The organism is Cohaesibacter celericrescens (assembly GCF_002866925.1).
Taxonomy (GTDB): Bacteria; Pseudomonadota; Alphaproteobacteria; order Rhizobiales; family Cohaesibacteraceae; genus Cohaesibacter; species Cohaesibacter celericrescens.
On sequence record NZ_PKUQ01000022.1, the window covers coordinates 343,090 to 400,760 of the forward strand.

Annotated in this window: 56 protein-coding genes (1 of these 56 running past the window's edge); 6 read left to right on the forward strand and 50 right to left on the reverse strand. The window is 50.3% G+C overall.

Annotated features, from left to right (window positions below; translation table 11 throughout):
* Positions 1-21 precede the first annotated feature (21 nt).
* The 36 genes from C0081_RS12880 to C0081_RS13050 all read right to left on the reverse strand — a co-directional run bounded on the left by C0081_RS12880 (position 22) and on the right by C0081_RS13050 (position 36,448).
* Complete coding sequence (locus C0081_RS12880) at positions 22-3,003, reverse strand: bifunctional [glutamine synthetase] adenylyltransferase/[glutamine synthetase]-adenylyl-L-tyrosine phosphorylase (protein WP_101534227.1); 2,982 nt, start codon at positions 3,001-3,003, stop codon at positions 22-24.
* 72 nt (positions 3,004-3,075) lie between these two features.
* Positions 3,076-4,575, reverse strand: a complete 1,500-nt coding sequence (locus C0081_RS12885) for a sensor histidine kinase (RefSeq protein WP_245417941.1) — start codon at positions 4,573-4,575, stop codon at positions 3,076-3,078.
* A gap of 62 nt (positions 4,576-4,637) precedes the next feature.
* Positions 4,638-5,315 carry a response regulator transcription factor gene (locus C0081_RS12890; RefSeq protein WP_101534228.1) on the reverse strand — a complete coding sequence of 226 codons (678 nt, stop codon included), beginning with the start codon at positions 5,313-5,315 and terminating at the stop codon, positions 4,638-4,640.
* Between the two features lie 251 nt (positions 5,316-5,566).
* The gene (locus C0081_RS12895) at positions 5,567-7,081 is read right to left on the reverse strand and encodes a Do family serine endopeptidase (RefSeq protein WP_210200485.1); all 1,515 of its coding nucleotides are present in this window, start codon (positions 7,079-7,081) and stop codon (positions 5,567-5,569) included.
* Between the two features lie 355 nt (positions 7,082-7,436).
* The gene (locus C0081_RS12900) at positions 7,437-8,702 is read right to left on the reverse strand and encodes an Hsp70 family protein (protein WP_101534229.1); all 1,266 of its coding nucleotides are present in this window, start codon (positions 8,700-8,702) and stop codon (positions 7,437-7,439) included.
* Positions 8,703-8,832: 130 nt separating this feature from the next.
* Positions 8,833-10,083: a bifunctional alpha/beta hydrolase/OsmC family protein gene (locus C0081_RS12905; RefSeq protein WP_101534230.1), complete on the reverse strand. Its 1,251-nt coding sequence runs from the start codon at positions 10,081-10,083 to the stop codon at positions 8,833-8,835.
* A 96-nt stretch (positions 10,084-10,179) separates the two neighbouring features.
* On the reverse strand, positions 10,180-10,692 hold the full coding sequence (locus C0081_RS12910) for a cytochrome c-type biogenesis protein (protein ID WP_342587674.1): 513 nt from the start codon (positions 10,690-10,692) through the stop codon (positions 10,180-10,182).
* Between the two features lie 33 nt (positions 10,693-10,725).
* Complete coding sequence (locus C0081_RS12915) at positions 10,726-12,711, reverse strand: heme lyase CcmF/NrfE family subunit (RefSeq protein WP_101534231.1); 1,986 nt, start codon at positions 12,709-12,711, stop codon at positions 10,726-10,728.
* A gap of 96 nt (positions 12,712-12,807) precedes the next feature.
* Entirely contained in the window at positions 12,808-13,263 is a 456-nt protein-coding gene (gene ccmE / locus C0081_RS12920) for a cytochrome c maturation protein CcmE (protein WP_101534232.1), read from the reverse strand.
* 78 nt (positions 13,264-13,341) lie between these two features.
* Positions 13,342-14,625, reverse strand: a complete 1,284-nt coding sequence (gene ccmI / locus C0081_RS12925) for a c-type cytochrome biogenesis protein CcmI (protein ID WP_101534233.1) — start codon at positions 14,623-14,625, stop codon at positions 13,342-13,344.
* A gap of 312 nt (positions 14,626-14,937) precedes the next feature.
* On the reverse strand, positions 14,938-16,335 hold the full coding sequence (locus C0081_RS12930; protein WP_101534234.1) for a hypothetical protein: 1,398 nt from the start codon (positions 16,333-16,335) through the stop codon (positions 14,938-14,940).
* 175 nt (positions 16,336-16,510) lie between these two features.
* Positions 16,511-16,984, reverse strand: a complete 474-nt coding sequence (locus C0081_RS12935) for an RT0821/Lpp0805 family surface protein (protein WP_101534235.1) — start codon at positions 16,982-16,984, stop codon at positions 16,511-16,513.
* A 271-nt stretch (positions 16,985-17,255) separates the two neighbouring features.
* Positions 17,256-18,659, reverse strand: a complete 1,404-nt coding sequence (locus tag C0081_RS12940; protein ID WP_101534236.1) for an ATP-binding protein — start codon at positions 18,657-18,659, stop codon at positions 17,256-17,258.
* Between the two features lie 2 nt (positions 18,660-18,661).
* Positions 18,662-19,330 (reverse strand): response regulator transcription factor, encoded by a 669-nt coding sequence (locus C0081_RS12945; protein ID WP_101534237.1) that lies wholly within the window; start codon positions 19,328-19,330, stop codon positions 18,662-18,664.
* Between the two features lie 58 nt (positions 19,331-19,388).
* On the reverse strand, positions 19,389-19,715 hold the full coding sequence (locus C0081_RS12950) for a PepSY domain-containing protein (RefSeq protein ID WP_101534238.1): 327 nt from the start codon (positions 19,713-19,715) through the stop codon (positions 19,389-19,391).
* Between the two features lie 267 nt (positions 19,716-19,982).
* Complete coding sequence (locus tag C0081_RS12955) at positions 19,983-20,282, reverse strand: hypothetical protein (protein ID WP_101534239.1); 300 nt, start codon at positions 20,280-20,282, stop codon at positions 19,983-19,985.
* 24 nt (positions 20,283-20,306) lie between these two features.
* Entirely contained in the window at positions 20,307-20,504 is a 198-nt protein-coding gene (locus C0081_RS23105; protein WP_146006459.1) for a hypothetical protein, read from the reverse strand.
* 75 nt (positions 20,505-20,579) lie between these two features.
* The gene (locus tag C0081_RS12960) at positions 20,580-24,470 is read right to left on the reverse strand and encodes a baseplate multidomain protein megatron (RefSeq protein ID WP_101534240.1); all 3,891 of its coding nucleotides are present in this window, start codon (positions 24,468-24,470) and stop codon (positions 20,580-20,582) included.
* 27 nt (positions 24,471-24,497) lie between these two features.
* Positions 24,498-24,950 carry an NlpC/P60 family protein gene (locus tag C0081_RS12965; RefSeq protein WP_101534241.1) on the reverse strand — a complete coding sequence of 151 codons (453 nt, stop codon included), beginning with the start codon at positions 24,948-24,950 and terminating at the stop codon, positions 24,498-24,500.
* A 1-nt stretch (position 24,951) separates the two neighbouring features.
* Positions 24,952-25,848 carry a DUF2163 domain-containing protein gene (locus C0081_RS12970; RefSeq protein ID WP_101534242.1) on the reverse strand — a complete coding sequence of 299 codons (897 nt, stop codon included), beginning with the start codon at positions 25,846-25,848 and terminating at the stop codon, positions 24,952-24,954.
* Complete coding sequence (locus tag C0081_RS12975) at positions 25,845-26,471, reverse strand: DUF2460 domain-containing protein (protein ID WP_101534243.1); 627 nt, start codon at positions 26,469-26,471, stop codon at positions 25,845-25,847. The genes C0081_RS12970 and C0081_RS12975 overlap by 4 nt, the downstream gene beginning before the upstream one ends.
* A gap of 203 nt (positions 26,472-26,674) precedes the next feature.
* Positions 26,675-27,277, reverse strand: coding sequence for a phage tail tape measure protein (locus C0081_RS23575; RefSeq protein WP_245417942.1), 603 nt, complete (start codon positions 27,275-27,277; stop codon positions 26,675-26,677).
* Positions 27,278-27,297: 20 nt separating this feature from the next.
* Positions 27,298-27,519 carry a phage tail assembly chaperone gene (locus C0081_RS12985; RefSeq protein WP_101534244.1) on the reverse strand — a complete coding sequence of 74 codons (222 nt, stop codon included), beginning with the start codon at positions 27,517-27,519 and terminating at the stop codon, positions 27,298-27,300.
* Positions 27,520-27,548: 29 nt separating this feature from the next.
* Positions 27,549-27,920 (reverse strand): gene transfer agent family protein, encoded by a 372-nt coding sequence (locus C0081_RS12990; RefSeq protein WP_101534245.1) that lies wholly within the window; start codon positions 27,918-27,920, stop codon positions 27,549-27,551.
* Positions 27,921-27,937: 17 nt separating this feature from the next.
* Positions 27,938-28,351, reverse strand: coding sequence for a phage major tail protein, TP901-1 family (locus C0081_RS12995; protein WP_101534246.1), 414 nt, complete (start codon positions 28,349-28,351; stop codon positions 27,938-27,940).
* 32 nt (positions 28,352-28,383) lie between these two features.
* Positions 28,384-28,797 (reverse strand): DUF3168 domain-containing protein, encoded by a 414-nt coding sequence (locus tag C0081_RS13000; protein WP_101534247.1) that lies wholly within the window; start codon positions 28,795-28,797, stop codon positions 28,384-28,386.
* A complete protein-coding gene (locus C0081_RS13005; RefSeq protein ID WP_101534248.1) occupies positions 28,794-29,048 on the reverse strand; it encodes a hypothetical protein in 255 nt (84 codons plus the stop codon). The genes C0081_RS13000 and C0081_RS13005 overlap by 4 nt, the downstream gene beginning before the upstream one ends.
* Positions 29,041-29,397, reverse strand: coding sequence for a phage head closure protein (locus C0081_RS13010; RefSeq protein ID WP_101534249.1), 357 nt, complete (start codon positions 29,395-29,397; stop codon positions 29,041-29,043). Before C0081_RS13010 ends, C0081_RS13005 begins: the two co-directional genes overlap by 8 nt.
* A 9-nt stretch (positions 29,398-29,406) precedes the next feature.
* A complete protein-coding gene (locus C0081_RS13015) occupies positions 29,407-29,967 on the reverse strand; it encodes a head-tail connector protein (RefSeq protein ID WP_180966887.1) in 561 nt (186 codons plus the stop codon).
* 141 nt (positions 29,968-30,108) lie between these two features.
* Entirely contained in the window at positions 30,109-31,380 is a 1,272-nt protein-coding gene (locus C0081_RS13020) for a phage major capsid protein (protein ID WP_101534251.1), read from the reverse strand.
* Between the two features lie 36 nt (positions 31,381-31,416).
* Positions 31,417-32,145, reverse strand: coding sequence for an HK97 family phage prohead protease (locus C0081_RS13025; RefSeq protein WP_101534252.1), 729 nt, complete (start codon positions 32,143-32,145; stop codon positions 31,417-31,419).
* A gap of 178 nt (positions 32,146-32,323) precedes the next feature.
* Complete coding sequence (locus C0081_RS13030) at positions 32,324-32,506, reverse strand: hypothetical protein (RefSeq protein WP_101534253.1); 183 nt, start codon at positions 32,504-32,506, stop codon at positions 32,324-32,326.
* A 1-nt stretch (position 32,507) separates the two neighbouring features.
* Entirely contained in the window at positions 32,508-33,764 is a 1,257-nt protein-coding gene (locus C0081_RS13035; RefSeq protein ID WP_101534254.1) for a phage portal protein, read from the reverse strand.
* A gap of 26 nt (positions 33,765-33,790) precedes the next feature.
* On the reverse strand, positions 33,791-35,020 hold the full coding sequence (locus C0081_RS13040; protein WP_101534255.1) for a DNA-packaging protein: 1,230 nt from the start codon (positions 35,018-35,020) through the stop codon (positions 33,791-33,793).
* 13 nt (positions 35,021-35,033) lie between these two features.
* Positions 35,034-35,585, reverse strand: a complete 552-nt coding sequence (locus tag C0081_RS13045; RefSeq protein WP_101534256.1) for a hypothetical protein — start codon at positions 35,583-35,585, stop codon at positions 35,034-35,036.
* Positions 35,586-35,917: 332 nt separating this feature from the next.
* On the reverse strand, positions 35,918-36,448 hold the full coding sequence (locus tag C0081_RS13050) for a YcgN family cysteine cluster protein (RefSeq protein WP_101534257.1): 531 nt from the start codon (positions 36,446-36,448) through the stop codon (positions 35,918-35,920).
* Between the two features lie 266 nt (positions 36,449-36,714).
* Between C0081_RS13050 and C0081_RS13055 the strand changes: the two genes are divergently transcribed.
* From C0081_RS13055 to C0081_RS13065, 3 genes are all read left to right on the forward strand, one after another.
* On the forward strand, positions 36,715-38,898 hold the full coding sequence (locus C0081_RS13055; RefSeq protein ID WP_245417943.1) for a transglycosylase domain-containing protein: 2,184 nt from the start codon (positions 36,715-36,717) through the stop codon (positions 38,896-38,898).
* 233 nt (positions 38,899-39,131) lie between these two features.
* Positions 39,132-39,707: a DUF1214 domain-containing protein gene (locus tag C0081_RS13060; protein WP_101534259.1), complete on the forward strand. Its 576-nt coding sequence runs from the start codon at positions 39,132-39,134 to the stop codon at positions 39,705-39,707.
* Positions 39,704-40,261: a DUF1254 domain-containing protein gene (locus tag C0081_RS13065; protein ID WP_146006460.1), complete on the forward strand. Its 558-nt coding sequence runs from the start codon at positions 39,704-39,706 to the stop codon at positions 40,259-40,261. Before C0081_RS13060 ends, C0081_RS13065 begins: the two co-directional genes overlap by 4 nt.
* Before the next feature lie 75 nt (positions 40,262-40,336).
* Here the strand turns inward: C0081_RS13065 and C0081_RS13070 are convergent, their stop codons facing one another.
* Positions 40,337-41,143 (reverse strand): hypothetical protein, encoded by an 807-nt coding sequence (locus C0081_RS13070; protein WP_180966889.1) that lies wholly within the window; start codon positions 41,141-41,143, stop codon positions 40,337-40,339.
* A 364-nt stretch (positions 41,144-41,507) separates the two neighbouring features.
* On the opposite strand from C0081_RS13070, the gene C0081_RS13075 reads away from it, so the two are divergent.
* Positions 41,508-44,483, forward strand: coding sequence for a DUF2336 domain-containing protein (locus tag C0081_RS13075; RefSeq protein ID WP_210200487.1), 2,976 nt, complete (start codon positions 41,508-41,510; stop codon positions 44,481-44,483).
* A 28-nt stretch (positions 44,484-44,511) separates the two neighbouring features.
* On the opposite strand, the gene C0081_RS13080 is transcribed toward C0081_RS13075, so the two are convergent.
* The 3 genes from C0081_RS13080 to C0081_RS13090 all read right to left on the reverse strand — a co-directional run bounded on the left by C0081_RS13080 (position 44,512) and on the right by C0081_RS13090 (position 47,773).
* Positions 44,512-44,859 (reverse strand): DUF1491 family protein, encoded by a 348-nt coding sequence (locus C0081_RS13080; RefSeq protein WP_101534263.1) that lies wholly within the window; start codon positions 44,857-44,859, stop codon positions 44,512-44,514.
* Between the two features lie 27 nt (positions 44,860-44,886).
* On the reverse strand, positions 44,887-45,768 hold the full coding sequence (locus C0081_RS13085; RefSeq protein ID WP_180966890.1) for a peptidoglycan-binding domain-containing protein: 882 nt from the start codon (positions 45,766-45,768) through the stop codon (positions 44,887-44,889).
* An 85-nt stretch (positions 45,769-45,853) separates the two neighbouring features.
* Positions 45,854-47,773 carry a PAS domain-containing sensor histidine kinase gene (locus C0081_RS13090; RefSeq protein WP_101534265.1) on the reverse strand — a complete coding sequence of 640 codons (1,920 nt, stop codon included), beginning with the start codon at positions 47,771-47,773 and terminating at the stop codon, positions 45,854-45,856.
* 626 nt (positions 47,774-48,399) lie between these two features.
* Between C0081_RS13090 and C0081_RS13100 the strand changes: the two genes are divergently transcribed.
* The gene (locus C0081_RS13100; RefSeq protein WP_101534267.1) at positions 48,400-48,774 is read left to right on the forward strand and encodes a DUF5330 domain-containing protein; all 375 of its coding nucleotides are present in this window, start codon (positions 48,400-48,402) and stop codon (positions 48,772-48,774) included.
* Positions 48,775-49,094: 320 nt separating this feature from the next.
* Entirely contained in the window at positions 49,095-49,517 is a 423-nt protein-coding gene (locus tag C0081_RS13105; protein WP_101534268.1) for a SufE family protein, read from the forward strand.
* A 15-nt stretch (positions 49,518-49,532) separates the two neighbouring features.
* On the opposite strand, the gene C0081_RS23580 is transcribed toward C0081_RS13105, so the two are convergent.
* From C0081_RS23580 to C0081_RS13160, 10 genes are all read right to left on the reverse strand, one after another.
* Positions 49,533-50,420 (reverse strand): DUF6456 domain-containing protein, encoded by an 888-nt coding sequence (locus tag C0081_RS23580; RefSeq protein WP_245417944.1) that lies wholly within the window; start codon positions 50,418-50,420, stop codon positions 49,533-49,535.
* On the reverse strand, positions 50,417-50,824 hold the full coding sequence (locus C0081_RS13115; protein WP_101534269.1) for a helix-turn-helix domain-containing protein: 408 nt from the start codon (positions 50,822-50,824) through the stop codon (positions 50,417-50,419). Before C0081_RS13115 ends, C0081_RS23580 begins: the two co-directional genes overlap by 4 nt.
* A 737-nt stretch (positions 50,825-51,561) precedes the next feature.
* The gene (locus C0081_RS13125) at positions 51,562-51,975 is read right to left on the reverse strand and encodes a Ros/MucR family transcriptional regulator (protein ID WP_101534271.1); all 414 of its coding nucleotides are present in this window, start codon (positions 51,973-51,975) and stop codon (positions 51,562-51,564) included.
* Between the two features lie 316 nt (positions 51,976-52,291).
* Positions 52,292-52,639 (reverse strand): monovalent cation/H(+) antiporter subunit G, encoded by a 348-nt coding sequence (gene mnhG, locus C0081_RS13130; RefSeq protein WP_425349477.1) that lies wholly within the window; start codon positions 52,637-52,639, stop codon positions 52,292-52,294.
* Complete coding sequence (locus C0081_RS13135; protein WP_101534273.1) at positions 52,636-52,989, reverse strand: cation:proton antiporter; 354 nt, start codon at positions 52,987-52,989, stop codon at positions 52,636-52,638. The genes mnhG and C0081_RS13135 overlap by 4 nt, the downstream gene beginning before the upstream one ends.
* Entirely contained in the window at positions 52,989-53,465 is a 477-nt protein-coding gene (locus C0081_RS13140; protein WP_101534274.1) for a Na+/H+ antiporter subunit E, read from the reverse strand. Before C0081_RS13140 ends, C0081_RS13135 begins: the two co-directional genes overlap by 1 nt.
* On the reverse strand, positions 53,465-55,189 hold the full coding sequence (locus C0081_RS13145) for a Na+/H+ antiporter subunit D (RefSeq protein ID WP_101534275.1): 1,725 nt from the start codon (positions 55,187-55,189) through the stop codon (positions 53,465-53,467). Before C0081_RS13145 ends, C0081_RS13140 begins: the two co-directional genes overlap by 1 nt.
* Before the next feature lie 12 nt (positions 55,190-55,201).
* Entirely contained in the window at positions 55,202-55,579 is a 378-nt protein-coding gene (locus C0081_RS13150; protein ID WP_101534276.1) for a Na+/H+ antiporter subunit C, read from the reverse strand.
* 8 nt (positions 55,580-55,587) lie between these two features.
* Positions 55,588-55,995 (reverse strand): MnhB domain-containing protein, encoded by a 408-nt coding sequence (locus C0081_RS13155; protein WP_101534277.1) that lies wholly within the window; start codon positions 55,993-55,995, stop codon positions 55,588-55,590.
* Positions 55,992-57,671 carry the 3' portion of a putative monovalent cation/H+ antiporter subunit A gene (locus tag C0081_RS13160; protein ID WP_101534278.1) on the reverse strand. It continues 720 nt past the right edge of the window, so the window shows 1,680 of its 2,400 coding nt (coding positions 721-2,400); its start codon lies off the right edge, out of view; it ends in the stop codon at positions 55,992-55,994. The genes C0081_RS13155 and C0081_RS13160 overlap by 4 nt, the downstream gene beginning before the upstream one ends.

The following is a 57,671-nucleotide window of genomic DNA, read 5'->3' on the forward strand; positions in this document are numbered from 1 at the left end:
CCCCATTTAGTGAAATCTGAGTTATTTGGGGATGGGCGCCATCAATCGTTCAAAGCACCCACGAACAGCGTCTTGATACTCTATCAAGCGCGCCTCAAGACGCGCCATATCTGGTTCATAGGAAGCTCTCACAACCACATCCCTCAAAGCCTTTGCTGTCGCATCAGGTTGGAATCCTTCGGAAAGGCAAACACGTACAATCTGCGTCATATCATGATACAGCCGGATGGCAGGCAGCAAGATTTCTGCATCTCCAACCTCAATCAATCCTTCTTCCACGCACAGCTGCAACGCCTGCGCTGTATTAGCATGCAGAATTTTTGGGTGTTTGTATGCGTGGATCAGTTGCAAACCTTGGGCAATAAATTCTGCATCCACCAGTCCGCCAGGAATCTGTTTGATATTCCAGATGTCGGTTGTGCGTTTCTCTTTCTGAAGTCGACCACGCATATCGGCAATGTCAGTGCGAATTTTCTCCTTGTCACGCTCTGCAGACAGGATAGAGACAATTTCAGCACGCACCACGGCGGAGAAATCAGCATCACCTGCCACAATGCGCGAGCGCGTCATAGCCATATGCTCCCACGTCCAGGCATCTTTGGCATGATAGTTTTTGAAAGAAGTCAGCGAGGTAGCCAACGGCCCTGAATTCCCAGAGGGTCGCAAACGAAAATCAACCTCGTACAAATCACCTTCTGCCGTCGGAGCAGAAAGCGCTGTGATCAGTCGCTGTGTTAGCCGTGCGTAATAAGTTGTTGGTGCAAGTGGTTTGTCCCCATCGGACATCGTGACGTCTTTGTCATGATCATAAAGCAACATCAGATCAAGATCGGAACCGGCCGTCATTTCGCGTCCGCCGAGCTTACCCATAGCGATCACAGCCACTTGCCCACCCGGAATCTTGCCATGGCGGCGCTCAAGCTCCAATTGGCTAAACGCCAACATATGGCGCACGATGACGCCAGCTAGCATTGCATAGGCTGCGCCAGCCTGTGAGGCAGAAATAGATCCCATCAAAATACGAACGCCAATCAAGAAAAGTTGTTCCTGACCAAAAATTCGTGCTCCATCGAGCGCTTCTTCGTAACATGAAGCCTCCTGTAGCATGCGTTCCAATTGCGTGTTTAGAGCATCACGTTCAAGCATATTGCCAAAGAAGGCAGGATCCAACAATGCATCAATAACGCGGGGGCGACGTGCAACCGTTTTTGCAAGACGCGGAGACGCACCAAGGACAATGGCAAGGATCTCAAGCAGCTGCGGATTGTTACGTAAGAGCGAAAATACCTGAACACCAGACGGCAACGCACTGAGAAAAGCGTTAAATGAGATAAATGCTGCGTCGGGATTATCTGTATTGCCTAACGCCTTTAGCAAATCGGGTGTAAATTCGGTCAATCTTTCACGTGCCTTGGTCGAGCGCGTTGCAGGATAGCGTCCAAAATGCCAACTACGGATGGCCTTAGTAACTTCCGTGGGAGTGGTAAACCCCATCCTCCCAAGCGTCTCAAGCGTTTCTGGGTCATCGTCTTCGCCGGTAAAGACCAAATTGCCACCGGTTTCTGCCCCCAATTCCTGTTCTTCCTTGAACAATTCCACATAGTGACCCTGCACACACTCCAACCACCCACGCAAGTCTGATTTGAACTGCATGTCATCCGCATAGCCCATCATTCGCCCAATTTCAGCAACGCCTTCGTCACTCTGTGGCAAAAGGTGGCTTTGTTCATCACGCTGCATTTGAATGCGATGTTCTACTTTGCGCAAAAACTCATAGGCTTGCGTCAACTCGTCACGCGCGATGGGTTCGATCCAAGTCAATTCAACCAACTCGGACAGCATTGGGATAGTCTCGCGTCCACGCAAAGCGGGATTGCGCCCCCCCGCAATCAATTGCTGAGTCTGGACAAAAAATTCAATCTCACGGATTCCCCCGCGGCCCAACTTCACGTTGTGGCCTTTAATCGCAATAGTGCCGTGGCCTTTGTGTGCATTAATCTGGCGCTTGATGGAATGCACGTCTGCGAGGGCTGCAAAATCAAAATATTTGCGCCAAATAAAGGGCACAATCTCGGTGAGAAAATTATCGCCTGCGGCAATATCCCCCGCACAAGGGCGCGCTTTGATAAGGGCTGCACGTTCCCAGTTTTGTCCCATGCTTTCATAATATTGCAAAGCCGCTAAAACAGAAACAGCGGGAGGTGTCGCGCCCGGATCAGGTCGCAAACGCAAATCGGTTCGGAACACATAACCGTCAGCTGTTCTGTCTTGCATGATCTTGACGATCAATTTGGTCATACGAACGAAAGTCGCGCTCATTTCCCATTTGTCGGAACAGCAGGAATTATCACCGTCATAGATTATGATGAGATCGATATCCGATGAGTAGTTGAGTTCGCCTGCGCCATGTTTACCCATCGCCAATGCAAAATAGCCACAATCGCGTTCGGGATCATCTGGATATGGCAGAGAAATCTTACCACGACGGTCATGCTCTTGCAGAGAGAAGCGGAAGGCTCCGCGCAACGTCGCATCAGCGATAGTTGTCAGCGCATTGGTGACTTGTTTCACAGACCACAACCCCGACAAATCAGCCAAAGCAATGGTTAAGGATGCATCCTGTTTTATCAATCGAAGATGACGTTTGATCTCGCCCTCATTGCTCATTTTTTCAGTAACGGCACTGGAGGCAAGATCGGCGATGCGTTGATCGGGACGCTGGCTGAGAATATGTGACAATCGCTGAGGGTCTTTTGCCATTAGATCGCGCAAAAAAGTAGATGTCTCGCAGATCCCAATCAAGAGGCCGCGCAACTGCGGCAGGGCCAAAGCATTATCCAATGCTGCCAGTCCATTCGCGCCATTGCTATCGAGATCATTCAGCTTTTTACGACCTTCAGACAGATTGATTAGCAGTTCATCTCCATCCCCAAGAAAAGGCAACGGTTTCGCATCCAACCAAAAAGCATCCAATTTGGCGTCCTCGTTCAGAGCCTGTGCCATCTTTCCCCCTCTTCATTCCCTGCCCCATTGTTTCACTGTTCGAGCATTGGAGATTTATCGTGTTTGCGCATCCTAGTTATTTTTAGAGTCCCCGTCACTTTCCCTATCGAGCAAAGGCGGAAAATGGATCGAAAAAACTAATCCAGGTTTATTGTCCCCCAGTTCAATCCTTGCTTCATGCAAGCTGGCAACGGCGTTAACCAGGCTCAACCCCAAACCTGAACCGGGCTGGTTCCTGCTTTTATCAAGGCGGACAAAGCGCTGTAAAACGCGCGTGCGGTCGTCTTTTGCAATGCCGGGACCGTTGTCCGATACAGACAGAATGATTGCACGAGAATCAACATCCTCTGGCCCAGAGCTCTTTTTACCAAGTCGCGACACAGAAACATGAATACGAGCCTGCGCCGGCAGTGTTTGTTTTTCCTGCTGCGGTTGCTCACGCACATGCCGGACTGCATATTTCAAAGCATTGTCAATAAGATTTGCTACGGCTTGGCTGACCAGCTCTCGATTGCCTGAAATGATGCAGTTCGGATCAGTCTCCCAAGTTAAAAGGGCACCTTCATCCTCTGCAACCGGTTCATATAATTCAGCCATGTCAGCAGCGATTATGCCAACATCGAGCGGTTTTTTCTCGATCTGTGTGGATTTGGCTTCGACACGCGCGATCCGCAACAGCGCGTCAAAAGTCCGGATCAGGCCATCTGATTCTTCTAGCGTTTGTTCGAGAGCTGCACGGTATGCATCGGAATCATTGCTATTGTCGGCCAATGTCACCTCCACGCGATTGCGCAGGCGTGTCAAAGGAGTTTTTAGATCGTGGGCAATATTGTCCGAGACCTCTTTCAACCCCACCATCAGCGCTTCAATGCGAGATAACATAGTGTTCAGATTCTCGGACAGTCGGTCAAATTCGTCGCCGGCTTGCGTGACTGGCAAGCGCTCATCCAACTGCCCTCGCATAATGGTGTGTGATGCCTCAGTGATAAGATCAATACGGTGAAGCACTTTTCTCGAAACAAACAGCCATGCAAGCATAGCAAGCACAATCATAAGAATTGCAGATACGATAAAAGCTTGTTCCACAACTTTGCGGAACAATTCTCGTTCTCCAACATCTCGTCCGACGAGAAGCCGGTATCCGCCAAAAATTTCATAGACACTGACGACAGCGTTATATTCCTTACGCGTTGTTTCACCCAAGCGCTGATAGGGAACGGATTGTTCAATGGCCCCGCGCTCATCAAGCACCCATTTGGGTAGCGTCGACACATTACCGGCGACATAATGCCCCCGAAAGTCCGTCACCAAATAGAGGCTAGCACCCGGTCTGCGGGAGCGCGCTTCTATCACTTTGACCAGAGATGCCATGCCCCCGGAGCGATATTGCTCCAACATTCCCCTCACCTCTACTTCGATTGTAGAATTGAGCTGTCGTGTCATCAGAATTTGGGTATTAATCGCAATGTAGACAATGAGGAATGTTGCAAACATAGTGAAAATTATCAAATAGATAGCAGACAGCTTGAACGCTGTTGTCCGCAAGATCTTATTGATAGACCCCATCGCCATGTCGCTTCGGTATCCTTGTTATGGAAATGCCAGAGATGCCTGTCATTTGGCGCTCAAGAGGCCTAATCCGGCGCACGGAGGCTGTAGCCAGATCCACGAACGGTCTGCAAAAGGGCTGGATCGAAGCCCTTGTCAATTTTTGCTCTAAGGCGTGAAATATGCACGTCAATCACATTGGTCTGAGGGTCAAAATGATAGTCCCATACATTTTCCAGCAACATTGTGCGCGTCACCACCTGACCGGCGTTTTTCATTAGATATTCAAGCAGCCTAAATTCACGGGGTTGCAGCAAAATCACTTGGCCAGCTCTCTTCACACTGTGCGAAAGACGATCAAGCTCCAAATCAGCCAACCGGTAGACAGTTTCTACTTCGCTGGGACTTCGGCGTCGTGCCATGACTTCAATCCGCGCAAGCAACTCCGTAAATGCGTATGGTTTGGTAAGATAGTCGTCCCCCCCAGCCCTAAGGCCCGTTACCCGATCATCGACCTCACCAAGTGCTGACAAAATCAAGACGGGGGTTGCATCACCTTCGGTCCGGCGCTGTTCTATAATAGACAATCCATCGCGCTTTGGCAGCATGCGATCAATGATCATCACATCGTAGCCACCTTTATGGGCGAGTGCGTAGCCTACATCACCATCAGGGGCATGATCGCTGGTGTGGCCCGCTTCCTTGAGTCCCTTGACCAAATAGCTAGCTGCTTCGATATCGTCTTCTATAATCAGAATGCGCATGATTAAGCCTCGTCGCGTCTATTCGGTTGGATCAAACGGAAAAAATCTATATCCGGTATCAGATGAATGGGCGTTTGCCTGATTATAGCGGTCTTTACGCATCAGCAAAGGGCGTTTGTCTAAAATGCCCGATAAGTCACAGACTTACAGACAAAGTCGCTAACAAAAAGGGAGCATAAAGCCCCCTTTTTGTTTCTTGTCAGAAAATGCTGCAATCTCACGTAGATCGCATGCGACCATCGACTGACGGTTTACGATTTTTTCAACGGCAAGGCCACAAAGCGGATGCCATTCTGCGTTTTGACACGCATCAGAATTGTTTTTCGGCTTCCGTCTTTTGCTTCAGCGATTTGCTGGCGCAGTTGCTTGATACTATCGACTTTTTTGCCTGCAACCGACTGGATGACATCACCTTGCACCAAGCCTTTTTCTGCAGCAACGCTATCAGGATTGATACTGGTGATTACGACACCCTCTTCATCCGGACTAACCTGCAGTTCTAAACCGAACTCTTCGACCTCTGCAGGTGCAATCGGTTTTGCGGGTTCAATCTGCTTTTGCTCCGAAATGCTGGCTTGGTCCGGGAACAGGCCCAGATGCACTTCAATCTTGATCTCTCGATCTTCACGCCAAATGGTCAATTCAACGTCAGAATCTGGATCTGCACGACCGATTAGGCGAGCCAATTCGCGCGTATTTTTAACAGGATTATCTTCCACTGCGAGGATAATATCACCGATCTGAACACCGCTTTTGAATGCCGGGGCACTTTCATCGGTATGGGTAACCATAGCGCCTGCGGCTTCAGCCAACCCAAGGCTGTCTGCGATGTCTTCTGTCACATTCTGGATATGAACACCCAGCCAACCGCGTTTGACTTTGCCACCATCTTGTAAATCGGCCACGACGTCCTGCGCAACTTCTGAAGGGATAGCAAATGCGATACCGACGTTGCCACCTGATGGTGAAAAGATTGCTGTATTAACACCGATGACCTCGCCTTTGAGGTTAAAGGTTGGGCCGCCTGAGTTGCCCTTATTTACAGCAGCATCAATCTGGATGAAGCTCTCATAGTTGCGTGCATTAATGTCGCGACCATGGGCAGAAACGATGCCGGCAGTAACCGAGCCTCCAAGGCCGAATGGATTGCCGACGGCCAAGACCCATTCACCAACAGCAGGAAGCTCTTCAGCGAATTTTACATATTCAAATGTGCGATCACTATCCTGCACTTTAAGCAGAGCCAGATCAGATTTCTCATCGGACCCGACCAGATCAGCTTTCAATTCAGTTCCGTCATCCATGACGAGTGTAAACTCAGACCCGCTGTCGACAACATGATGATTGGTCACAACCAAACCGTCTTCAGAAATGAAAAACCCGGATCCCTGAGACTGACCGTAGCGTGGGCGGCTTGGCTGTTTTTCACCTTCTTGAGGTGTTTCCTCACCGAAGCGCCGAAAGAAACGATTGAACGGGTGATCCTTGGGCAAATCTTTAAATTCAGGGAAACCCGGGATTCCAAGACTTTGGCTGGAAGAAGGAGTGGAAATCTTGGTTTTAACTTGGACTGACACAACGGCTGGTTTGACAGCCTTCACAACACCTGAGAAATCAACCGGCTTCGCCGGAGAGGTGACCTCAACCGCCTTGGCCTGAGCACTAGGCGAACCGGTTAGCAAAGTTGGAATCGTCGCACCTGCAACAACTCCCAAACAAAGTGTTGAAGCCAGAAGCATTGTTTTAACCGGGGTGTTTTTTTTCATAGAATGTCTCCGCTATGTCTTGCCCTGCACCCATCATTTTAATGGGAGGGCGAAATTAAAGTCAGTCAGAAATATGTGTTTCGCGCCAATGGCTGCAAACAGAGTGATGCAATAATGTGTCGCATCATTTGCATCTATTTGTTGGTGACATATTTTATATGGGGCAAATTGGGCCATAGACTAGATGTTACAATTAAACATCGGTAATGTTGAAACACTTTAAATTTATCATTTATTTCAATTACTTATTATTACTCTTGCCAGACTTACCAGCACAATTTTATTATCAGCCAGAAAATGCAATTAGGTTTCAGCACGCTTTTGCCACAATTCTTGCCAAATTCGAAAAAGTTGTTCACTCGTAAGAGAAGCGTTTTTGTGCTTCGAGAGCAAGGCCGATTCCCACCGATCCGAAGGCGTCACCGTCAATAATTGTGGCATTTGGTGCCATAGCTGTCAGGCTTTCACGCACGTGGGGTATTTTGGTTGAACCACCTGTTAGAAATACGATCGATATATCCTCGCCAGCTAGACCGGCGGCGTTTAGCGCTTCTGCAATGGTTTGGCGGACTTGTTCTGTGCCGTCCTTAAGCGCATCGATCAAATGGTCTTGGGTCATAAAGGCAGATAAATCTTTTTCAATGAAATCCAGTGCCATATCTGTTTCATTTTGATGCGACAAAGTTACCTTGCAATTTTCAACTCCAAGCGCCAGGCGGTGACCCTCACGCAAATCGAGCAGTTGCAAAAGGCGATCGATCAAATGAGGCTCCTTTGCCTCCCTACGCAAGTAGCGTAAATCAGTTCTGGTTTTGTGATCATAGAGAGAATTGATTTTTTGCCAGGTTGCAAGATCATGATAGTAGCCAACCGGCATTAAGCGCCCTTCTTTGTGCATCGGGCTTTGGTAGCCAAGCAACGGCATGATGCGGGAAAGTGACAACCAACGGTCAAAATCGGTCCCGCCAACATGAACGCCAGCATTTGCCAGAATTGACTGATTTGCTCTGTTGGACGCAGGTCCGTTGGGTTCAACATTAAGAATTGTAAAATCTGACGTGCCACCACCAATGTCGATGATCAGAGCAACTTCTCGCCTCTTCGCAATTTGCTGAAAGTCCCTCGCCGCAGCAACAGGCTCATATTCAAACTCGATATGTTTAAAACCACAATCCGATGCAATCGCTCGCAAAGTGCTTTCAGCTTCTTGGTCAGCATCGCGATTATAGTCAACAAAATGAACTGGGCGTCCCATGACCACATGTGTAATAGGCTCAGCAGTCAGAGTTTCGGCTTGTTTCTTCATATGGCTCAGAAACAATCCCAAAACCGCAGTAAATGGTTCGCGGTTTCTGCCAATCATGGTTGTTTCGTAAATGGTGGGGGATCCTAGAATTGACTTAAGCGCGCGCATCATGCGGCCTTCCCCGCCCTCCATATAGGTACCAATTGCATCGCGGCCAAAATGAACGCTGTTTTCTTCAAAATCGAAGAACAGAGTGGAAGGTATGGTAATTTCTTTGCCTTCAAGTGGCACCAGAAAAGGTTTTCCGTTCTGAATCAAGCCAAGAGTTGAATTTGACGTTCCAAAGTCCAAACCACAATAGGTAGGCGCGCTCATTCTTTCTTCCCTTGCAAACAATCAATCCACCAAACAAGAAAGCACCCAATGCGCAATGCATCGGGTGCAGGGTCGGCGTGAATAGCATGGAAGATGCAGATTGAAAAGAGCTTGGTGCCGAATGCTCGCTCTATTCCACCAGTTTAGAAACAACCACGCTTCCATGTTCCATCGTCTGGTGTACCGGACATTTATCAGCAATACGTAGCAAAGCCTCTCGATCCTTTTGAGACAGATTACCTTTTAATGAGATGAGCCGTTCAAAACGATCGATTTTCCCTTTGCTATTTGCCTTGCCTTCAAGGTCATCAGTCGAGCATTCCTTACAATCGGAACCATGGACCTTATTATGCAGCACCTCGGTCGAAATATGCTCTACAGGCAATTTTTTAAAATCAGCGTACATGCGAAGCGTCATTGTTGTGCAAGCACCCAAGGCGGTTGCCAGGTAATCATAAGGAGTTGGGCCTGTGTCCAGTCCGCCCACAGACCTAGGCTCATCTGCCAACAAGGTATGGTGCCCAACACGCACAAAGTTCTGGAACTTTCCAAGGCCGGTTTCTGCGACCAACGCGCCAAGGGGCACATCCGCTTGCGGTTCATGTCCGCCTTCTACAAAGCGGGCAGCCCAAGCTGTAATAACCTCGGCAGCGTAGATGGCATCATCCTTATTGGTCAGCAGATGATCTGCAGTATCGAGCGAGACAAAACTCTTGGGGTGTTTTGCAGCAGTAAAAATCTCGGCAGCATTCTCGATTCCGACAGTGTCATCAATCGGAGAATGAAGCACCATTAGTGCCTTGTTCATATTGCCTATCTGATCGGCAAGGCTGTGTTGATCCAAATCTTCGAGGAACTGTTTTTTGATTGTAAACGGCCGCCCCGCCAAACTGACCTCAGCTTCGCCATTGGCTTCAATCTCATTCAATTGGCATTTGAAGGAATGCTCGATGTGATTGACGTCAGCGGGAGCACCGATCGTTGCCACGGCCTGAACTTCTGGAATTTTCGCTGCAGCAGCCAGAACGGCAGCTCCACCCAATGAGTGGCCGACCAGAAGACTAGGGCCAGCAATGGCTTCACGCAAGGTATCGGCTGCGCGGACGAGATCATCAATATTGGAAGAAAAATTGGTATCGGCAAAGTCGCCTTCAGAGGTCCCTAGTCCGGTGAAGTCAAACCGCATCACCGCAAACCCTTTGCTTGCCAATTGTGTGGCAATGTGTTTGGCAGCAAAAATATCTTTGGAACAGGTGAAACAATGCGCAAAAATAGCAGTTGCGCGAATTGGACCAGTTGGCAATTCCAAACGTGCCTGAAGCGCATCGCCCAATGCGCCTTCAAAGCTCAATCTTTGTGTCGACGTTGCGTTTTTCGCCATACTTCCACCCCTATCTCACATATAGAATTCAAATAGAAACAGAGGCTATCCGGACCCTGTCGAATACTATTTAGGGGTATTGATCTGAATTACCAATCAAGCATTGCTCTCGTCAGATAATATTTTCTTGAGGCGGCTTCGTTCTTCGTCACTAAGGGTTTCGGAGCCGGCCTCTTTGGCTTTGTCTGCCACTTGCTTGTTTTTGCGATAAAGGCGGAAAATACCAAAAATGCCAAGTATCAAAACAAGCGGACCAAAGCTCCACAATATCAAATTCTTTGACGAAAATGTCGGTTTGAGCAGCACGAATTCACCGTACCGACTAACGAGAAAGCTTTTGGCCTCTGCGTCCGTATCCCCCGCCACCAAACGCTCTCGCACAAGAATTCGCAAATCTTTAGCCAGTGGCGCATCAGAATCATCGATCGACTGGTTCTGACAGACCAAGCAGCGCAGCCCTGTTGAAATTTCTCTGGCTCTTGCTTCCAGCGCAGGGTCATCCAAAACCTCATCTGGGTTCACAGCATAAGCCTGCGATACAGTTAGTGCTGCCGCAAACATCAAAAAAACTGCAATCAAGAAACGAGGCAACCACATCGATTTCATCATATTTGTTCCCAATAAAGTGACAAGCCTGTCATCCTAAGCCGTGCTCGCGGCATGCTTGGCTCGACCTTTACGAGCTGGTGCACCAATGCGCAGTCTTCGGTCGGTCAAGGAAATACAGCCACCCAAGAACATAACAACGGAGCCAAGCCAAATGAATGTCACCCAGGGTTTGTAATATACACGCACGGCAATGCCACCATCTTTTTGCTTGTCACCTAATGACATGTAAAGTTGTGTCACGCCCCAATTGGTGTAGATCGCCGTTTCCGTAGTGGGCATATTGCGTGTGGTATAGACCCGTTTAGTTGGATGTAATTCTGTGACAAACTTATCGTCTCGGGTGATATTGAAAGTACCCGCCAAATCAACATAGTTGAACTCAGCACTTTCCTTAAAGCCCTCAAATTCAAATGTGTAACCCGATAGGGTTTCTTTATCTCCCGGCTTCATCACAACAATGCTTTCTGTTTGATAGGCACTTGCCACAATCAAACCAAGCACAGTCATTCCAAGACCAAAATGTCCGAATGCTGTCCCCCAAACAGTGCGTGGAAGCCCAAGCAAACGTGCCAATGATATTTTGAAGGGTAGCTTAAACAGGCCAATTCGGAGCTGAATTTCAGACAGCGCTCCTATCATGACCCAAACAGCCAGACCGATTCCAAGTGGGGCAAGGGTAGAGCCACCTTCAATCAATGAATAGCAGAGGATGATAGCAAACAGCGTGCCCCCGAACGCGATATAAAGGCGCTGGGTTGCTGCAATCAGGTCACCGCGCTTCCACGCCAAGAGCGGTCCAATTGGAACAGCCAGAAGCAATGGGATCATCATTGGCCCAAATGTTGCGTTAAAGAATGGTGCGCCAACCGAAATCTTGGCTCCGGTGATTGCTTCTAACGCTAAGGGATAAAGCGTGCCAACCAGCACCGCAGCAGTCGCCGCGGACAAAAACAGATTGTTGAGCACCAGCGCCCCTTCACGCGAGATGGGCGCGAATACGCCGCCCTGGCGCAACAAGGGCGCGCGCCAAGCAAACAAGGTCAACCCACCCCCAATGAATGCAACAAGCAATGCAAGAATAAAAACACCACGCGAAGGATCTGTCGCGAATGCGTGAACCGATGTCAAGACACCCGAGCGGACAAGGAAAGTACCGAGCAGCGAAAGAGAGAATGTAAGGATCGACAATAGAATTGTCCAAACCTTCAGGGCACCGCGTTTCTCCATAACAACGGCGGAATGGAGCAATGCTGTTCCACTGAGCCAAGGCATAAAAGAGGCATTTTCTACGGGATCCCAGAACCAGTATCCGCCCCACCCAAGTTCGTAATAGGCCCAATAGGACCCCATTGCGATGCCAAGGGTTAATAAGCCCCAAGCGACCAACACCCACGGACGCACCCACCGTGCCCACGCAGCATCAATGCGGCCTTCAAGCAGAGCCGCAATAGAAAATGCAAATGCGATAGAAAAGCCAACATAACCGAGATACAAAAGCGGTGGGTGTATCGCGAGCCCGATATCCTGCAAGATTGGATTAAGGTCGCGCCCTTCAATTGGCGCATTGGCAATGCGGTGAAACGGATTTGAAGTGAACAATACAAACAACAGAAAAGCGGCCGTAATCCAGCCTTGCACCGCTAGAGTATTTGCTTTCAGTTTTGGTGGCAGATTGCGTCCGAATACTCCGACCATGGCCCCAAAAATCACCAAGATGAAGACCCAGAGCAACATAGAGCCTTCATGATTGCCCCAAACTGATGTGTATTTAAACAATAACGGCATCGATGAATGGCTGTTTTCATAAACATTCTGAACGGAAAAATCAGATGTAACATACGCGTGGGTTAGAGCTGCAAATGCAAGGCCCACAAAAAGAAACTGGGTTACAGCAATTGGACTTGCGACGGCCATCATCCGTGAGTCGTTCACTCGGGCTCCCCAAAGTGGAACAACAGACTGAACAAGGGCCAAGGCAAACGCCAGCACAAGCATGTAATGGCCTAGTTCAATGATCATTGCGTCTCTCCCATTCTGGGCAATATCGCTTGGTTTCAAGCTGTGGATATTTCGTCAATAATTCAAGTTTCAAAACTTGGTACAATAGCTTTTTGCTTAGTTGGCTTTTACTTCGCCTTCTTCACCCTGCCAATGCCCCTGCTCTTTCAGAGCATCTGCAACTTCTTTTGGCATATAAGTTTCATCATGTTTGGCAAGCACTGTGTCTGCAGCAAACGTACCATCTGAACTAAGAGTTCCTTCGGTAACGACCCCTTGCCCTTCTCGAAACAAATCGGGCAGAATGCCTGTGTATGCGACTTTCACATCAGCACCACCATCTGTAACCACAAAAGATACCTCTGTACCTTCCCCACGAACCACAGTTTCCTCTTTAACCAACCCTCCCAAGCGAATACGCTGGCCTGGTTTCACACCTTTTTCCACCACATCAGAGGGGCTGTTGAAGAATACGATCTGGTCCTGAAGTGCAAAAAGAATGAGACCGACGGCTGCGAAAAGAACCGCGCCTGCACCGCCAATCATTATCATACGGCGTTGTTTTCTGGTCATGAGGAGTGATCCTTTTTTCGTCTCTTACTATTGTGAGCGACTAAATACTCATCGAGATGATTTGATGTCGCATGCGTCTTACTGATTAATCGATACACCCAATGACCGCGCGGCCGCTTTGACTTTTTCTAATCCACCAACATCTGACTGAAGAGCGCTAAGCGCCTTGGTTACGGTTTTTACAGCCATATCCGGGCGGTTTAGAACCAGTTCTGCGCGGATTAGTTTAACCCATTCATCAGCAGTTCCGCCTTCATCATTCAAACGATCAGCAAGCCGAGACACCATATCTTCGACCATTTGCATTCGATCCTCAGACGTCATCTCTGCAGCGGCTTTGATATCTTCACTCGAAGGCCCAAGAGAGCTCTCGCCAGACTCGGAACCAGGGCTCAACTCATTCGATTTCTGCGATGTTTCTGAGCTTTCAAGCTCATCAAAATTTTGAAGCCGTTTGTTCAACGTAGAAATTTGGTTTTTGGCAAAGGGAACCCATGGCGCCTCTGCTTCAGAATCCTGTATCAAAGCATTCCAAGCATCAATCGCATCTCGTTCACGGCCTTGCTGCCCCAAGGCGATGGCCAAAAAGAAACGGGGCTTGGGTGCATTTGCATCAAGCTGATTGGCACGCTGAAACAAGCTGAATGCGTTTTTAGAGACCACACCGGCTTCTCGAACAACGATGGCCTCACCAAGATTTGCCAAGTTATCGACCGTTTCACCTTCCAATCGCACAACATTTCCAAATGCTTGGACTGCTTCATCGGACCGACGCATTGACAGGTAAATTGGAGCCAATTTCTTCCAGCCTTGGAGATCATCCGGATTTTGCTTTAGCTTTAACTCAGCCGACGCCACTAATTCCGTTAAACTCTGCTCTTCGGGTGCTTTTTGTAGACGTGACGCCAATGGTTGGCTTTGGATCGAAGGAGACCCAAGTACAAAATACAAACCAGCAGAAACGAACGGGATAACCAACAAAACAATGATGACGGCGATTCTCGTATTGGCAGAAATCTTACCAGCTGTAAGTTTGGGGCTTTTTTTATATTTTCCATCGCGTGCGGACGACGCCTCTGAGGCCTCTTGATCAATAACCGATTGCGCGTTCAACATTCGGCGAGCAACTTCAGCCCGCGCGGCTTCAGCTTCTTTTTCCTCTATCAAACCACGTTCCACGTCGCCGTCGATTTCTTTGAGTTGTGATTTGTAAATCGTCAAATCATATTCATCGGCACTCGCATTCGCACGCGCTTTACGCGTCAATGGAATAATAACTACGGAGACAGAAATAGCGGTCAAAACAGCCGCAATAATCCAAAACATATAGGTCCAACTCTCACTCAGGTCTGGCCAAAGCATTTATCTTTTCGCAGAGAAGTCAAATTAACTCATGTTCATCTGCAAAAAGAATGCTCTTTTTCTGTCAAATTCACTATTTCTAATATTTGATGTTTATTCAGTCTTGCACTCACGAACCTTGCCTACCCTCCGATTGTGACTAAGATCAGACCGAGTAATGCATATTTCAAAAGTGCTAAATTTGAGAACCGTGTAGAGGAAAAACCGAGATAAACACGCGTCCATACTCAATCGACAGCTTGTCAAAGCTTCGGTAGTTTACTGTAGGGCGGTTATATTTGAGATGAAAAGAGAATCGTTAGCACACTAAAACTAGGCTTCAGCAGCGCGCATTTCCTGAACCGACGCAGCAGCTTTTAATTGTCTGCGGAATGCAGCAGCATATGCGTCGTCGAATAAATTCTTTGCGAAAATCACAGCCGTTTCGCCAAGTACCTTACAGATCTCGGCATCAGATCCAACGGCCAACCTTGTGCGTTCGATTAAAGACGTCGTTAAAATTTCAAACGACTGATCGAGTTCTTTACGAATACGACCGATAGGGCCATTCAAAGCAATGCAGTCTTTCATCCGTTCGGCATTATGGAACAGTAAAACGGCGCGCTCCGCGTCCTGCAACAGGTTTTGATCAGCAAATTCCTGTGCACCATTTTTAGGCGCACGTAGGGCCTTTCTTACAAGGCCAGGGGTCGATTCTATCTCAGTTTCCAGTAATTCCGAAAGCTTGGTTTTCATGCTCGTAATCGCTTTGCCCCAAGCACATTGAACAGAAATGTCCATTTCCGCATCCATATATTTGGCAAGCGAGCGCCAGGTCGATAGATGTCTCAAGCAAGTTTCGAACTCGGATGGTTGGCTTAAACATTTTTCAAACTGTGCAAGATTTGCTTCCATGTCGGCCAAAACCTGCACTATGGCCGGGGCATACACTGTAGCAGCAACCTGAATGGCGTCATCCGACCCCCCCAATTTAGTCGCCAGTTGAATCTTGAGTTTTTGACTGCTCAAACGTTTGGAAATTGCTGAAAATAGCCAACAAGCTTTCATCGGTGCTTGCTGGGTATATTTCGACACCAACTTGTAAATTTCCTCACCCTCTGGTGTGGACCAACTACTCAACTGGGCAGGCATTCTGGATAGTATTGGTGCCAATGGTGAGAGTTGCTCCCCACAAGCAAGGATATCAATCAGATCGTGATAGACATGGACGCCACCAAGATGATTTGCGATCTTCTGTTCTCCACCCATCTCATTCAGAACGGATTTAAGGTATTTTGAGATTGCAGGAACTAATTCATCCCGAAGCGCCGTCCCCTGCTTCACCAATTCATCATCACTTAAGCCATTGCACGCTTTCTGCAATTTAGCTTTCTGCTCAGCAGTAACAATGTCTCTCATGACCCATGCCCAAATCACATCGTGGGATGAGGGGCTTATGCAAGCTTGCGTTTTTCGAACATGATCAATACCTGAGGTGAAGACCGCAGCTGCTCGAAAAAACTCTTTTTTTGCATATTTTTCTAGAGGAATGTCCGGCGTATTTTCTTTCAAAATGTCGTTGAGCGCAGCCAGTATCATATCCGAAGCCGCATCGCTTGTGCCGTCGCGCTGGCTCTTCTCCAGACTCCGCAAGAGCAAACCCTGCGCACTATCAGACAAAGTTGAAAGATATAGAGACAGTTTCTCTCTCAGCTTTTCAATGCCCGCCATTCGGTCACTCCGAACCATAATTCCAAACCTTTATTTCAATCTCTATTTAAGGCTTGTAAACTCTTAAAATTTTCTATCTTACGTCAATTTTTTACGAATTATTTGCAATGTTTAAACAAAAAAGGAGCCCTCAAGAAGAGAGCTCCTAATCCAATAACCAAATCTAATTTGATAACTAGCCAACGGGTTTCCAAGTGCCATCGCTCTGGCGACAAGCTTGACCGCGTGCGGTCTCTGGTTGACCATCGATATAGATTGTGTGTGTGTAGTCGCGACATGTAAGATTATTGGTCGTGTAGGCTTGTGTTGGAACAATCTGACCACGGTTGCCCGTGTCTGGGTTGTTCCATGTTACAGGTGAACCTGCACGCCCATATTCCAATGCGTTGTTCTGCGCCTGATAAGCGTACCGCTGATCATTTTCGTCCATCATTTTACCGATAGAGGATCCTGCAAGAGCGCCCAGAGCCGAACCCGCAGCAATGGCAAGAATCCGGCCGTCGCCACCTCCGATTTGGCTCCCGAGCACACCACCAGCAACAGCACCCGTTAAACCACCAAAGGTTTGCTTTGGACCCATGCCTGTGCCCTGACATCCAGCCAGAGCCAAGCCCATGACGGTGACGATTGCGATTGAATTCATTTTCATTAGTAGCCCCTATTTCTTTCCGCGAGGATCTGCAAAGATCCATATATTACGTTGTTTCTGCCCTGCAAGATACATCCTAGGGCTGCGGATCAATGATTGTTAGATGGATAAGGTCAGGCACCAACCAAGGATCAAATTTATCCGCACCAATTCTATTATCTCAGAACTAGCCATTCAATCTAAACATTTAGACATTTTAATAGCTCTTGATCATGTCGAAATTTTGTCAAGAAAACCGATACTGCTTGATGCTTTTCGCATACGATAAAGATTAAACATCCAATGCTGGCAATATTAGAGTTGCGCAAATGCCGCCCAAGTCCGAGCGTTCCAAGGTGAATTGGCCTTGATAGAGCACGGCCATTTCCTCAACAATAGAAAGCCCTAGTCCAGTCCCAGGTTTGCTTTCGTCAAGGCGTTGTCCCCGTTGCATTGCAACATCCATATGCACATCACTCATACCTGCACCATCATCTTCCACCAAAATTGTAAACCAACCATTTTTGTCTGAAGCTGTTGTATGGTGTGATTTGGATAATGTCTTTGGTCTGCCACGCAACAGTGTCACCTTGACTGCGGTGTCAGCCCATTTGCATCCATTGTCGATAAGGTTGCCAACCAGTTCCTCTAAATCCTGTTTTTCCCCGCGAAAACTGATATCCTCGGTATCTTCACAAAGAAGTTCAATTTTCTGAGACCCATGAATTTTGCGCATCACTTCCACCAGCTTATCCAAGACAGGATAGGCAGGAGTAACGCTCCCGATAACATTTCGGCGCGCAGCCATTCTTGCTCTCTCGAGATACATTTGAATTTGATCTCGCATAACATCGGCCTGCTCGCTGAGCATTTTGCCTTTTGGTCCGTCTAAATGACGAACCTCATTGGTGATTACGGAGAGAGGAGTCTTCAGAGCGTGCGCTAGATTGCCAACTTGTGTCCGCGCCCGTTCCAATGTGTCCTTGTTTGACGCAATCAAAATATTGGCTTCATTGACCAATCCGGAAACTTCATCCGGATAGCTCCCTTCTATCGATGAAGCTTGACCTTCGGCTACATATCGGACCTGTTGCCTTAATATATTCAACGGGCGTAATGCAGTGCGTACCAGAAAAAAGGTAACAGCAAGGAGCGTGGCCCCGAAAGCCACCATAATCAACCAGGCTTTTTTCTGAAAATCGGCAACCTGATCATTCAAGTCTTCAGCGTTACCTGTTACCCGCATTATATAGTTTTCGGTTTGAGAAAATGATATCCTTCGCTCCAGAATACGAAGTCTTTTATCACCCGGGCCATAACCGTAAACACGCAAACCAGAACCGATGTCGCCTGCTTTTGACTTTTCGGCATCTAGTTTTAAGCCCCCACCGACCAATGATGCAGAGGCCAGCAGAATTTCACCAGAAGAGGCATTGCTCAGAGTCCAATACCACCCGGATAGTGGCAACTCATACCGCGGTTCCCCCAGATTTTTGGGGGCGACAAGAGGGTCGGAAGATAAAAGTTGACCCGCCAGCTCGCCAACGAGGATCTTTAGCACTATATCCAACTGTTCATCAAAACCCTGCTCAGCAGATGTGCGAAAAAAGGATGTCAAAACGAGGCCTGACGCAAAAGCGACTGCAATTGCCCAGATAGACGCGTTGAGTAGCAGATATCGAGTGATAGACTTCATTTTCACGACTTGCTCGGAGCAACCATATTGTAACCCAAGCCTCGCACAGTCTGAATGACATCAACACCCAGTTTTTTACGTAGCCGACCGATGAAAACTTCAATCGTGTTTGAATCACGATCAAAATCTTGATCATAAAGGTGCTCAACCAATTCTGTACGAGAGATTATCTTACCCTGATGATGCATTAAGTAGGAAAGCAGTCGGTATTCATGAGAAGTAAGCTTCATCGTCTGCCCATCAACGGTCACCCGTCCGGAACGCGCATCAAGGCGCACAGGGCCGCACGTAATTTCGTTTGAAGCCAAACCGACAGATCGTCTGACAAGAGCCCTCAATCGGGCAACCACTTCTTCAATATGAAAGGGCTTGGCAACATAGTCATCGGCACCAGCGTCAATTCCCTGAACCTTATCGCTCCAACGATCTCTTGCTGTCAAAATGAGCACCGGCATAGTGCGCCCGTTGCGTCGCCATGCCTCAAGAACGCTTATGCCATCCATGTTTGGGAGGCCGATGTCCAGTACGACAGCGTCATAAGGCTCTGTATCACCCAAAAAGTGGCCTTCTTCACCATCGAAAGCACAATCAACAACATAGCCGTTGTCTTCCAATTCTTCTTTGAGCTGGCGATTCAGCTCTGTATCATCTTCTACAACCAGTATCCGCATTTCGCACCCTTTAAATTACCATCCGTTTGAACGACAAAATCGTTCCCTTTCTTTTTAATCAGCGCCCTCCTTTACTTAGGAGTTTTCCGGACCGCGCATCGAGTGAAAGACGAGAAACAGCCCCCTGCCGAGACAGGGTTACCAGTTGATAGACCAGTCCAGCTTCACCTTGACACAATTTAACATTGATTACATCTCCACGCACAACCTTGCCTGCCGCTGCCTTTATAGCAGAGAGGTGTTTGGCTTTACCGGCTTCTATCGCCTGTCTGGTTTCTTGCGATGATAAACAATCCGCAGCCAGAGCCGAGTTTGTCTGATAGGCAAAGAAATCCATCAGGAAGACCAAAGCGCACAAAGCATAGATGTTGGTCCGGAGTTTCATGCTGGCAATTTAGTCGCCAACGACTGAACCGAACATGAACATGATGAATTCCCCGAAATCAAAATGCCAGCAGCCATTGATATTGCAACGTCTCACAAGCCCTTACAATAACTCAGTAATTTTTGATTGTGGCGTTTTATTTCAAAGATAGTTTGTTTACTATCCTGACGAGACCACCGAATTGGATCAAAAAGAAGGCAGGAAAGCGCTTGGGATGATTTTAATGTGTCGTGCAAATTGCACTTGGAGCTATTTGGTATCATGTTTTTAGTCTCGGCGAAAACCGTCGGACTCGCGCAAGCTGTCAACAACATTGGTACTAAAAAGATCATCACTCCTGCTCTTCTGAGTTTCCGGTTCATTTTGTTTTTCTTTCGTCGCCCATTTAGCCTTTGTTGCAAGAGTGATCGAGTTTTCTTGTTCGGTCATTTGGTCGCTTCGGCCATCCCTATGATTGTTGAGCGATGCATCCCGGTCTTGATTGGATCGCGCTAAAACACCAGATAAGGAAGCCAGCAATGGAGCCAGCTTCACAACAAGTTTCAGTATTTGGAGAAGAATAGTCATATTTCCCTCGGCTTAATGCAGGCACTAATTTGTAAACCAGGTCCGCCAAACAATCGTGACTGCGGCAGCCAAACTGGAAATCGACACGGCAAGTCGCTCTTGAAGGTCTGGATCAAGATCAAAGCCAAACATCGTCAGTCCCATGGCAAATACGGAAATGAGCTGGGTCCAGTTGATCTTGGATTCCCATGATGGCTTCGAAGATGGGTTGGAAATTGACATAGAAATTCACCCTTATGTTGACATTGAAGTGGAGAGTTGGTTGAAGAAAATGTATCGATTGGATTTAGCTTGCGATTAGGAAGGGTCCCAAACCCGCAAACTTAACAAATCAATCCGGCGGGTAAGGAGGTCACCAGCGCCAATTTTGTTGCTTAGTTGCGCAATCTCGACGGTTAGTTCGTTAAGTGCAGAAACCCCATCAACAATTTGCTCACTGGCCGGGTAAACCAAAATTGCAGCATCTGTCTCGATCTGCTTGATGATCAGGCCGGAAGATGGATGCCTAAGGGTAGTCTGATAGATTAGTTTTTCTTCGTCCAATGGAATGGACGCGCCAACCCAGCTGTCGGCATCAAGACGACCTCTACGAAGCCAAGTCAGATGCAAATCGTTGCTGCCAGTAAGCCTTTGGGCGCGCAAATGAACGGGTGACAATGGCTTCAAAGCGCGTCCTGGCACATCGATCACTGTATCGGCATTATCTGGACCTGACAGATTGCCACCTATCGGGACCAAACGATGAGGCAACTGTTTTTGCAACTGACTGATATCGATTTCTAATGCGTCAACCGCCTCATCCAAGAGGACAAATTGCGCCCCTTGATGTGCACCAGCCAAGGCAGCATTTTCAGTGCCTAATTGCCCGCGCAAAAATCCCTTCAACCGCCAAAGGTGGGACCCGATCAATTCGGCCGAGGAAAATTGTAGAACTTCCCATTCGTTGTTGGAGGCTTTGATCGCCGCGGCGTTGCTTCCTGATAACAAAACACCCTCGTCAACCGATGCAAGGTCGCCGTGATAGAGGGTCACGTCCACGAAACTTGTTCTATCAAAAATGAAATTCTGTCTTGCAGAAAGATCACTGGCAAGTTCACCAACAATGGCCGCAACATCCAAAGACTGCTGCAGGCGGAATCCACTTTGGGTGGTTCCAGCATATAGAGCCACCCCACCAGCCCAAGGTTGTCCAAAGGCTGCCAAATAGGGCGCGTGTGGCCGTTCGGTTTTTCCCGGTAACAATGGTAAGTCGAGGCTCAACAATTGGGGCAGGATTTTTGTCGGGTTTTGTGTGGATCCATTTCTAAGGCTCAACGACAAAGGTGCTGTGTTTCTCGGAGCAGACAAACTGGCGGTCACCGTGCGCAATACGCCGTCTTCAATCTCGTCAATACGATAGAATGTTCCTGTTTCATCTTCATCAAGGGATAGTTGATCGCCAGCTTCCAGCGCCAGCAGCGAAGGTGGCAGTGCAAAACGGATGGTATGCCGCGCATAATTTTTGCTTCGGAGCCAATTTTTTGCAGCCTCAACCATCACCGGTTGAGTGGATACTGCCGCTAGCGACACGGAGCTGTCTTGCCGCGTGCGGGCAGCCGGTTGATCATAGCGGGCCACCGACTGGCGATAATCTTGGAACAGTTCCTTGAAACCGAATGTAACACTGGAGACTTCAGATTCCCATGGCTCCAGCTGCCTTGCAATCAAGGGCGTGTCTCGTTCTTCCGCCAAGGCGTTGCTATCGAGTGCAATGGCAGAGCGGCGCTTAGAGGACTGGATGGTGAGATGATTGCCGCTAGCGATAAATGAAAGTCCGAATGCGTCGCATAATCCTTCCAATGCCGCACGAGCAGACATTCGCCGGTCAATAACAAAGCCGTCCAGAACAGGCGCGGGAGAGGGGAAATTCGGCTCAGGCAACCCGTAGTCGGCGAGTATCGTTCGTACAATACCCTCCAGAGGGGCGCTGCCCAAACGACCATTAAGCCAATGCCCCGTCTGCCAGTTCGAACCGTCGGACCAAATATCGAGACTTGAAGGAAACGCAGGAAAAGGCCTTGCATCCCAAGCCCAAAGAAAGATCTGATCGGGGTCAACCATTGGGCGGTTGTAAACACTCGACACTGGGTTCCCGACATTGATCTGTGTAGCCCAATAGTCAAGACTGGCAGTCAGCATCTGCCTCTGAGCCGCATCGTCTCGTGATCCGGTGGAATGATATGGCAATCCGCCTTCTGCCGATTTTGGATCTGGAAAGACATTGGGCTGATTGGGGCCCAAGTGCACGGCAGGACAGCCGATTTCGGTGAACCATATCGGTTTGGACTGTGGCTGCCAGTCTGTCGGTAAGCCCGCTTCCTGCCCATTATCGCGATCATAATGGGTGTTGGACCACCAATTGACCAAATCCTTGTAACGGTAAACCCAAGGCTTCTGTGCGCCTCCATCGGTAATCTCGGTACGAATTTGAGCATCGCGATCTGCAGGCGAGGCATAATACCAATCAAAGCCTTCGCCACCTGCGATGTTTGCTTGGAGATAATCTTTATCCAGCCCGTTGTCAGACAAAGATGCGTCAGTATGTTGATATCCGGACCGCCAGTCAGACAGGGGCATATAATTGTCGATGCCAACAGCATCAATGTTTGCATCTGCCCAGAGCGCATCGAGGTGATACCGAACAACGCCCGATTCACCGCTTGGATGGTGGCCAAAATACTCCGACCAATCTGCACCGTAGGTGAGCATACAGTCTTGGCCGACCAGAGTGCGCACGTCTGCGGCCATTGTTTTCAAATGCGATACAAAGGGATAGGCCCCTTCCCCGTCTCGCACAGTTGTTAAGCCGCGCAACTCAGACCCGAGCAAAAAGGCATCAACGCCGCCCGACTCAAGAGCCAATTGCGCATAATGCAGGATAAACCGCTGATAGCTCCAGTCTTGGGTTTGGACAAACTGATCGATCTGTGCAGCAGCAAGGCTGGTTTTGTCGGCACTGATCGGCTGATCAGCTGCAGGGGAACAGGTTATCCGACCACGCCAAGGATATGCGGTCTGGCTCGAGTGCCCATATGGGTCAGCCAAACTGTTATCAGGCGGAATATCCATCATCAAAAATGGATACAGAACAACCTCAAGGCCCTTTGCCTTGATCGCAGTAATCGCATTTTTCACCGAAGCGTCAGACGGTGTGCCACCGTAAGCAGGACGTCCGTCCAATTGGCTGACCGCTTGTGCGGTAGACCGAGATACGCCCGCCACCGACCAGCTATCCCCCTGAGTTTCCTTTGAGGAGCCGTCCACGCACGGTCTGATTTGGCAATGTTCGGCCCGCAAATCAGAACCAAACCAGCTCACCACCAAGGCAATACGCTGTAAATTGGGACAGGTTGCAACCAGATGATCAAGAGAGACATCAAAATTGGTGCCTGGTTCGAAGGAATGTCGATTTTCACTTTCCCATTCCCCAACGGCCACTTTGCGTGTGATTTCTTGCGTATCGTAGCCGAATTCTGTTGCCCCGGGTATCATGACGATGGAGCGCACTTGTTGTTCCAGCTCTCCCACGGGCCGGATCACCTCAAAGCTCAGTTGTGGAATGCGGTTACCAAAATCGGCCAAAGGCAAATCTTCAAAAACCACATACGCCAAACCACGGTAGGCCGGACATTTGTTAGTCCCTTGTTTGGCCTCAATCAAGCTATCGGGTTGCTGGTCATTGGTGCCGCGATAGACACGATAGGTAATATCCTGCAAATCCAAAACGCTGCCATTAGCCCAGATCCGGCCCACATAACCGATCTCGCCTTCGCAAAGGCCAACAGCAAAGTTGGCAAAATAGCTGTAGGTTGTTTGCTCCACCGTAGAACCGCCGCCCCCGCCTTTCGAGGCTCCTGTTTTTTGCTCTCTACGTGTTACCTTCTCGGTATAGTGGGTGGCCCAGAAGATCTCGCCGTTCAAACGGGCCCGGCCATAAAGACGCGCAATTGGAGCACCTTCGGTTGAGGTTTGGACTTGAAGATCCGACAATCGAGGACCTTCCGTTTTGCTTGTCGAACCGCCAAATAACGATTGGTCGATAGCATAGCCTGCGCTTGCACCCAAGGCACCGCCCAAAGCTGCACCAAATGGGCCCAACAAAGCACCGCCGATCATGCTGCCTGCTGTTTTAAGAACAAGAGTGGTCATAATTTAAATTCCATTTGGTGGAGAGGATCAGCGCAGCGATAGCGGGAACGAAAAGGCATAAGCGATGTGTCGCCGCCACCAGTCGTTCAGAGAAACGAGCACAACGCCGCTTCCGTGCTGGGCATGCAGAAACCGGTCAGCGTTGATAAGGATGCCCGCATGTTTGGCGGGGTGGTTTGCTCGATAGCGGAAAAGCATCACATTGCCGGCCTGCAAATGCTCAATTTCTATGGGCTGCAAATAACGATTTGCGGCGTTGGCAAAAGTTTCCTCCCCCCCTGCATCGGCCCAATCGGGGCTATATGAGGGAGGCAATTCTGGTTCAGCCCAAAAACAACGATAGACGCCTCGGATCAAACCGAGGCAATCGCAACCGGCGCCCTTGCAACTGGCTTGATGCTTATAAGGAGTGCCTTGCCAACTCATCGCTTCTTCAATGATCTGAGGAACACCAATTTTTTCACTTTGATGGTGCGTCATCTCATTGCTCCACCACGATGGCGGAGCCGTCGCGTGTGAGGCCTTGTTCGGGATAACTGAGAATGAAGTCATTGCCAGGTATATGGGGAAATCCGCGAAAATTGAGCTGATTACCAAATTGATTGCGACATGTCGCAAAGGTCTTATCGCAACCAACCGTAACGCACACAGCATCTCCAACCGCCACTCCAACATGAATAGGCAGCCATAATTCCAAGCGTTCTTGCGTACCATCAATGTGATGAGACAGGATATCAAAACGCATCGCATTGGCCTCGCCAGACAGCATTTCCAAACATCCCATCGTCAGCTGACCCGAGGCAGGCCGACTGCTAAGTACAACGGTGATTTCAGTCGGTGATAAGCGGGAGGCGACAGTGCCTTCAAACCCTAGACCTGCGAGACTGAGATCAATCCCGCACCGTGCATCGCCTAACGACGCATCGCATCCATATTGATAAATACGCCCACGCTCTTGCTCCAATTCGACGGATAGACTTCGAATTTCGGCCTGAAAGCTCTGGGAATCGCGCTTGATTTCGCCCAAATAGCCAGTGCGAAGCATTATCGCCTGTTCAGGCACTTGCCAATTGACCCGCCAAGTCTCAATCACCGCAGCATCATATCGGCCACTCATCAAATCGGCTTCAGAGATACGATCAGACGTCAGGATTCCGCTTATATCCTGATCGTCACTGGCGAAGCCGTCGCTTTGTCTAATTTCCGAACCCGTCAAACCAGAAGCAGGCTCACAAGATATGCCTTGCAGTTCGAGCGTTTTGTCGTGGTCCGTAAATCCGAGCGCACAACCGTCTGTTCGGCGCAAGATCCAGCAGGTTGCCAGCGTGGTTACACCAGACTTCAAATGGGCCTCAAAATCATCTGATAGGGTTTTCATACTCGGATCTCCACCAAAGGGATCGAAGGGATGTCTCCCGCTTCGAACGCGCTTAAAGAAAACTCCAATTTATCGGTGTCGAAGCGGACAGGTACATCGAACAAGAACCCGGCACTGATGACCGCACCATCAGCAGGCGCTGTGTCAAACGTCACGGTCCCCGTCACCTCATTGACGGAATATGCTGTTACGTCTGCTCCGTTGAGCGCGATAGCGACCGAGCCGGCAACAGGTTTTGAAATGGTGCGGTAATAGGGCGCATGCAGCCCGCCGTAGGTTTTGATCAGCACAAATGAACACGAAGTTCCATCTCCAATAGCGATGGTTTGATCGTTAGCTGACGGAGATTTACCAAAACCGCAAGACGCATGATCTAGCGGGTCTCGAAAACGGAACCCGTAAAGCTTGCCGCGCCGTTCTTCAAAAAAGGACAAAACGGCTTGCAGGTCAGCAAAAGACCGCACCCCAAGGCCTGCATCAAATGTCCGGCGTGACGACGCCCAGCGGGCATTGCGTTCTTCGAACCCGGAAGCAAGCGTTGCGACGTCAGTCCGGCGCTCCGGCCCTCCGGAGGCGCCAAATCCGACATCCAGCGGGAATAGAATTTCATGAAAACCGTTCATATGCCTCATCCGGCTAAGTGTTTATAACAGAAGGGATATCTTTGACTTCGATCAAGGAGCGCCCATAGGCCCCATGTCATGGTAATTTTGCGATGCAGAGGGTTATTTGCGTGAAGCTCCGGGGGCTGATCACTTATGACCAGAAGGCGTTCCTTCCTGCTAGCCCGTTGGTGGTCGAGCCCCTCCTCGTCGTACGCCAGCAATTATAGCCCGCGTCGTCCCCGTCCGACGGCGCGGGTTAATTTTGTCGCAATCTGATTTTCCGATTTAGTGAAAGAGTTCGCATCTGTTGTGGTGACATTCATCACGATGGATACCGGCTGCCCTGACGCATTGGGCGCCGCAACGCCAAGGCTACCGTCTGCGCCTCGCCTTAGAGGAAGGATCGCTTCGGCACCGGCTTCCCCCATCAACCCTGTTCCCGATTGCAAGGGAAACAGCGATGGCGAAGAAACAACGCCTCCCTTGGCAAAAGGCATCAAGGATCCAAACAATGAGGTCCCCCCGGAAGACGCAGACGACCCCAGCGCTGAAAACAAGCCCGATGCCATATTCGACACCGTGCCCGAAACCATTTGCTTGAGGGGCGCCATGCCAGCGGCTAGAAAACTCTTACTCATATCAAGCGCAAGATTTTTGAAAATTTGTTCGAGGCTTTTGCCACTCACCAGCGCCTGCTCCATAGCGCCGGCCACTTTGTTCCCCAGCATATCAGCCTGCTTTTGTGCAGAACTCATTTCCTTGGAAAAGGATCTGATGTCCGCCTCCACTTGAATCACGGCGGTCTCAACTACTTCTGCGGCCATGACACTGTCCTTTCATTATTTTAGAAACTGTTTGTGGTGGAAGCCCCTGTACTGTGGCTATCCGGGAAAGCCTCACACAGCTGTGCAAGCGCATTGCGGCTTGGTTGTGCGCTGGTTGCAGGACTTGCCCCGATCGCTGACAACAGCTCTTTGGGAGTTACACCCCAGACGGTCTGCGGTGCCCAGCCCAAAGACTGCATGCCCAAGCACAAAATGGTATCCCATGGAAACGCGTCGATCACATTGGCCGACCTGTCAGGGTCAGATCGGCCTAGATGGGGTTTGCAGTTGGAGCAGCCCCCTCTCCCTCAAAAGAGACACCCGCAGCATCGGCATGAGGATCAAAGGTTAATCGCAAAACATCAACCAACGCTTTGGTGAGGGCAATTGCTCCGCCTTCGCATCGCATGGCGGCAGCTTCTTTATCACAAATGTCTGCACCACCGGCACGCAAAGCGGCCCCCAGTATTTTGACCAAATCCACGCTTCGGACTTTGCCTTGTGCAAACCGATCGGCCAGCTGGCCGATATTTTCAAGTCCCATACTGTCCTCCAGCTCGGCAAGCGCGCCAAGGGTTAGGCACAATCGATATGGTTTTTCATTGAGTTCGAGCGATATCTCGCCACGTCTTCGGTTTGCCATGAGCATTTTGCTTTCGCTTACAGAGCAGTGAAGGTGAGCAGGCCGGCGGATTCCAGCGCCAATTCAAACGCCAGTTCATTGTCGTGATTGCCGGAATATTCCAACGCAGTGATTTGAAACGGGCCTTCAAGGATACCAAAGTCCGGTATAATGACCTGCCAATTGATGATTGCTCCATCAAAAAACAATGTGCGCAGGCGCTCATCACTGTCCCCGTCTTTGAAAAGCCCACTGCCAGACAGGCTGGCCCGACGCATTCCTGCGCCGGATAGTAACTCGCGCCATCGTCCGGCTGATTCAGAGTGGCTGATGTCAACACTCTCGGCGTTGAAGGACAGAGAACGTGCACGCAGGCCAGCGACGGTGACAAAGGCATCATCGGCAGCGTTGCGAACTTTCAAAAGCAGGTCTTTGCCTCGTTGTGCAGTCATTGTTGGATCTCCTTGTAGAATTAAACTGTTGCCTATTGTGCGTATTCTTCCGTTACGGCACGGATCTGCATCACGCCTTGAAGCAACCGGTTCTTGCGGTCTGGGCGGATTTCGCAACGCTCAATCTGAAGGTTGACAAGATGGTGATCTGTCAGGCTCAGGGCCGGATCTGTGAGAGACGCGCGCAAACAGGCCAAAATCTCCTGTTGCAGCATGCGATCATTAGACCCGGCCCAGACGGTAATCATCAGGCGGTGTTCGTCGCCTGCTTCGCTGCCTGTGCTCCAGTCACGCGTATAACTGGTCGTCACTGTAAGGTAGGGGAATACGCTGTCGCGTCTGGGTTCGTCATAGATACGAACGCCACCCAAAAATTCGATCAGGGTATTATCGGCTTTAAGCGCGTTAAAAATCGCCTGTTCCAGGCTGCGAGATGCCAGCATCATGAAGACTGTCTCCCGATCTGAGCCAAGGATTGCAATAGACGGCTGATCGAAGCTGAGGCTTGCGTTTCCCTATCCCCAAACTGCTGGCTCATGATGTTCGGGCCACTCATAGCCAGTTGAGCAGTCTCTCCTCCTATCTCAGGGGTAATGTCGATCTTTAGACTCTGCTGTTCGGCCAGTTCTTGCAATTGCGCGGCAATGCGGGGTAGACGGTCTGCGATGAGCTGATGCGCGAGAGTTTTGTTACGCATGACCAAGGGTGCTCCGCGCTTGAATGATGAGCCATCTTTTGCTGAAGTCAGGGTCGCTCATAGACAGCAGGTCAAAAGATTGACCGTCGAAGGTGATCATGGTGACTGTCCCTAAATCAGTGCGATGACGCATTATCAGCTCAATCGAGCGGCTGTTGGCGGCTTGCTCAGCATCCAGTTTTTCTTGGGCAGATACGTTCAGAACCCCTGCCCAAACTTGTGCAACCAGCTGGGTCGATGTCGCCCCTTGCCAAGGCGAGATGGCGTCGAAGTCTGGCGCACGTAGCTCTATTTGATGCTTCAAACCGGCAGGATCGAAATTGAAGGCTTTCAAGGCTCTTTCAGGCATAGAGACCTCCTACAATCGAATGGTTTTGTAGGGATTGACCAAAGGCTGCAATGCTTTTGCAAGCGTTGGCAATTGAGTGGGATCTGCGATCAGGCGCCGCTCATACCACTCTGCAACAATCATTTTCAGAGCCTGCTTGAGCGGCATTGGCACATCTTCGTCTGACGGTCCGTATCCGGTTTCCAAGTCCAGTTGCAGACGCTGGCCAGCGGTTAGCAGCATGCCCCCCGAGTTAACAATCAGCGCCGGATTGTGGGATTGGTAGAGCGCAAAGCTCTCGGTCGCCAAAGACAACAAATCACCGTCTTCGGAGAGAATGGCCGCAGAAACGATATTCGAGACCGGCTGTAACGGTAACGAAATTCTCCGGCCCAAATCACCATCAAGCAGAACGCGCCATGTCTGTGTGATGAACTGGCGGCCCGTCAAATGCTCAAGATGCACTCGAGCCGAACTGATGAAGGCCCGCAATAGATCGTCTTCCGCGTCGCTGTCCAGTTTCAAAAAGGCCTTGATGTCGGCAAGGCTAACCGGTTCCACCATCGGCGGAGACAAAAGATTGGCTGTCATATTTGTACCATTGCAAATGAAATCATAAGCCGGAGGATTGGCCATTGAGAAAGAAATGGATGCCTTTGCTAGCCGGGAGGAAAACCAGCAAAGGCACCCAATGAGGCGACGAAAATTTCGCCCCATTGGAGTTTGTTGGGGTCAGACTGAGAACTGCATCAGTTTGATGGCGTCGAAGTCCTGCACACCGCCACCTACACGTTTGGTGGTGTAGAAGAGGACGTAGGGTTTGGCCGAGAATGGGTCACGCAAAATGCGCAGCCCCAAACGGTCAACCACCAGATACCCACGTTTGAAATCGCCAAAGGCAATGGCGTTGGCATCGGCTGCGATGTCAGGCATGTCTTCAGCTTCCGTGATGGCAAAGTTCAACAAAGACGCCTTGCCACCGACTGCTGTTGGTGGCTGCCAGAGATAACTGCCATCGGAGTCTTTGAGCTTGCGAATGGCCGCTTGCGAGCGACGGTTCATGACAAACTGGGCGTTCTGGCGATAGCCGGCCTTGAGGCTGTAGACCAGATCAATCAGAGCGTCATCCGGGTCAGAGGATGCAAACGCTCCGGCAGCACCTGATTTGACGCGGCCGATGTTACCCCAGGTCCAACTGTCTTCATCAACCGCTGTTTCACTCATAAAGCCTTTAGGTTGGTTGACGCCATCTCCATTGACAAAGGCCGCCCCTTCTTGAGCGGCAAAGGCAGCCTCGACCTCGGAAGCGATCCATTCTTCAATGTTGACTGCAGCATCATCGAGCAAGCTCGGCGTGGCTGCAGGCATGGCGTAGAGCTCCATCGTAGGGAAAGAAAGCTCCGCCAAGGTTGAGCCGTCTGTTTGTGGGCGGGAGGCAGTTTCGCCGACCCAGCCGACCTGCGGACCAGAAACAGCAAAAGGCTTCTTCAGGGTGGAGCCCGAGACCTCGCGTATATCGGCAATGGCGCGGATAGGCGAGATCGCGGCCAGTCGCTTGCCGACTTCGGCTTCGATTTGCTCGGGCACCAAATAGCCGCCATCTGGATCAGACCCGACCGACATGGCTTTTGCCTCCAGCTGGTGCAGATCTTGCTCGACACCGGCCCGAATGTAACGATCAAATGCGGTTTTGTGCTGCATGGCTCCCGCTGAAAGCAAGGCGCCATGGGCATGGCGGCCGTTATGCGTTTCACCAAGACCGGGGCGACGGGCTTTGAGGATCAGAGTATCCAATGCCGACTGTTGGTCGTCCAATGCTTTTGAGATGCGATCGACCTTGTGGTCGGTCAACACATCGGCAGAGCGCTTTTCAATCTGGTCAAGGCGTTCGTCATTGGCTTGTTTGAAAGCCTCGAACGAGCCTAGAAAATCGTCAAACGCGCTGCCCAAGTCGGCATCGGTGAGAGATTTTATCTCGGGAGAAGAGTGAATCTGTTTGTTCATCAGAATTGCCTTATGAGTGAGAAACATTGATTGGTTTTACGTCCCGGAACCCAAGGTGCGGGTCGCCTGATGCAGCGTGTTTGTCAGGCGATGCAAACTGGTTAGCGGGTGGATTGGCCGAGAGGAGGCAGCGTCCTGCATGCCGGTCAGACCAGAGAAGCCACGGGTCAAAAGACCGCGGGCTTGAGAACGCGTTAGCCCAGCGTCATGCATGAGCTTGCGTTCCAATTCACGTTTACTGAAGGGAGGATTAAAGGCAGGAGTTACGGCTCTCCTCCCGCCCTCGGCTTTGATGGAAGAGATGCGCGCATCGGGCTGCATCGGGAATGTAACGATCGAAATTTCCCAAAGATCAAGCTCGACGAGATATCGCACGCCTGCCTTTTTGTCGGAGTGCCCACGCACAGTGCGAAAGCCGATAGACAATCCATCCAGAATGCCAGCTTTCATCATAGAATGGATCTCGCGCGCTTTTTCGACATCGAGCGCCAATTGGCCACGCACAAAGAGGCCTTTTGCGTCTTCTCGAATGCTCAGCCACTGACCAATCGGCTGAGCGGGGTCATGCTGATACAGCAGTTTGATACCCTGTTGACCGCGTTGCTTGAGGCTTTTTGAAAAAGCACCGGGGCGAATAAGGTCATGGCCGAGATCTTCTTTGTCAAACAGACAAGCGTAGCCTTCAAACAAGCCGTCTTTGCCGACCGAACTCAGCGTCGCGGACATGGCTTTCATTTCCCGCCGCAAGGCGTGATCACGATCCATGGGTATTTTCCTTTTTGAAGAATTTCAGGGGGAGCAACAGTGGTCTGGTTACAGTGCCGAGACGAGGCGTATGCGTGCCTTGGGCTGGTCTTTGAGATGTGTCTCCAGACACAGGGCAAATCGGGAGAAAATCTCTTTATGAGCCGCTACAGATGATGCGACAGCAGGAGCCGTGTGGTCATCCATCCAAAAGACGGGTGATGCGGGCGATTTCTTCAACAAAATCCTGAAACCTTTGATTGGAGGCAGCTTGTTCACGCAAGCTCCAGACCAGCAACGCACTTGATGCACTGGCCCAAAGAAACAGCGCCACATGAGCGAGATCGCCTTTGGTTGAAAAGATTTGCAAAGCTTCCGACACATCAGCTCCCTCCCCCATTGCCCCTGTCTGGGTCCCTTTGTTCTGGGTTATGGGGGGCATATCCGACGGCGATGCGTTTTTCATCTTCGCTAAGGAATGATGCATCGCCGACGCGCCGCCACAGCGCCTCACGTTCACCGGCCAGCGCAGAGATATGATCAAGATCGATTTTCAAATCGAATGGCGCATCATAGGCAGGCGACAACCACAAAGCCAAACTGTGCAAACAGCGCGATGTAAGCGGCAGAACCGTTTGTCGCCAAAAAGCACGATTGGCTTCAGCATAATTGGCATAGGTGTTGTCGCCAGGAATGCCCAACAACATGGGTGGTACACCGAAGGCCAGAGCGATCTCGCGCGCGGCGCTGTTCTTGGCGTCGATAAAGTCCATATCGCGTGGCGACATACTCATGCTTTTCCAGTCGAGCCCGCCCTCGAGCAAAAGCGGACGACCGGCATTCATGGCACCTTGATAGCCGTCTTCCAGTTCCTTTTTGAGGCGTTCGAATTGCTCGTCTGACAGGTTGCCTGCTTCTGATGCGGCATAGACAAGCGCGCCGGACGGACGGGCAGAATTATCCAAAAGCGCCTTGTTCCAACTGGCGGCGGCGTTGTGCACATCCAGACTGGTTTGGGCGGCTTCCAGCGGGCTGAGGCCGTAGTGATCGTCCAGAGGATGGAACAAGGTCAAATGCAGGATCGGCGGCACGGGATGGCGATCTTCATTTTGATCAAACCGCACAGATTTGCCACCGACCGTATAGTCGAAGGCCTCTGGCCAGCCATCTGGTCCGGGCACCACCTTCATTCGATCGGGCCGCAGGCTGTGCAATTCTCGCAGGGTGTTTGCTCCATAGACAGCCTCGACATAAGCATTGCCAGACACCAACAAATGCCCAAACAGGCTCTCCAGCCAGTCCGCTCCTGCCTGTCGGGCATTGGGGTGGGCCAGCAGCGATAAGGCGGGGTGGTCGCTCAACCGCTGGCCTCCCATTTGGCACAGCATGGGCACCGAAGCTGCGGCCTCGGAAATCATGCGGATTGAACGATAGACGATCGGGTTGCGCGCATAGCCCTGATGGGCAAGCGCAGCATAATCCCGAGGGGTCCAACGTGGCCGACCCGTTTGGTGAACCGCCAACAATGCACCGGTTTGTGAGCTTTTACGCTCCACCGGTTGCGCACTGCTGGGTGTTTGATCTTGGTGGGGTTGGGGCGTGCGGGAACGCACCGGCCCCTTCCAGGTCCAGTGAAGCATGCGCTTCTTCCTTCCTTTGAGAATTGTCAGAATGAGCGAACTTTGGGTTCGGCTTGTTCGCCCAAACACAGGTTGGTCACGGCCCAAACCATGGCATCAAGTCGGTCAGGGCTTTTGCCGGACGACAGGCCATCCAAGCCGAAATCGCACATTTCATCTTCCAGTTCGGCAAAATTGCCAACATGGCGCACACGGCCTTGCTCATAGAGCGCAGACACAGGCTCTGCACGGAGATATTTGCCGCGATTGGCCCGTACAGAACGAACAGGAACGTTGGCGTCGATGCCGGCCAAAATTGTTGTCACCATTTCGCCGCCCTGATTGACTTCGGCAATCACGCAATCCGCCTCCAAGCGGTGAAACAACGCGATGGCTTTTGTCGCCCATCCTGTCGGACTGACCTCGGACAAAGACTTGTCCTTGAGAATGTAGCAATTGCCGTCACCATCCAACCCAGCTGCCACAATGCCGCAAGCATCGGCTCCTTTGGTTGATGTCGCAGGTGGATCAATTGCCACCACGATGCGGACCAGATGAACGGGCGCCTCTTCTACACGCAGCAAATCAAGTTGTTGGCGTCGCCACAAAGCATCGGAGCGTTCTTCAATCAATTCTCCATCCAGCTCCTGCCGCCCAAGGCGCGTCCCCTGATAGCGGCGTACGATAGTGTCGAGAAACCCAGGTGCCAGATTGGCCAGATTGGCCCGTGTCGGCGCATGTGTTGTTACGGTGCGCGGCTCTTTCAGCAAGCGTTTGAGTAGCGCTGTTGGACGCGGGGTCGTGGTTACGATTTGCCGCGGCTGCACACCCAATCGCAAGCCGAACTGCAACATATCCCAAGTGGCTTCCGCATGTTTCCATTTTGCCAGCTCATCGCCCCAAGCGGCATCGAACTGCGGTCCACGCAGGCTTTCGGGGTCTTCGGCCGAAAAGATTTGCGCAATGGCGCCGTTGGGCCACACCAGCCGCTTGCGCGACGGTTGCCAGTTGGGTCGTTCATCCTTGGAATGCACCGACAGCAAACCAGATACCCCCTCCACCATGACATCCCGTGCATCGCCCAGTGTTTCACCAATGAGGGCAATTCGGCCGTAAGATTGATGTGTAAATGGGGCTTTGCCGAATACCATTGCTTTGACCCATTCGGCTCCGGTTCGTGTTTTACCAGCACCACGCCCGCCCATAACCAGCCATGTGGTCCAATCTTGCGCGGGAGGCAGCTGGTCCGGTCGCGCCCAGATTTCCCAATCACCCATCAATGCGGTCAACTCAGGACCGCTCAACGTCGCCAGAAAGCTTGCTCTTTGTTCCTTGCTGCAATCGATCAAGGCGGAGCGCAAGTTCTTGGCGGAGGGTGTCAAGATTGGGCTGGTCTTGGCCTGTGTCGTCACTATTCACTTCCTCATGAGCCTGTCGGCTGGTTGGCTTTTTTGAACCAAGCTCGGCTAACGGCTTTTTGCTTGGGGCTTTGGGAACCAGTTCCATGATCTTGTCCAGCGTACGGGCGATTGTGCCCAACATGCGGGCTTCTTTTTCGTCAAAAGCCGCGTCACCATTTTCAAGACGTGTTTCCAAATGACGGATCTGCCGGTCTGTGGCGTGATATAGCCGTTTGACCATCGCACGGTGTTCCGCAAACTCTTGCTCGGGGCTTTGATCGCCACTTGCCTCTTGTTCAGCTCTCCATTCGCTGCGCTTGGAATACAGGTAAGAAGCGCTTAAGCCGTGCGCATTGGCGATGGCTCGAATGCTTTGGTCGCCCGCATCACACTGCCGACGGATGGCCAACCAATCATGGGCCGTGGGCTTTTTCTGTTTCATACGATTTCCTTGGCAATATCCCTGGCTTTATCCTGAGCATGGCCAGCCATAGACACTGCCCCGAAGGCCAGTTTCGAGCGGACACAAAAAAACCGCATCGGCGAACCGAGCGGCTGAAACAGGATGGACGGCGTCTTGATTGGATTAGATACAAAAACAGCCGGACTGCGAGAAGTTTACTCACACCATTCCGACTGTATCGAATATGTACCGCAGGACCGTTCGCAGGTCAAGAAAAATAATCGTTTAAGTTGTATTTTTCTTGTTAAAATTGCAATTTATGCAAGAGTATCAACATCCTACGCGCATATAATTTGTGAAGAAGTCGGACTTCATTCAGCATTGAGAAGCTTGGGCACGTCATCTTCCTCGGCTCCTGGCCAAAATACGATGTGGTTTTCATAGTCTTCCACTTGCATGCCCTCTTCCGAAATCACCTTGCCTTGCACCGAAATTCCGGCTTGATGGATGGTGTTCGGATCGCCGGACACCAACGGGTGCCACCAATAGAGGTCATACCCTTCATCCAACAAACGATAAGCGCAGGTCGGAGGCAGCCATGTGAGCGATTGAACTTTGGCAACATCCAGAGGCACACAGTCGGGAATGGTCTCAAGCCGATTGTGATAATCCTTGCAGCGGCAACTTTTATCATCGAGCAAGCTACAGGCGACGTTCGTCCAAATGATTTCGCCAGTGTCCCAGTCTTCCAGTTTGTTCAAGCAGCAGCGAGCACAGCCGTCGCAGAGGGACTCCCATTCAGAGCGGGACATTTCATCGAGACGCTTCACCTGCCAAAAAGGTTTTTCCGATTTATCATGTTCAGCATGCGCATCGGACGGTCTGTATGTTTCACTGGTCATGTGTGGATCACCGATTCCCGTTCACTTTAATGGAACAAACCCGTCAACGATTTTGCCGGTGCTTGTCAAGGCGTCGACCATAGAGTAGGCCAATTTTTCTAATAAAAGAAAAGTTTGCTTAAACTTTGGCTTAGTACTTGCTTCTTGACTGGTAAGCCCTAACAAAGTCATAACAGACATTCCACATCTGGACAGAGACAGTAATCATAGTGCGCGATCCGTATCAAAATAGGACAAAGATCAAGTTAAAATCGAGGCTTTTGGCTTTGGATGCCTCGTTCGATACCGGTCTTTATCAACTTCGAGGCCTTTTGGCCCGAACGCTGGACACAGCCAACTCCTTCATGCGTCGCTTCACTGTGACCGGTTGGCGATACTGGCTGGTGCAGATGCTGTCGGGTGGGCTGACGCTGACGGTCTTTGGGTCCATATTTGCTTTGTCGCTGGCTCTGTCCAACTTTGATTTGACAGAAGGCGGTTTGCCCGAACAAGAAGATTATGCCGTCACTTTTCTTGACCGGTTTGGCAATGAAATCGGCCAACGCGGTATTTTGCAGGATGATTCCTTTGAATTGCAGGACCTGCCCGATCACTTTATCAAGGCTGTTTTGGCCACCGAAGATCGTCGTTTTTTCGAGCATTTTGGCATCGATTTTTTTGGCCTCACCCGTGCGATGATTGAAAATGCGCGTGCAGGCGGCGTGGTTCAGGGCGGATCAACGCTGACACAGCAATTGGCGAAGAATCTGTTTCTCACCAATGAACGCACACTCAAGCGAAAAATTGACGAAGCCTTTCTATCATTGTGGCTGGAAGCGCGCTTGACCAAACGGCAGATCCTGAAACTCTATTTAGACCGCGCCTATATGGGCGGTGGCACCTATGGTATTGCGGCAGCCGCAAAATATTATTTTGGCAAATCCGCGAAAGATATAAATTTGGCTGAAGCAGCCATGCTGGCGGGGCTTTTCAAGGCGCCAACCAACTATGCGCCGCATGTGAATCTGCCAAAGGCACGCGCCCGCGCCAAGGAAGTCCTCGTCAATATGGTGCAAGGCGGCTTTATGACCGAAGGTCAGATTGTCGGCGCCTTACGCAATCCAGCGACACCGATTGATAAAACAGACAGCGCCATTCCTAACTATTTTCTTGATTGGGCCTTTGAAGAAGTCAAGCTTCTTGCTGGCGGCAAACATCGCGTTTTGACGGTCAAAACCTCAATTGACATGACGCTGCAAAAACAGTCAGAGCAAGCTGTTGAACGCCATTTGCGGGACTATGGCAAACAATATGGGGTGAGCGAGGCTGCTGCGGTTCTTATGGAGCCAGACGGTGCCGTCATCGCAATTGTTGGTGGACGCGACTATGGCAAAAGCCAGTTTAACCGCGCGACAGACGCCAAACGACAGCCCGGATCTTCCTTCAAGCCCTTTGTTTATACAACCGCAATGATGAATGGCTACACGCCAAAATCAGTGGTTCCCGATGCACCGATTACCATCGGCAATTGGTCACCCAAAAACTATGGTCGGTCCTACTCTGGCCCAGTTACGCTGACCAATGCTCTGAAACGCTCGATCAACACCATTCCCGTGCGCCTTGCCCAAGCCATCGGGCGGGACAAGATCGTCGAGACCGCCTACAAAATGGGGGTAAAAACAGAATTGATGATAACGCGCTCTCTGCCATTGGGCGCTTCTGAAGTGACCGTAATGGACATGGCAACCGGCTATGCCGTGTTTGCATCTGGCGGCAAAAAGGCCGAAGCACACGCCGTTCTGCAGATGATAGATTCAAAGGGACGGGTGATTTTTGACCGAAAACGCGACGTCAAAGTTGAACAGGTCATTCCTGAAAAAGCAATCGGCTACATGAATGAGATGTTGGTGACCGTTATCGAAGCTGGCACAGGCAGGCGCGCGCGATTGCCGGGCATCAAAGCAGCAGGCAAAACCGGCACGACATCAGCCTATAAAGATGCATGGTTCTGTGGTTTCACCGGCAACTATTCTGCTGCAGTCTGGTTCGGTAATGACAATAGCACGCCCACGAGACGCCTGACAGGCGGCAACCTGCCTGCCATGACATGGCAGGCCATCATGAACTCGGCCCATCAACAAGTTGCGCTTAAACCAATGCCCTTTGTGGAAGATCCCGTTGCTTTTGCAAAGCTGCACTCGCCCAGTCAAGCCGCCGAGGGTGGACGGATCAAGGACCTGAAGGCAAACCGCGGCATTCAACGCCTGACGCCCGAAGTGGTAGTGCAACTGGACAAGCTATCTGGATTGATACGGGTGCCACAAAGCGAACCACGTGTGCAACCATTGCGCCCTTCAGTAGATCAAAACACTGGAGAGAAAAAACCACAAATAGTCTCTGGGCTTATTCCAATGCAACGCCCAGAGAACTCGGGCCTTTTGGACATTACAAAAAACTGGCGCAACAATTAGCAGCGACAATCTCCGCTTAATGCGTCCCGTATGTGACTTATTTAACTGTAATTCGCGTCAGAAAGGCCAAAAACAACAATCTGCAATTGACCTTTAGTAAAATCCCTGTACGGATTGTCATGGTATAGATCGTTAGATGGTCGTTAGATTGCACTTTAATTCAGCATATTCAGCGGGATATTTTCATGTATCAAGCGGGTCTTACTGAAGAACAGATCCAAGGGCTATAACGCGTGCTCCTGTTAAGAGATATCATTCTTTTCATTGTTATCGCAGCGGGTCTGGGCATCGGCAGTGCCTATGTCGCAGTGAATAATGCCGACCGTCTCGAATTGTTCGAAGTGGGGCCGTGGCGCGCATGGCCAAATGCCTCTGGACCGAATGCCAATCCCTATTCAAAAGCAGATCACGCACGCAAAGGGGCGTTACCGTTCGGCTCGGGAGAAGGCTTGGCCTTTGTGGCTATTACGGACGACAACGGCACCCCCCTCGATGGTGCCTGTCAATATCGTGTGCATGGAACAGACCTACCAACGCGGCTTTGGACGCTGTCTTTGATCACCCTTAATGGCAAATTGGTCGACAATCCATCGGCGCGTTACGGCTTTCACAGTCGCAACATCGCAAGGCTTGGTGGCAGTGGCTATGAAATTGTCACGGGGCCAGAAGCGATGGGTGGTAATTGGCTCAGCAGTGAAGTCTCTTCGTCCTTTAAACTTGTTTTACGGTTGTATGAAACACCATTGACCAGTGGTGGAGGCTTTGGTGAGGTCCGCCTTCCCGAAATAGAATGGGTGAGTTGCGAATGATCCGCTTGGCTTTCATACTCGGCGCGGCACTTTTGATGGCGGTCATCATCCATATTGCGACCATTTTTGCGATTCCGTATAATTCCCAGAATGATGTCTGGCATCGTATGCTTTCACTGGGCCCTTTGCATCGCATCCATACGGTATCAGATCCCAAGGAAGCGATTGCATTGTCACAAGATCTGGACCCTGCGTTTGCCTATGGCATTTGTCGGGTGGATTTGACAGATGCGCCCATTCTGCTCAAAGGTAATTTGACAGGGGACTTTTGGAGCCTCAATTACCTAGACCGTCAGGGCCGCAGCCAGTTTAGCGTCACAAACCAGATTTCCGGACCTGTGATTAACGTCGTCTTGGCGACCAGAGGTCAGCAAAGGCTATTGTCTGAACGGCCCGATCTTATTGAGGACACAACGATCATCATCTCCGCGACAGAAAATCAGGGCTTGCTTTTGCTCCGCGCCTTTGTTGCGTCGGAGAGAAATAGAAGCGCGACAGCAGACGCGATCAGCGCCCTCTCCTGTGGACCCTTGTGGCGACAAGACACCCTATAGAATCTGCACCAACAGACAATCAAGAGCGATGAACTGCAGATTGGGCGGCATTGGCAAGGGTATCAATCGGCAGGCTTATTTTACAAGATTGGGGTCTTCCTTGGCCCATTGCCGCCGTGTGTAGCGGGACCGTTTGACATCGCCCTCTGTGTCATCTGTACGAGCATCGCCAAGAGTTCCATTCTGCGCTTCGAATTCGCGAGAAAGCTCTTTCAGCGCCCTGTTGGCTTCTAGCACCTTGGGCGAAGGCGTTTCGATCTCAAGACGTTTTATGGCGTAAGCATAAGCACGCATGCGGAACTGTACCGCACGCCAAACCCAGCCAATAAAACGTCGATTTTCATCGACGCGCGCATAGGCATCCTTCATTTGTCTTGGATCCATATCGGCCAAGCGCCCTAGAGCAGCCATGCGCTCGGCATCCATAGTAACCACGCGTTCTGCCGTTGGAATGAATGCAGCGAAGGCTTCCCGATCCTCATTTATGTCTGTTGTCACTCGGTCGTATCGTACATGGTGGGAGGCGTAACGAGAGGCCCTTAAGGCGCGATAGTAGTATTTGGGTTCAAATGCGGTATCGATGACAGGCGTCAGGCGCGTTCGTTGAGTTTCCGTTAAAACATGCAATCCAACATTGCGAATAGACGGAAAAAACTCCCAAAGGTCAGATGAAATCCAATCCTGAGCGTGAGGCGGCCTGATCAAAACCCATGCCTTGTTGCGCATGGTGGTTTCTTCATCTGTTACATTGAAGTTGGAATATAGTTCGCCATTGAGTTTTGATCGGACTTCCCCGCCAAATTCGAACAAAGAACTTGTTGTACTGCCCCGTTCAGGACGTCCCAAATCCCCATCCATGGATGTGCAAGAGGCAAGCAACACGAGGGCGAGCCCAAAGGGAACCAGAGGCCACGCAAAGGGTCGCTTCAAAGGGTTCTGTAAAATCGGACATTGTTTGTTACTTTCCAATGGCCTGACGGTCCTATCTTGCATGTGCGGAGTTGATCCCCAGGGGGCAACGCGATAAACATTTGGTATCTTATTTCGAATCAAACAAGTGCGATTGTTCCGCAGTTGGCTGCAGAAGCCAAGCAAGTTTGTCTGATGGCTGTTGTTCTGCAAAAAATTGACATGGAGCTGGTGGATAATGCACCCCTCGCCTTTATGGTTAACAACTAATTAAAGTTTGCAGACGAGGATAGCCAGACAAACTCTGCCTGGCGGTAGATTATCAGGGTAAATGCAAGTGGATGCCAAGGCCAATTCATCATTCCACGACAAGATCCAAGAAGGCATCCAAGTGCAGATAGCCCCAACAACGTCAATGCTCGTCGAGGTGACAGAAAATTATCTGGCGTCTCAACAGTTCAATCAACACGCTCAGAAGCGTTTTTCGACGCTCTTTCGTAGCCATCATTCAGCGGCCGATCTTGAGGATCGCATTGCGGCTGCGCACCTTCTGGCTCGTGCAAAGGGTGCTCCGCTTGATGTGTTGATATTGCTATGTTGTGATAACCCCATGGTTTCGTCGCCAATTCTAAAACAGTCTGCAGTGCTGACATGTTCGGAATTGACGACACAGATTTTGCAAGGAACACTGGCTGATCGGCAAGCGATTGCCCAACGGACAGATCTCACACCGGTTTTGATTTCCCATTTGTTGTCTTTTGGCGAAAAACTGGTGGCACAGACTCTGCTTGGCAATAGGGAAACCTTGCCCGGCATTTCAGAAAATCTACTTGGTCGCATGACGCGACTCAGCGAAGCTGATCAAGAGAGAACGGGGCTGAATGTGATGACGCAAGACAAAGGCAAGCTAGACGCATTGGTTTCTTCCATGGAACAAGGCTGGTATGAGCATTACCAACCTGAAGCGAAGGCTGTTGCAACAGCGGAACAGAAAGTCATCGCGACCGCTAACCCAGCCGTTGAACCTGCCTCTCATGACACTGCCCCCGTTGCCGATGCCCATCAGGATTTTCTGGATTCTGAAGACATTGCGTTACTGGAAAAGCTCGGTGGAGCTGACTGGGAACAGCTAGATGATGAAGCCATAGAAGCATTGGCCAGTTCCTTGGCAATAGAAGCCATCTCAGACGCTCAGGACAATGAGCGCCGCTTCGCTTTCACCATTGGTGCCAATGACGCCGACAATGCACGCATTCCGCCACTGGAAGTGCTTGACGAGCATACGCGCCCCGCGACGATATCCTTTGTTGGACAAGACCGAAGCGCCGATGACGATTTGGCAGCCACGGTTGACGCTAAGACAGGTGCAGTCCCAGAGGCTCAAGCCCACGAACTGACTGCCACCGTGTTGGAGCCCACAAATGATGCGTTGCCAGCTGCACATGTTGGAGCCGGCAAAATAGACGCTCTTGATGATGCCTTAGTACAATCACAAGATGCCCTAGTACAGACCGCGCTTAATCGTCCGCTGGATCAACAAGAAGCTGCGGTGCTTTCTGAAAAGTTACAGACAAATCCCAAGTCAGAGCCGACACCCTCTCAGTCCGCGACCAAGCCCGTAGACTCTGATAAAGACAAAACAGAAGACAGAAAACCTCAGATCAAGCTGACCATTCGCAAACGCACCAGCGACGTGGTGAATAAAGAAAAAACATCGGTCACGGACGCTTTGCCAAGCATTGAGCTTTGTTCGGCAACAGAAGACGACTGGCACAAAGCCTTGGATCGTTTGAACCGAGATTTTGATCCGCTTAGCGCTGAGCGCGCAACCACGGGCTTCACCGAAGCAAGTCAGGTGGCAGCAGCCAAACCATCAGCAACCGTTAGCGTCCAATCCCTTCCTGCCCAGACCAATTCTGTCGCAATGCCTACCGCCAAGGTTTTATCGTCCGAAACCACGCTGACCGAACCACGCACTGCGCCCTCACCTGCAAGCGACACCCTTGTTGCTGCCGTTGTTGAGCCACCCAAAAAGTCTATTCAGCTGGAAGTCACCCCCGTTGTTGATGTGACACAGATAGATAAGGCTCCAGTCAAAACTGAGGTCGAAAGTCAGTCCGTCAAACAGGGAACACACGCCCAAGACCACGCCACAGCGGGCTTCATGCCAGACATGGTGTCGTTTGAGGGGCTGGATTTGGTAGAGGCTGTGCCCGATCTACCGTCCGCAACAGAATTGTTGATGAAACAACAGAAAAGCGCGGCCCCCTTTGTCGAAATGGTCGAACCTGTTGAATTGGCCTATATCGAAAATGGCAAAATGGTCTCTATCGATGAGATGCAGTTCGCACCCATGCAGGTGGTGGTCGAACAACTTGCAGCAGAACGTGAGACCAAACGGGAACATCAAACAGCACCGCAGCACATCTCGGCCGATATAGCAGACGTCGATGCTATGTATAAGGCCGAGTTCGGATCTGACAACCAGACGAATAAAATGGCGGATGACATGACAGATCTGCCAGCACTGTCCGGACATCGTGTGGTGGATGTTGAAGAGTTTGCCGAACTCAAAGCGGCGGCGAATATTGATCAAAGCAAACTGACACCAGAAAATGCAGCCGGGCTTGCCCCAATGCCGCCAGCAACACATGCCGCTCCCGCCGGCTGGCATGGCCCCAATAGTTTGCTTGAAACAGCAAATGCATCAGGGCGTGTGACGGGCGTTGCTGATCAATTCTATCAGTATGACGAGGCAACACGACTGGAGCTACTACAGAGTATTTTGGCTGACACATTGGCAACGATGTCGCATCAGAATGACGATACCAAACACAGAGTTATGCTTGAAGAAACCATTGCTCAACAGTTGGTTATGGCCCGATTTGGCAACGACCGCATTCATGTTGCAGACATGATGCACGAGATCTCCGGGCATCGGCGGCTAGACATGACCCGACTGTTGCAGGACAGCGGTGGAGAAGCTCTGGTGGTGTATCTTTATTATATCGGACTGGACGAGAGCAACACTTTGTCAATTTTGCTGCACGGCCCTGATGCGGTGTCACACAGCTATGCCAAGATTGAACAATTGATGACTCTTTATAATCAACTCTATCCGACTGCTGCGGCTAAAATCGTTGAACAATTGTTTGGTGCAGGACGCTTGGTTAAAGCAACGCATATCCCTATCCATGATGATGGAGCGGGGCAATTGTCGCCTCGTTTGCGCGGTGTGGACCGTTCAGACTTTAACAGCAAGGCCAATACCGCCGCACCAGAGTTTGGTCGCCGCACATCGATGCACGACTAATCAACCGGATTTTTTTTAAAAAAACGAGCTATTCTTCGATCACTTGAAGATCGTGAGAGCCGTCAGCGCATTCGGTATCGACAACCCAGAAATCCGCGTCAAATTTTTCTTCTGCCTCCAGTTTATCCATGATGTCAAAGGTGGAGACACCTCGCAAACTGATACAAAAGAGCCGATCCCCATTTTCAACATTGTCTTGCGTGTAAGAGAATTGGCTCGCTGGTTGGTAGAGATCGTGCGTGCCGTCCAGTCTGTCAACACGCACATAGATAGCGCCTGCTTCACGTGCACCTCGACGCATCAGTGCCGAAGGCTTGTTTTTGCCATTTCTCGCACGCAAATAGGCCGATACCCAGATTTCTGATGTTAAACGCATTGGGGTCCTTGATTGTTCCGGTATGGTTTAACCAAGATCGAGATATCCCATGATCATCATTTCCTGAAGCAAGCGATCATTGACCGCACCGGTAACAGGATGGCCGCGACTGCGCTGGAAATCAGCTATGGCAGACCGCGTGCGACTTCCCATCAAACCATCAACACTGAGATTTCCGTAGCCAAAGCGCTGTAAAGCCGACTGGACCTTGGCTAAAATCGGGTCCGCCTTAGGGGCTGCAGGAATGCGTTCAGGTGGAATCGGTCCACTTGCAAGTTGCAGGTTGGTTTCCACAACAGGAGGCTTGACCGCGATTCTTGGCGCGGGAGCTTGGTCAATCTGAGGAGAAGCAGGCTTGGCGCGTGGCAAAATGGCCATCACACGCTTGGCCTCTTGGTCAGTGGTGCCTGAAGCTTCAAGTGCGGTTGTCGCAACCCTATTGGCGGCACTGTCACCGATATATTGTTTGCGCCCAATCAGAATGTCATGCAAGGCAAGACTAACGCGACCTGTGGCCGGCATGCCCATCGCGTCTTGATAGGCAAGGATCGCTTCACGTGTCTGGCTGCCTTCCATGCCATCGAGGGGTCCAACATAATAGCCGGACATTGTCAGCTGGCGTTGAACAGCCAATGTCATTGCTACTTGATCCGCTTGCAGAGCGGCGGCAGGAGTTTTGTTGTTCTGAGCACTTTGATTGGCGGAGATGGTGCCTGTGTTTTGCTGACTGATTGACGATTTCGAGGCGCGATTGATCAATTCGATTTCTGCAGATTTAGGCTGCATAAACAGAGCATTGGCGATGATCGCGGCACTGGTGAGCACCATGACCAATATGCCAACGAGAGCGATTGGGCTGTCCTGCCCCTCATCTTCCCAGCTTTCATAATCGTCATATGTCTCAGACATTGAGTTCAGCCTCATTTTACAGTGTTCCGGACGCGAAAATCATTCAGGTCGACCGGTCATCGATCTTGGTAGTCTATTCTAACAATCAAGCCACTTTGTTACCAGACGCTGCCATTTTGGATGCATCTGTTGGCTCTGATGTATGGTCGATTGTGACCACGGATTCTGGCTCCATTGTGTCCGATATGTCGCCTGGCTTTGTCATATCCAGAGGAAGCGTAACGGAGACCGTTGTTCCCTTGCCGAGCTCACTTTCGATTTCCATGAAGCCATGTTGCAATTCGGCAAGCCCGCGCACGATGGAGAGACCAATTCCTGCCCCTTCATACCGGCGCTGCAAACTATTCTCGGCCTGAACGAATGGCATTCCTAATTTAGGGATGTCTTTCTTGTCAATGCCGATGCCGGTATCACGCACGGTTAGCCGCAAATTTTTGCGATCAACGATGCCGTGGCTATTTTTGGCCCAACCGAGCGTAACAGAAACCTGATCGTCCTTGTCGCTAAACTTGAGCGCATTGGAAATCAGATTTAACAGAATCTGTCGACAAGCCCGTGGATCAACATGCATGTCAGGCACGTCTTCTTCACAGTGGCTATAAAGCGTAATGCCACGCTGATCTGCGTCTGTCTGCATCATTTTGCAGCAGCCCTTGGTCAATTCACCCATGTCAAAATGCTGCGCACTGACCTCGAAATTACCGGATTCAATGCGAGACATGTCCAACAAGGCATTGACCAACTGAAGCAGGTGATGCCCGCCTTTGTGGATCAATTCAGCATACTCACGATTGCGCTCTTCATTGCCAGATGAAAACTCGGGATGGCAGAGGATTTCTGAAAATCCGATAATTGTATTCAATGGTGTGCGCAGTTCGTGCGTGACGTTGGCAAGAAAACGGGTTTTACTTTCGTTGGCTTTTTCCGCTTCTTGTCTTGCCTGTTCGAGCACGAATTGTTGCTTTTTGCGGATCGCAATATCACGCGTCGCCGCAATTGCACCAATCACGTTGCCTTCGTTGTCACACTCTGGTGCGCACTTCATTTCAACCCAACGAAGGGATCCCGTCGTGCGGCTATGTTCCACGTTGGAAAAATTATTTCCAACGCGGGCTGATGAGGCCATACACCGCAATTCGACGGTCACCGTTTCGCGTTGACCCTCTTCCTGATTCATACACTCGGACAAAGCCCGCAGATAAGCTGGTCGGTCCTGTATATGAATGTGATGGAATAACTTATTTCCCAGCATTTGCTGAGGTTGAACTTCAAATAGCGTTTGCACCGCGGCAGAGGCAAATGTCACATCGCCGGAACGGTCATGCCGCGTGATCATATCGGACACCGAATTTGCAAGCGACCGATAGTGAATTTCTTCTGCTTCAATGGTGTGCATGCGGCCACGATGTAGGGATTCAATCCGTATCGCCAACGAACCCGCGTAAACAATCGCCAGAACCACAGAAAGGCTTGCAATCAGCGAGGCGCCCTCAGAATTCTGCTGCATTGGTATCAGCCAACCGGCCATTTCGAACAAACCCACCAAACCCAAGGCTGCCAAACAAATACACAATGCCTGTTTTATAATTCTGCTGTTGCCGGCAAGAGCAACTTCAAGCGGCACAACACCAAGCCAGATTAAATGTGGCGACGTCATGCCACCGGTCAGGCTCGCAATCCAAATGATAAAGGCTGCCGTGAGGCTAGCCGTTAGCAAAAAGGCGTTTGCCAGTTTGCCCGTTTGCGTAAGATACGCGACAGAGAGCAGCGGTGCCAGCATCCAGACAGGCAATATAGAAAGAGACGACGTCCAAGCGGCATCCCCTTCTTCAGCCAGCAATATGATCAATGGCAGCGAGGCAAGCGCTAATAGTCCAACGAGCAAATGCACACCAATGAACACGCTGTGGCGTTTTCGTTCAATGACATTCGCTCTGCACGACTTATGGAGCAAGCCTTCGATGACAAATTGAAATGGAGCGTTTGCTCCAATTGCTTCTTGCACGGTTTAACCTCACCTGACTTGTGACCCGATAGATGAAACCGGCAGGTCACAAAAAATACGCAATACAAACACAGGTTTTCAGCGAGAGCGCCAAAAGGTATTGTTGAGAGTAACTTTGCCATGCAGACTTTTAAGGAACGCTAAAAAATTCGGGCCTCCAACGTCAATCTTGATAGGAAGAAACGTTTTTTGGGGTTTTAGAGCCGGAAAGCCGTTTTATGGTTAACAAACCCCTTCAAAAATATTTCCACGGATCCAATTTCTATAGTTTTTCAGTCTTTTAGAGCTCCATTGTCGCTGTGTGCATTGTTTTTGAGGGTCGCAGAAATGGCAAATAGGCACCATCGAATCCAAACCATGTTCGGTCTGAATCCGCAGAAAACAGCGGCATTTCGACTATGGTTACCGAAGACTTATCAATTGCATTGGATTTGATCCTAATTTGAATCTTTCTTGCAATCGGCTTTTGACATCCTTGCTCTAGTTTCAAATCAACACCGGATGACACGCCACTGCGGCACAAGACGTTCCATCAAGAGATCGCGTCATCTGAACGAACAAACGAAACGGATCCGCGGCAAACCCAAGTGTTGGTGGTTTTAACCGGATTTTGAAAGGGCAATAGCATGTCATTCTTGATCAGAGCAGCGTTTTGGCTCTCCCTGGTCATCCTCATCCTCCCTGCTGATCCAGGGACCGAGGCCAACAAAGAGAGTCTGTCAACAACAGACGCCTTTATCGCAGCGCAGGCAACACTGAGTGATTTCACATCATTCTGTGCTCGCCAACCGGATGTTTGCGCCGCAGGGGAAGTGGCAATCGATAGTTTTTCAGCCAAAGCACGCTATGGCGCAAAACAACTGTATGTCTACTTGGACGGGCAGTCCGAAGACATTGCATCTACAAGCGAAACGGGACTGACTCAAACAGCCGATATTTCGCAAGACCAGACTCTGGATCAACAGCAACTCACGGCACTGGTCCAGGATCTAAAACAATAATTTGAAAAGCCGTCGCACGCTTTTCATCCATTCTTCGGATTTTGCCTCCCAAACGGCATGATCCGATCCCAAGGTCAGAAATTTGAAGCGGTTCCAATTGTCAATCTAATGACAACCACCTCATCACCCGGAACCCTTCATATCCCTGACCGTACTCGTAAGACTAGGCCTGTGGCCGCGCCGAAATGAAATTGCCCTTTCATTTCGGCGCATTCTTTTTTCTTCCCTTTAAGTTTTCTCGACAAGTCTTGCCCCAACACCATCGCTTCGTTAGTGTTCCGCCTGCACAGTAGGCTATCCTGAGAAGCGAGCGAGCAAATATGTCTATATCCATTGACGAAATCATCGACAATTTCTCATATATTGATGACTGGGAAGAACGCTATCGTTATGTGATTGAACTGGGGCGTGACCTAAAGGGATTGTCACCAGAGGCCATGACAGAAGCCAACAAAGTGCAAGGCTGCGTCTCACAGGTTTGGCTAACGACCGAATTATCTGGGGATTCCGACAACCCGACGCTTATCTTCCAAGGCGATAGCGATGCTCATATCGTCAAAGGACTTGTGGCGATTGCTCTCATCACATTTTCTGGCAAAAGCGCCAAGGAAATCCTTGCGACCGATGCTGATGCCATTTTTAACAAGATTGGCCTGCATGACCATTTAACGCCTCAAAGATCCAATGGTCTTCAGGCAATGATTGGCCGCATCAAAACTGATGCGCAAAATGCCTTGTCATAGACAGCCACCTTGGCATTAGAGTTTTGGACGATAGTCATCGGCGCCCCAGTGACGCATGGGCCCGCCTACCGGACCTGAGGCCATATCGGACAGACCATAATGACGAGCCAAACGAGAGAGAGCGAGGGCCAAGATCTGCTTTGCCGAACGTGCGGGCCATTGTCTGGTTCGCTCAATCTCTTCCAGACCTTTCAAAAAGCAGCAAAAGTCGATCAAAGCGCCAGCAAACTCCTCACCGACATAATCAATAGCCTTACGAAATCTGTACTGCGCGCCAAGCGCACTGTCTGAAAGGTCATTGCCGCTTTTCTGTATGCGCGCATTTTTGGAGACACTGCCAACCACCTCCCCCAACCGGTCCCAATTGATCCCCATAGACGGGGCCACCCTGCCCCGCTCAAATTCAGACCGCAAGCGTTCTCCCGCTTCATACTGGCTTGGCGACAGGTAAGCACTGCCATCGCTGCGCTTTTTGCTTGCTAACAAAGCCAAAGGGCTTTCAGCACGGTTCATCATGCGCACGGAGCTCGGCGCTCGATTGCTCTTCACATCACCAGTGGCGGCCAGGGCCTTTATATTTGGTCCATCATGTTCATGGCATGGCGTGGTGATTGTCTCGCGCCTTTGATGTTGTGAGGCATAAATTTGCTCCTCATCTCGGGCCAGTTTCATACGGCGTAACGCTTGCTTGCCAGCAGAGGTTATCCTGATTTGGTTTGCTTTTTGCTCAACAGCGCCGCGTTTGAGCAATCGAGTGAGCAGGTGTGCATCGACATCAACCGGTTTGAGTGTCCGGTTTCTTGCCACCTGCTTCAACAAATGCATCTCTTGCGATGCCAACTCATGGCTCGAGTTGGCGTTGTTTGCCCCTCTCTTGCTTGTCGTCGCTTTGCTCTTGATCATGATGACCTCTTACAAGTGAGAGGTGTTAGCAACATCATGGTCTCCAGAGCGCTTTCCAGACTATTCAGCAGGAGTTCTGTTTCTTCCTTTTCGCGCCTGTCTTCAACAACACCACAAGCATAGGCCACTGTGGTTCTGTCTCTGCAGTAATGCTCCGCTACGTCCTTGAGCGGATAGCTCAGACACACATGCCCGAGATACATGGCAACCTGCCGTGCGAAAGCCACTGTTTTTCGACACCTCGTCCCGGCATGCAGCGCCGAACGCGGCATCCTAAATGTTCGAGCCACCAGTTCATCAACAACAGTTAATGCAGTCAGCGGCATTCCAATCGATTGATCCACGCCTTTTATCGGGGTTGGTCCGCCCTCAAAGGTCTCATTCATTTCAACACCCACATCCATTTTATCACTCCCTCAGCAATACGCCCTTAAGTTGAAATAGGAAAACATACCTCTATCATTACAACCTATGAGGGATTTGAGGATAAATTGATGCTTAAAATTTTGACTTCATTTTGAATATGGCCAACCAAGAACGTTAATATTCGGCTGCTTTTAGCCACTTCCATATTCAAAATTTTGCACACATGCAAATATTGCCATTGCAACTTATGCTCGAGTTTCTTGGCCACGTCATACTGGCACCATGGCTAAGAAAACGATAGCGCTTGAGAAGAGCGCCGGTTTGAGAGTTTCGGCGCGATGCCAAGCTCATCAGACACCCTCCGCAAAAAGTTACAAGCGATCCATCTCCAGCTATAGCGCCAAACCCGATGATTATGGCGGTATCGGATTCGATGAGCAGCCAGAGCGTCCAACCAGGCATGGAGAAAAAGTCTATGACCGAAGGCGTGATCTACCCGGGTTGTTGCATCTATTCCCGGCAGAAATCGACAAATTGGAACAATTGCATTCCAACGCCATCCTAAAACGAATTGTTCTCGCTCTACGAGGAGAAAGAAGTCGCGGCAGAACTGGCCACTGGCGATATTCTCTCGCCCGCCATATCGGCCTCAAACAAGCATTTATGTGGGAAAAAATGCGGCATACCTGCTCCCAACCACCGGCGGCAGGAGTATGCAATAAAAAAGGCAGCCAAAAAGCTGCCTTCTAAATAAATCATCCAAAGAGTGGACACATTAGGCCTTGCGGCGCTGTTGCCCAAGGCCCATTTTTTTGGCCAAATTAGAGCGCGCTTCCGCGTAGCTAGGCGCGACCATTGGATAGTCCGTTGGCAGGCCCCATTTCTCACGATATTCTTCAGGTGAGAGATTATAGTGGGTACGCAGATGGCGTTTTAATGATTTAAATTTCTTACCGTCTTCCAGACAGATAATATAATCTGGCGTAATGGACTTTTTGACGGTCACGGCCGGTTTAGGGGCTTCGACCACTTCTTCAGCAACAGGCTTCTTGGTATCTTCCAGTGCTTTAAAAATGTCACCAATAAGCCCAGACAGATCGTTCACTGGTACTGCATTATTGCTTACGTAGGCAGAAACGATATCGGCGGTCAATTCAATCAACAGGTTGTTGTCTGCATTCTCTGACATTTTGGGGTTGTTCTTTCTAGTTAAATCTCTAGCAAATTATAACCGGGTTTGAGAAACCAGCCGGATTAAGCTCCCGATCTGATTTTTCGGACTCCGTATGCTTTGGCAACAGTGGTAAATGATGTGGCTTTTTACTTCAAGGAGGAATGTAATTTTCTATCAATCCTTGTGGGAAAACGTTAATTTTTAAAAAACTCAGTATTAATACACCGTTCATTCCCAAAATATCTATCTTCAGAAATAAAAGGGGAGTGCGAATTATCGCCCTCCCCTTGAATTTTGTCATACAATCAACTCTGCGCCCGTAAAGGAAGCTCTAATCCTGCTTCGTGCTTGCTCCATATTCATCGATTACTGTGCCCTTCCAAGGCCTTGTGCCTGTAAGATAGGCAACCCGCGCTATTAAGTGGGCAGATACAGGCGCTGTCAGCAAGAAAAAGACAATCCCCGCCAAGGCACGGGTTACGATGCTCAACTCCCCTGAATAAAGAGCCAAAGCAAGAAGAGCGACCCCTGAACCGAGTGTGCCAGCCTTGGATGCAGAATGCATACGGGTGTACACATCGGGAAACCGCATCACTCCGATTGAGGCTGTGAGGACAAATGTCGCGCTAATCAAAAGCAAAATACCAACAAGAATATCGGAAAACATCTCGAACATCATTTGTTCCCTTCGCGTGCTTTTCGGGCATCGGCATCGGCTTGCGCTGCCTGTTTTTTGTCTACGAATTCGGAATCGTCACCATGGTGCAAAACAAACCGAGCAAAGGCGACGGTAGACAAAAACCCGACCAACCCCAATGCGATCGCGATGTCTATATAGAGATAATAGTTGGTTTTAACACCAATGACCGCGATGAAGCCAATCCCGACAGCGACCAGCATATCAAGAGCAACGATGCGATCTGCCAGACTTGGACCTCTGATGATGCGTATGGCTGTTAAGAAGAACGACAGAGCGAGAATAGCCAACGTCACAAGGATGGCCATATCAAGGAAAGAAACAATTTCCATTATCGAAAAGCCTCCATGATTTTACGCTCAAAGCCATTTGCGATGTCGGCGCGCATTTTTTCTACGTCATCAATGGTGACCGCATGAACATAGAGGATCTTTTTGTCCTCAGACACATCCACCGACAATGTACCGGGAGTCAAGGTTATGAGATTGGCCAGTATGGTGATTTCAAAATCCCGATCGGTATTGAGGTGATAGGCGAAGAAACCCGGCTTAAGGTTCAGATTGCGACTGACCGCCAATTTGGCGACTTTGATCGCCGATTTGGCTAGTTCTACCAAGAATAGTCCAATAAGCGATAATATTCGTTTTGCTCTGAACAAATAGCTCATCGTGCCAACCTGTTCGCGGATGACGAACAGGACGATCATTCCCAACACAAAACCGAACAAAAGGTTGGGCTCTGAAAAAGACCCACTCACCGCAGCCCATATCAACGCAAGAAGGATATTGACGAGAAAGAGGTTATTCATCAGCGCGCTCCTTCAGGTTTGGTCTCGGGAAGATCGACAACACCCTCAAGTGAGGTCGGCTCACCTTCCGCGTGTGAATCTTGCTCCTTACCCTCGCCTATATGTGTTTGGCCCTGCATCTGGCTTTGTTTTTGTTCAATCGCCGCACCAAAGACAGAGTCAATGTATTTGTCCGGTTTCAACAAACCGGACGCGCTAGTTTGAGCGATAGAAAACATGGGAGACGGGAATATGCCAATTAATGCGCTCATCAAAACCAGAACTGTCACTGGTACAAAGAGCTTACCTTGGATAGATCTCGCCATTCTATTGAGGGGCGCAGCATCATGGCCGTCTTGTGTGCCAATGGGCCCGCCACGCCAGAAGGCGTGTGTCCAAACCCGCCCCATCGCGATGGTGGTTAAAAAGCCTGAGAGCAAGATCGTGAAGGCGAGCCAATTGTGGTCTTCCCGCAGGCTGGATTCAACCAATGCAAACTTAGCCCAAAATCCCGAGAAGGGAGGCAATCCGGATGCCGCGAAGACCAAAATCAGAAACAGAATGGACAATAGACTGGAGGCTTTGTAGCCCCCACCAAGCTCTGAAAGACGGCTTTTGCCCCCATTCATGCGCATCAAGATGCCTAGGGCCAGATAGAGTGCCGCAATCACCAGGATGGAATGCACCGCATATAAAATAGTGCCGATAAGGGCCGTTTCTGTGCCGACAGCTACTCCGACCAACATAGCGCCGATCCCTGCGACAACCAGATAACCAAGCATACGACGCACATCATTTTGCGCTAGCGCACCCAAAGCCCCAACAATCATCGTTACAGCGGCGATCCAAGCAATGACATCGGTGAGTATTGCCCAGCTTTCCGGCATCAACATCACCAGCGTCCGGATCAAGGCAAAGATTCCAACCTTGGTTAGCAATCCCGCAAAGATGGCAGAGACGACAATATTTGGTGTGTGATAGGACGCAGGAAGCCAGAAATTAACCGGAAATGCCGCCGCTTTCATAGCAAATGCAAGAAAATACAGAGCACCGATGGTTGCCATTGGCGCACTGCCTTCTGGCAGGCTGCGAATTTTGAGGGTAATGTCCGCCATATTCAGCGACCCGAGCGTTCCATATAGATAGCCGGTTGCGATGAGAAACAACGTTGTTGCCATCAAATTGAGCACAGCATATTTGAGAGCACCGTCTATCTGAATGCTTTTGCCACCCAAGATCAGAAGACCGAAGGAAGAAATCAGTAGAACCTCGAACCAAACATAGAGGTTGAAGATATCCCCTGTCAGGAATGATCCACTAACACCAGCCATCAGCAGCATGAACAGTGGATAAAAGCCATATCGCCGGCCTGTATTGGTGATATCGACCAAAGAATAGATACACACCAAAAGTGCCACGATACCGGCAATGGTGGTAAGTGAAGCGCCGAATGCATCCACGGAAAAGGAAATTCCAAAGGGTGGCAACCAGCGCCCCATGGTCATGGTGATAGGCCCCTTTTCGAGCACCTGAGCAAGCAGCAAAAAATCTGCTATCACCAAAAGGGACAAGAAGAAGACAGCAAAATACCCATGGTGTTTGGGCCGCTCTCGGAGCATGAGAATAAACGCACCACCCAAAATCGTAATGATGATCGGTGCGATGACGAGCCAGTCTGACAATTGCGTCGGAGCAACCAGCATTCCTGCAGAAAAATCGACGGCATGTTCGGCATTTCCAGCCATAGTATTCTCCCCTTAATAGCTGACAGGCGGCAGTATCTCGTCCACCGGCTCGGCGACACGCATTTGAACCGTATCGTCCGTACCCAGCTCCTGATAGGCGCGATAGGCCAAAACAAGGAGGAAGGCTAGAAATGAGAAGGAAATCACGATTGCCGTCAAGATGAGTGCTTGGGGCAAAGGATTGGCGGTGATACCGGCTGGGGTCATGGCCTCTGGAGGAATGATAGGCGGCACTTCACGCATTAAGCGACCGGCAGTAAAAATCAGCAGATTTACTGCATTGCCCAGCACAGCAATACCCAAGAGAATGCGGATGATATAACGTGACATCATCAAATAGACACTGACGGCGAAAAAGATACCGACAACAATGGAGAGCATATTTTCCATAATCGTATCTACTCCTCCAGTTTCAGCGCAATAGATGCCAGCGCACCCAGCACAACAAAATAGACACCAAGGTCAAAGAATAACGGAGTGGAGAGCGCAACCTCAACACCCAACAAGGTTGGGAAAGCCCATTGGCTTGTCAGAAAGGGCATGCCTTGCGTGAGCGACACAAGTCCACTGAGCATGGACACTATCAGTCCAAAAGCCGCCAAGCCCAGAGGATGGAAATAAAGAGCCCGCCGGACATTTTGGGGGCCCGCTGCAATGCCATACATAGCAAAGGCTGACGCAGCGATCAGACCTCCGATAAAGCCGCCGCCTGGGTCATTATGCCCGCGTAAGGTGACAAAAATCGAGAAAAGGATCATCAAAGCCGCTAGAAACGGTGCGATAGTCCGGAAAATTAGCGTTCTCATTGTTCCGTTCCTTTCTCACCGCGGCTCGCTCCAGGAAGACCTCTGGTCTCGCCACCATCGCCATCCGCGCTACGGAACCGTTTTGCCGTACCGCGGGTAAGCGTGAGCACAGAAAGTCCGGCAATCATGACCACGGCAATTTCGCCCAAGGTATCCAGACCACGGAAGTCAACAATGATGACGTTGACGATGTTTCTGCCGTGCGCGATGACCCGACTGTAAGATGTGAAGAAATCAGACACATGCCGATCAAAGGCCCCTTGCGTCACCGACATAAGCAGCAATCCAAAGCCTGCTCCAACCAAAACAGCGATGGTTGCGTCTCCCACCATCTGCAATTTTGGGCGACCATCGCGCTCTGCGAGGGAAAGGCGGCTCATCACCAATGCGATAATGACAACGGACAGGGTCTCCACCATAAACTGCGTGAAGCTCAAATCTGGAGCACCAAACAGCAAGAAAATCAACGCCACCGAAAACCCTTGAATGCCCAGAGAAATGATTGCAGTTAGCCTAGAGCGCGCAACGAGAATGGCAAAGAGCCCCACCACAGCAAGGCCTAGAACGGCCCATTCATAGAAATGCATACTCGGAATAGACGGCCAATCTGGCAATTCGTCAAACAGGATCATCGGGGTGAGTAATGTTGCGGCGACGATGGTGAAAGTTACGGCAAGATAGACTTCGAGATTCCCGCCTTGCACCAAACGCGTAAAGCGCGCTGAAACACGGATCAAGCCTGAGATGAAGGTATCAAAGAAGCGATCAGGCCCCTCGCCCATCATACGAATAAAGGTGCCCTTGGTGTTGCGTATTGTTTCAACTTTCAAAAACAAACCTACGCCAAGAACGACGGTAACCAATGACAGCAGCAGCGGCAGATTGAAGTGAACCACCCCCAAGCCAATTGCCAGATGTGTTTCTTGCCCCGTTACGGCATTTGCCATAGGTGACAACAAGCCATGAGCGGTAAAGCTGCCAAAAAGCATAGCCAAGAAACCAAGCAAAGATAGAACCACCGGTCCAAAAATGAGCAAGACCGGCCCCTCATGGGCTTTCTTCGGGGCTTTTTCTTCGCCTAAGAACGGTTTCAGCGCAACCACGAAAGCGGCCGCGAGAAGCATTCCATTGCCAACTACAACCGTTATAGTCAGAATTACGCTCTGAAAATCTGTGCCAATGATGCCTGCGTAGATCTCTTCCTTGGCGATAAACCCGATCATCGGATATATGCCGCTCATTGAAAGAGCACACAGTATCGCTGCATAGAAAGTGATCGGCATCACTTTACGCAACCCGCCCAATTGAGTGACATCTCTGGAGCCGGCTTCATGATCAACCGTTCCGACAATCATGAACAGACCGCCTTTGAACAAGGCATGCGCAAAGAGATAAAGAACAGCGCCAGTGATGGCCGTTTGATTTGATGTACCGACAAGCAAGACCAAAAGCCCCAGAGAAGCGACTGTGGTGTAGGCCAGCGTCAGCTTTAAATCAGTCTGACGCAAGCTCATCCAAGTGCCCATGATCAGGGTCACGCCGCCAACAATTGGCAGAATGGTCATCCAAAGGGTCGTATCACCCAGCACAGGGTGGACGCGCATAAGCAGATACACACCGGCCTTGACCATCGTCGCAGAATGGAGATAGGCAGAAACCGGTGTTGGCGCTTCCAT

Bases quoted from the DNA above. Each gene is read 5' to 3' on its own strand.
- C0081_RS12880 (WP_101534227.1), bottom strand. From the start codon at position 3,003: ATGGCACAGGCTCTGAACGAGGACGCCAAATTGGATGCTTTTTGGTTG.
- C0081_RS12885 (WP_245417941.1), bottom strand. From the start codon at position 4,575: ATGGCGATGGGGTCTATCAATAAGATCTTGCGGACAACAGCGTTCAAG.
- C0081_RS12890 (WP_101534228.1), bottom strand. From the start codon at position 5,315: ATGCGCATTCTGATTATAGAAGACGATATCGAAGCAGCTAGCTATTTG.
- C0081_RS12895 (WP_210200485.1), bottom strand. From the start codon at position 7,081: ATGAAAAAAAACACCCCGGTTAAAACAATGCTTCTGGCTTCAACACTT.
- C0081_RS12900 (WP_101534229.1), bottom strand. From the start codon at position 8,702: ATGAGCGCGCCTACCTATTGTGGTTTGGACTTTGGAACGTCAAATTCA.
- C0081_RS12905 (WP_101534230.1), bottom strand. From the start codon at position 10,083: ATGGCGAAAAACGCAACGTCGACACAAAGATTGAGCTTTGAAGGCGCA.
- C0081_RS12910 (WP_342587674.1), bottom strand. From the start codon at position 10,692: ATGATGAAATCGATGTGGTTGCCTCGTTTCTTGATTGCAGTTTTTTTG.
- C0081_RS12915 (WP_101534231.1), bottom strand. From the start codon at position 12,711: ATGATCATTGAACTAGGCCATTACATGCTTGTGCTGGCGTTTGCCTTG.
- ccmE (WP_101534232.1), bottom strand. From the start codon at position 13,263: ATGACCAGAAAACAACGCCGTATGATAATGATTGGCGGTGCAGGCGCG.
- ccmI (WP_101534233.1), bottom strand. From the start codon at position 14,625: ATGCTTTGGCCAGACCTGAGTGAGAGTTGGACCTATATGTTTTGGATT.
- C0081_RS12930 (WP_101534234.1), bottom strand. From the start codon at position 16,335: ATGGCGGGCATTGAAAAGCTGAGAGAGAAACTGTCTCTATATCTTTCA.
- C0081_RS12935 (WP_101534235.1), bottom strand. From the start codon at position 16,984: ATGAAAATGAATTCAATCGCAATCGTCACCGTCATGGGCTTGGCTCTG.
- C0081_RS12940 (WP_101534236.1), bottom strand. From the start codon at position 18,659: ATGAAGTCTATCACTCGATATCTGCTACTCAACGCGTCTATCTGGGCA.
- C0081_RS12945 (WP_101534237.1), bottom strand. From the start codon at position 19,330: ATGCGGATACTGGTTGTAGAAGATGATACAGAGCTGAATCGCCAGCTC.
- C0081_RS12950 (WP_101534238.1), bottom strand. From the start codon at position 19,715: ATGAAACTCCGGACCAACATCTATGCTTTGTGCGCTTTGGTCTTCCTG.
- C0081_RS12955 (WP_101534239.1), bottom strand. From the start codon at position 20,282: ATGACTATTCTTCTCCAAATACTGAAACTTGTTGTGAAGCTGGCTCCA.
- C0081_RS23105 (WP_146006459.1), bottom strand. From the start codon at position 20,504: ATGTCAATTTCCAACCCATCTTCGAAGCCATCATGGGAATCCAAGATC.
- C0081_RS12960 (WP_101534240.1), bottom strand. From the start codon at position 24,470: ATGACCACTCTTGTTCTTAAAACAGCAGGCAGCATGATCGGCGGTGCT.
- C0081_RS12965 (WP_101534241.1), bottom strand. From the start codon at position 24,950: ATGACGCACCATCAAAGTGAAAAAATTGGTGTTCCTCAGATCATTGAA.
- C0081_RS12970 (WP_101534242.1), bottom strand. From the start codon at position 25,848: ATGAAAACCCTATCAGATGATTTTGAGGCCCATTTGAAGTCTGGTGTA.
- C0081_RS12975 (WP_101534243.1), bottom strand. From the start codon at position 26,471: ATGAACGGTTTTCATGAAATTCTATTCCCGCTGGATGTCGGATTTGGC.
- C0081_RS23575 (WP_245417942.1), bottom strand. From the start codon at position 27,277: ATGGCCGCAGAAGTAGTTGAGACCGCCGTGATTCAAGTGGAGGCGGAC.
- C0081_RS12990 (WP_101534245.1), bottom strand. From the start codon at position 27,920: ATGGCAAACCGAAGACGTGGCGAGATATCGCTCGAACTCAATGAAAAA.
- C0081_RS12995 (WP_101534246.1), bottom strand. From the start codon at position 28,351: ATGACTGCACAACGAGGCAAAGACCTGCTTTTGAAAGTTCGCAACGCT.
- C0081_RS13000 (WP_101534247.1), bottom strand. From the start codon at position 28,797: ATGATGCTGGCATCTCGCAGCCTGGAACAGGCGATTTTTAACGCGCTT.
- C0081_RS13005 (WP_101534248.1), bottom strand. From the start codon at position 29,048: ATGCGTAACAAAACTCTCGCGCATCAGCTCATCGCAGACCGTCTACCC.
- C0081_RS13010 (WP_101534249.1), bottom strand. From the start codon at position 29,397: ATGCCTGAAAGAGCCTTGAAAGCCTTCAATTTCGATCCTGCCGGTTTG.
- C0081_RS13015 (WP_180966887.1), bottom strand. From the start codon at position 29,967: ATGACAGCCAATCTTTTGTCTCCGCCGATGGTGGAACCGGTTAGCCTT.
- C0081_RS13020 (WP_101534251.1), bottom strand. From the start codon at position 31,380: ATGAACAAACAGATTCACTCTTCTCCCGAGATAAAATCTCTCACCGAT.
- C0081_RS13025 (WP_101534252.1), bottom strand. From the start codon at position 32,145: ATGGATCGTGATCACGCCTTGCGGCGGGAAATGAAAGCCATGTCCGCG.
- C0081_RS13035 (WP_101534254.1), bottom strand. From the start codon at position 33,764: ATGCTTCACTGGACCTGGAAGGGGCCGGTGCGTTCCCGCACGCCCCAA.
- C0081_RS13040 (WP_101534255.1), bottom strand. From the start codon at position 35,020: ATGGGTGATTGGGAAATCTGGGCGCGACCGGACCAGCTGCCTCCCGCG.
- C0081_RS13045 (WP_101534256.1), bottom strand. From the start codon at position 35,585: ATGAAACAGAAAAAGCCCACGGCCCATGATTGGTTGGCCATCCGTCGG.
- C0081_RS13050 (WP_101534257.1), bottom strand. From the start codon at position 36,448: ATGACCAGTGAAACATACAGACCGTCCGATGCGCATGCTGAACATGAT.
- C0081_RS13065 (WP_146006460.1), top strand. From the start codon at position 39,704: ATGATCCGCTTGGCTTTCATACTCGGCGCGGCACTTTTGATGGCGGTC.
- C0081_RS13080 (WP_101534263.1), bottom strand. From the start codon at position 44,859: ATGCGTTTAACATCAGAAATCTGGGTATCGGCCTATTTGCGTGCGAGA.
- C0081_RS13085 (WP_180966890.1), bottom strand. From the start codon at position 45,768: ATGTCTGAGACATATGACGATTATGAAAGCTGGGAAGATGAGGGGCAG.
- C0081_RS13100 (WP_101534267.1), top strand. From the start codon at position 48,400: ATGTCATTCTTGATCAGAGCAGCGTTTTGGCTCTCCCTGGTCATCCTC.
- C0081_RS13105 (WP_101534268.1), top strand. From the start codon at position 49,095: ATGTCTATATCCATTGACGAAATCATCGACAATTTCTCATATATTGAT.
- C0081_RS23580 (WP_245417944.1), bottom strand. From the start codon at position 50,420: ATGATCAAGAGCAAAGCGACGACAAGCAAGAGAGGGGCAAACAACGCC.
- C0081_RS13115 (WP_101534269.1), bottom strand. From the start codon at position 50,824: ATGGATGTGGGTGTTGAAATGAATGAGACCTTTGAGGGCGGACCAACC.
- C0081_RS13125 (WP_101534271.1), bottom strand. From the start codon at position 51,975: ATGTCAGAGAATGCAGACAACAACCTGTTGATTGAATTGACCGCCGAT.
- mnhG (WP_425349477.1), bottom strand. From the start codon at position 52,639: ATGATGTTCGAGATGTTTTCCGATATTCTTGTTGGTATTTTGCTTTTG.
- C0081_RS13135 (WP_101534273.1), bottom strand. From the start codon at position 52,989: ATGGAAATTGTTTCTTTCCTTGATATGGCCATCCTTGTGACGTTGGCT.
- C0081_RS13140 (WP_101534274.1), bottom strand. From the start codon at position 53,465: ATGAATAACCTCTTTCTCGTCAATATCCTTCTTGCGTTGATATGGGCT.
- C0081_RS13145 (WP_101534275.1), bottom strand. From the start codon at position 55,189: ATGGCTGGAAATGCCGAACATGCCGTCGATTTTTCTGCAGGAATGCTG.
- C0081_RS13150 (WP_101534276.1), bottom strand. From the start codon at position 55,579: ATGGAAAATATGCTCTCCATTGTTGTCGGTATCTTTTTCGCCGTCAGT.
- C0081_RS13155 (WP_101534277.1), bottom strand. From the start codon at position 55,995: ATGAGAACGCTAATTTTCCGGACTATCGCACCGTTTCTAGCGGCTTTG.